The following is a 57,671-nucleotide window of genomic DNA, read 5'->3' as shown; positions in this document are numbered from 1 at the left end:
ATTGAAAAATTAGGAACATTGGTTAATGTAGAAATCAGTACATTCTCGGCTTTAGTTTCGGCATTAAAAACGCGTGCAGAGTTTTTTGCTTCAATGGGTGGCAGATTAGCTGACCACGGTTTAGAGCAAATTTATGCAGTAGATTTCACCGAAGAAGATGCCAATAAAGTTTTCCAGAAAACAATAGCTGGACAAAGTATCAGTGCTGACGAGGCTTTATTGTTTAAATCGGCAATTTTACACAGTTTAGGCGTAATTTATCATGGATTAGGTTGGACACAACAGTTCCACTTGGGAGCGTTGAGAAATAATAATTCAAGAGCAATGCGTTTGTTAGGGCCAGATACTGGTTGGGATTCAATCGGAGATTTTTCTCAGGCAGCTTCTTTGTCTAAGTTTTTAGGTCGTTTAGATGAATATGACCAATTGGCACAAACTATTATTTACAACCTAAATCCACGTGATAACGAATTGATGGCAACCATGATTGGTAACTTCAATGATGGTTCTGTAGCAGGTAAGATTCAGTTTGGGTCAGGTTGGTGGTTCCTAGACCAAAAAGATGGCATGGAAAGACAAATGAATGCATTGTCGAACATGGGCTTATTGAGTCGCTTTGTAGGAATGCTAACAGATTCAAGAAGTTTCTTGTCATTCCCACGTCATGAATATTTCCGTAGAATTCTTTGTAATTTATTAGGGAACGAGATTGAAAATGGCGAATTACCAAACGATATCGAATGGATCGGAAAGATGGTTCAGAATATCTGTTACAATAATGCCAAGGATTATTTTAAATTTTAAATAGAAGTAAGCTTTAAGCAATGAGCTTTTGTATCATAGAAAATCTCATATCTCATTGCTTAAAGCTCATAGCTGATAAATCATGAATAAAGTTTGTTGTTTCGGAGAATTGTTATTGCGTCTTTCACCAAAAGCTGATGGAGTTTGGATACAAAATGCTTCAATGCCTGTGTTTGTAGGTGGGGCAGAATTGAATGTCGCTACTGCTATAGCTAACTGGGGAATTAATACTAGTTATTTCACAGCACTACCTGAAAATTCTTTAGCAAACGATATAAAAAAGTATATAGCAGATAAAGGGATTGATACTTCGGTAATCAATACGTCTGGAGAAAGAATCGGGACTTACTATTTGCCACAAGGAGCTGACTTGAAAAATGCTGGCGTAATTTATGACAGAGCGTACTCGTCATTTTCAGTATTAAAAGTGGGTCAGGTTGATTGGAAGGAAGTATTGAAGGATGTCTCTTGGTTTCATTTTAGTGCCATTAGTCCAGCCCTTAATCAAGATGCAGCAGATGTTTGCTTAGAAGTATTAAAAGTAGCTTCAGAGATGAATATTACTATTTCTGTAGATTTGAATTACCGTTCAAAACTATGGAAATATGGCAAAAAGCCAACAGAAATAATGCCTGAATTAGCACAATATTGTGATGTAATTATGGGCAATCTTTGGGCAGCGAATACCCTATTGGGGATAGATATTGACCCATTGTTATTAACAAGCCTAGAAAAGCAGGCTGATTACGATTACCCTGCACATGGAAAAGCAACTTCTGAAGCTATTCAGGCGAAATTTCCTAAGTGCAAATTTGTAGCCAATACGTATAGATTTGATCATCAAAAAACAGGCATTGAGTATTATACTACTCTTTTCACAGAGGGAAATCAATATCAATCACCCGTATTTTTTGCTGATGCTGTAGTAGATAAAATAGGAAGTGGAGATTGTTTTATGGGTGGATTAATCTATGGCTTATCCCAAAAACATGAGCCTCAAGAAGTAATTAATTTTGCTGCTGCTGCTGCTTATGGGAAACTCCAAGAGTATGGCGATGCTACTCAACAAAAAGTAGAAGCAGTAAAGCTGATTCTTGAAAATTATCTTTAGTTATTAAGTTGTCGAGTGTTGTTTATCATAACAAGCTTGCATCTCTTGATATAACCTATTTGTTTAACAATTAATATTGGCTTTTATGAAAAATGAAAACTTAGCTTTACCTGTTGGTATTACTTTAGATCGGTTCATTATGCGGAATCAAGAAGCATTTCAATTTGCTTCGGGGGAATTGTCGCAGTTATTGAGAGATATTGCTTTGGCAAGTAAAATTCTGAATCGTGAAATCAATCGTGCCGGATTGGCTGATGTAACAGGGCTGTTAGGTTCACAAAATGTACAAGGTGAAGCTCAGCAAAAACTGGATGTCATTGCTGATATTCGTTTTTTACGAGCGCTTAAGAATGGAGGAGAAGTTTGTGCCATCATTTCTGAGGAAGAACCTGAAATTATCCTGACGGGAAATAATCATGCGAAGTATGTTATCGCTATTGACCCGCTGGATGGTTCATCAAATATTGATTCTAACGTGTCAATTGGTACAATTTTTTCAATTTTTCGTAGAAAAACGCCTATTGGTTCAGTCCCTTCCATGAAGGATTGTATCCAGAGAGGTGATGAACAAGTAGCGGCTGGGTATATTTTATATGGTTCTTCAACCATCTTAGTATATACTACAGGCAAGGGTGTAAATGGCTTTACGTATGATAATTCTTTAGGAGAGTATTTCTTATCTCACCCACAGATGCAAGTAAACCAGAGCGGTACTATTTTTTCATGTAACGAAGGGAATTTCTATGACTTTCCAGAATGTATTCAAGAGTATTTGATTGAATGTAAACAAAAAAGATATTCAGGCAGATATATTGGTTCATTAGTTGGAGATTTTCATAGAAATCTTTTAAAAGGTGGAGTATATTTGTACCCCCCAACACGTCATAACCCTGACGGAAAATTAAGGTTACTTTATGAATGTTTACCCTTGGCTTTTATTATTGAACAAGCAGGAGGAAAAGCATCTGATGGAAAGCAAAGAATTTTAGAAATACAGCCTCAAAACCTTCACCAACGCTCGCCTTTATACATTGGTTCGTCGAGCATGGTAGAAGATATTGAAGAGTGTACTAAAGCGACTGAAAATCAGTTTTCATAGAAAAAATATGAATTTTAAATGATGTTGAGTAAGTTTTAGTGTTTGACTAGTTTTAAACATATTTCAAGAATCAATTAGTCCAAAAAATCTTAAAAATTATAAACAAGCATGGCTTTTTTTCAACCCAAAATATTAAATCAATTACTTGCCGATTTCCCAGTGGTGCCAGTATTTTATCATGAAGAAATTGAGTTAACTCAAAATGTAATCAAAGCATGTTACGATGGTGGGATGCGCGCTTTTGAGTTTACTAATCGTGGAACAAAGGCTTTAGACGTTTTTAAGGCGATTTATCCATTTATTCGTGAAAACTGTCCAGAAATGGCATTAGGGATTGGAACAATTTTTACGGTTGAACAAGCCAAAGTTTTTATTGATGCAGGGGCTGATTTTGTCGTACAACCAGTCATTACGCCAGAAGTTGGTGCATTTTGTCAGGCAAATGATATTGCTTGGTTTCCTGGGGCAGCTACTTTAAATGAGATTTACGCAGCCACACAATTAGGCGCTGAAATTGTCAAGATTTTTCCAGGGAATGTAGTGGGTCCTGGTTTTGTAAAATCAATGAAAGGCCCAATGCCGAATGTAAAAGTAATGGTAACAGGTGGTGTAGAACCTACTGAAGATAGTTTAAAACAGTGGTTTTCAGCAGGTGTTACAGCCGTTGGGATGGGTTCGCAATTATTTCCAGCTAGTTTATTGGCTAGTGCAAAATTTGACGAATTGACTCATACTGTTGAATCTTTGATGAAATATGTTGAAGACTTAAAATCAAAAAAATAAAAATTTACTAAATTAGCTTACCTCAATTTTTTTAACATTCATGGAAAACACCCTAGGGAAGTATCGTTGGAGAGTAGTAGCATTGCTTTTTTTTGCCACTACAATCAGTTACCTTGATAGACAAGTAATTGCGTTATTAAAGCCGACATTAGAAAAAGAATTTAATTGGACTGAAAGTGATTACAGTAATTTGGTAATGGCATTTCAGGCTGCTTATGCAGTGGGATTAATGATTTTTGGCGGAGTTATCGATAAGATTGGCACGAAATTAGGATATGCTATTGCAGTAGCTTGGTGGAGTACAGCAGGTGTATTAACTGCTTTTGCTGGAAGTACTATCGGTTTTGGAATGTTTCGTTCTTTATTAGGGTTAGGAGAAGGTGGAAACTTTCCTGCGGCTATTAAGAGTGTAGCAGAATGGTTCCCTAAAAAAGAAAGAGCTTTGGCAACAGGGATTTTTAACTCTGGGGCAAATATTGGGGCAGTAGTAGCACCAATAATGGTTCCTTTTATATTAGCAAGTTTTGGGTGGGAAGTAGCGTTTATTGTTACTGGTGGCGTAGGTTTTATTTGGTTAATTTTCTGGTGGATTGGCTATGAAATCCCAGTTAGACAGAAAAAACTTTCAAAAGAAGAACTATTGTTCATTCAGTCTGATAATGAACCAGATACTTCTCATGAAAAACCTGTAAAATGGATTACTCTGTTAGGTATTCGCCAGACATGGGGATTTATTTTTGGAAAAATGCTTACTGACCCAATCTGGTGGTTTTTCCTTTACTGGTTGCCATCTTATTTCTCAGAAACGTTTAATTTAGATTTAAAGAAACCAAGTTTAGAACTTATCGTTGTATATACAGCAACTACCATCGGAAGTATTGGTGGAGGTTATATCTCAGGATATTTAATCAAGAAGGGCTGGCCAGTATTCAAAGCACGTAAAGCAGCGATGTTGAGCTTTGCCATTGCAGTAATTCCTATTGTTTTTGCACAATATTGTTCAAACATTTGGCAGGCTGTAGTGTTAATTAGTTTAGCAGCAGCAGCTCACCAAGCTTGGAGTGCTAACATTTTTACGACAGCATCTGATATGTTTCCTAAAAAAGCAGTAAGTTCAGTTGTTGGTTTAGGGGGAATGGCAGGGTCAGTAGGGGGAATTTTATTCCCATTGATAGTAGGACAATTACTTGATACATATAAGGCGCAAGGAAATATCACTGCTGGTTATAATATCATTTTTATCATGTGTGGCTGTGCATACCTATTAGCATGGGGAATAATGCATTTGTTTACACCAAGAAATGAACCCGTAGTCATTTAAAATATTAAATTGGATAATAGTAGAGTGTTTACAGGTATCGCAGCTAATGTGATACCTGTTTTGTTTTATAACATTTCCATTTTTTCACTATTGCTTCATCTGCTGTTTTTATCCTTACAACAGCAAAGTAGGGCTATATATCTAATCTAGTTTTAGGAAATAGTAAAAGTCAATACAAAGAAGTATTTTGCATTAAATTACATTTCAAACAAACTTCATAACTAAATATGAAAAAACTATTTCTCTTATCGGGTTTATTGTCGGTTTCATTATGGACTATGGCCCAAAATACTTACCAAAACCACACACAGCTTTCTTCAAGACTCAAAGCATTAAGTTCAAAGTTTTCTTCCAGTATTACTATTCAATCAATCGGTAAAAGCAAAGGTAATCGTGACATCTGGGCTTTAACCATTGGCAAAGGAAACACCACTGCTAAACCAGCAATAGCCATTATTGCAGGCGTAGATGGAACACACTTGGCAGGGACAGAACTAGCCATACAAATGGCCGAAAAACTAGCCAGTGCAAGCGGAGACTCAATTGCAAAATTATTGGATTCAAAAACATTTTACTTTATTCCAAGTGTAAACCCTGATGCTCAAGAGCAATTTTTTGCGAAAACGAAATTTGAAAGAGGAGGGAATGATACGCCAACAGACGATGACAGAGACGGTTATTTGAATGAAGACCCTTTCGAAGATTTGAATGGCGATGGTATTATCACTCAGATTCGTGTTGAAGACCCAACAGGGACTTTTATTGTAAGTAAAGAAGACCCAAGGGTATTGATAAAAGCCGACCCAGCCAAAGGAGAAAAAGGAAAGTATTTATTACTAACAGAAGGCACGGATAATGACAAAGACGGTACTTTTAATGAAGACGGCGTAGGAGGAGTAAACATTGATAAGAATATGACCTACGACTATCCAATTTTTACAGCTGGTGCTGGTGATTTTGCTGCTTCAGAATCAGAAACTAAAGCGTTGTTGAGTTTCTTATATAAAGCCACTAATGTTTTTGCAGTATTAACTTTTGGCCCAGCTAATAACTTAACAGAAGCTCCAAAATTTGACAGAAGCAAAACAGCTAAAAGAATTATTACAGGAATATTAGAAAAAGATGCTACTGTAGGCGAACAAATTTCTAAACTATACAATATTCAAACAGGCTTGAAAGATGCTCCCGTTTTGCCACAAACCAAGGGGAATTTATCACAAACTGCTTATTTCCACGTAGGTAAATTCAGTTTCACAAGTCCAGGATGGTGGGCTCCTAAAGTACAAGCACCTAGAGACTCTACTAAGAAAGAAATAGCTACTGCTAGTAAAGTTTTGGACAATGAGGACGTGAAATATTTAAAATGGGCAGACTCACAAAAATTAACGAACGTATTTGTGAATTGGCAGTCGATAAAACATCCTGATTTTGCTAATAAAAATGTTGAAGTAGGAGGTATTGCACCGTATGCAAAGCTAAACCCACCTATAAATTTCCTGACAGAATCTGCTAATAAGCATGTAAAGTTTGTAACGGCTTTGGCAATGCAAATGCCAGAAATACAGATTGTAGATGTAAATGCTGAGGCTGTTTCAACAGGGCTAACTAGGGTGACTATTAAAGTAATCAATACAGGTTTATTACCGACTTACGCAGAAATCGGTGACAAAGTTCGTTGGGTGCAAAAAGTAAAAACTGAATTGAAACTAACAGGAAATCAAGCCATAGTTTCAGGGAAGAAAATAAACCTAAGAAGTGCTTTAGGAGCAGGTGAAACCCAAGAATACTCTTGGTTAATCAGTGGCAATGGCTCAGTAGGTATTGAGGCTGGTTGCCCAACCACAGGTGTAAAAACTATAAATGTTAGTTTAAAATAACCAACTAGTTATTAAAGCTGATAGCTGTTAAATATTAATTTGAATAAAATCCAATGAAAAAATATATCTTTTTAGTCCTTTTAACCTGCTCATTTAGTGCTTTTTCACAAGAAAAAATTCAAAATGACGACCTAACTGGTTTAAGAGCGATTGGCTCGCCAGCGAACCCAAAAGTAAAAATGGCTTGGAATCATTACAATGATTACTCCATGATTACTAAGTTTTGTCAGGATTTAGCCAAGGCATATCCAGATTTAGTAAAAGTAGAGTCGATGGGAAAGTCTTTTCAAGGTAGAGACATGTGGGTGCTAACAATCAGTGATACTAAAACTGGCAATGTAAGCCGTAAACCGGGTTTTTATATTGATGGTAATATTCACTCGAATGAAATTCAAGGTACAGAAGTGGCGATGTACACGGCTTGGTATTTAGTTGAAAATTTTGCGAATGTAGCATTTATCAAACAGCTATTACAAGACAAAGTATTCTATATTACGCCGACTATTAATCCTGATGCCCGTGAAGATTTCTTGAAAAATCCTAATAATGCCAATTCGCCACGTTCGGGAATGATGGCGATGGATGATGATGGCGACGGACAAGCCGATGAAGATAAATATGATGATTTGGACGGCGACGGAAACATTGTAATGATGAGAAGACGTTCGGCGACGGGTCGTTGGAAAGTAGACCCTGAAAATCCACAAAGAATGGTTCCTGTAAAAGCAGATGAAAAAGGCGATTATGAAATGCTAGGATACGAAGGCATTGATAACGACGGAGATGGGTTAATTAACGAAGATGTATTAGGATATTATGACCCTAACCGCGATTGGGCTTGGAACTGGCAGCCTGATTATGTTCAACGTGGGGCATTGTTCTATCCTGGTACTTTACCAGAAACGCAAAGTATCAAAAACTTTGTTATGAGTCATCCAAATATTGCAGGGGCACAAAGCTATCATAACAATGGAGGAATGTTTTTGCGTGGGCCTGGTGCTGAAGAAGATGCTCCCTTTTATACCACTCAGGATGCATTAGTATATGATTATTTCGGAAAGATTGGCGAAAAAATGAATCCAGGGTATAAATACTTTGTGATTTATAAAGATTTATACACTGTTTATGGTGGTGAAATCGATTGGTTTGCTTTAGGAAGAGGTATTTTTACGTTCTCAACTGAATTGATGACGTCTTATAAATTGTTCAATAAAGTAGGTGAGGAAGGACGTTTTCAAAATAATGAATTTGAAGAATTTAGTCGCTTGATGCTATTTGGAGATGCCTATGTAGCTTGGAAACCTTTCAAGCATCCACAGTATGGTGATATTGAAATTGGTGGTTCAAAGAAAAACTATGTTAGGGCACACCCAGGTTTCTTATTAGAAGAAGATGCTCACAGAAATATGGCATTTACCATTTTACATGCTTCGCAAATGCCGAAACTAGATGTGTTAGAAATTAAACAAAAGGCTTTGGCTGGCGGTTTAACAGAAGTAACGGCTACAATTGTGAATGAAAAAGTAATTCCAACACACTCGGCACATGATGTAAAGTATAAAATTGAACGTCCTGATTTTATTACATTAAAAGATGCCACAGTTGTGGCTGGAATGATTGTTGAAAATGAAGATACTAATCTTACGAAAGAACAGCTAAATAATCCACAAACAATATCGGTTCCGAGTATTCCAGGAATGGGTACTGTAAAAGTACGTTGGATTGTTAAAGGTAAAAGTAATAAATTTACGGTTGAAATCGATAGTAAGAAAGGAGGGCTTGTTTCTAAGACCTTATAACATAATTACCTACAATGGAAAAAATTAGATCTACAACCGTACTGGCGGTGGTGCATAATGGAGAAGTAGCAATTGGTGCAGACGGACAAGCGACAATGGGAAATACCGTTGCCAAAAATCATGTGCGCAAAATCAGAAAAATGTTGGATGGAAAAATTGTAACAGGTTTTGCAGGTTCAACGGCAGATGCTTTTACATTGCTAGAGCGTTTTGAAGAAAAGCTAAATGCTTATGGTGGCAATATGAAGCGTGCTAGCATAGAATTAGCCAAAGATTGGCGTACTGACCGCTATTTGCGCAAACTAGAAGCCATGATGATAGTTGCCAATAAAGAAGAAACTTTGATTATTTCGGGTACTGGCGATGTATTAGAACCTGAGAATGGCATTGCTGCCATTGGTTCTGGTAGTAATTATGCACTTTCGGCTGCTTTGGCAATGCGTAAGCATGCGGCTCATTTAAGTGCAGAAGAAATCGTCCGTGAAGGCTTAACAATTGCAGCTGATATTTGTATTTATACAAATCATAATTTTATTATTGAGAAGCCAGTTTAGGCTGTAAGCAAGCACAAAAATTATAAAAATCAGCGCAAATCAGCGTATCCAATCAGCGAAATCTGCGGGTAAAATTAAGTTATATAAGTTAGCTTACAACTTTTTACCCGCTGATTTATGGAGATTTAATACGCTGATTTTCGCAGATTAATTTTTCGCAGAAATCAGACATCCGAAAGCTTAGCGCCTAAAGCCTACTGCCTATAGCATACTAAAACAATCATAAAAAATATCAATTAACCTGTATATTGAAACCTTTTTTTTATTAATCTTGTATTCCAATAGAGTAAGTATTTAAAACTTTAAATTGAATAAAACTATGTCATTAAGATTAGGAGATATTGCACCCGACTTTACAGCGGAAACAACTCAAGGAACAATTAATTTTCATGAATGGATTGGTGACTCATGGGCTTTACTTTTTAGCCACCCTGCTGACTTTACACCAGTTTGTACAACTGAATTAGGAAAAACAGCATTATTAAAAGGTGAATTCGAGAAAAAAGGAGTTAAAGTAATAGCTGTGTCAGTAGATGATTTAGACTCACATAATAAATGGGTACCAGATATTGAAGAAGTAAATGGTGTGAAAGTGAATTTCCCTATCATTGCTGATTCAGACCGTAACGTTGCTACGTTGTATGATATGATTCACCCAAATGCTTCTGAAAAAGCGACAGTTCGTTCGGTATTTATCATTGGGCCAGATAAAAAAATCAAGTTGACATTAACGTATCCTGCTTCTACAGGACGTAATTTCCAAGAATTGTTAAGAGTAATCGACTCGCTACAATTAACGGCTAATTACCAAGTAGCTACTCCAGCAGACTGGAAAGATGGTGAAGATGTTATCATTACACCAGCAGTAAAAACTGAAGATGCAGCGGCAAAATTCCCTAAAGGTTTTACGATTGTTAAGCCTTATTTGAGAACAACGCCTCAGCCAAACAAATAATCGACAATGATTTTGTAATTCATTGCATAGAAAAGGCAAGAAGATGAAATATCTTTCTTGCCTTTTTGTATTTTTGTAATATGAATTCTTTAAAACTACTCAAAAAGCGCTTCCGATTACTCCCTCGATTTGTCAGGATTGTACTTATTTCTATCCTATTGCTCTTTTTGTCTTTTGTTATCTATATCAATCTTCGCCCTAATCCTAACGAATGGACGAAAGTCTCTAAATTAGGGATTACAGTGCCTTTACGCTACAAAATTCATGGCATTGATGTGTCGCACCATAATGGCGTGGTGAATTGGAAGGAAGTAAAGAAAATGAAATTCTCGGATGAGAATTTAAAACTTGGCTTCTGTTTTCTGAAAGCTACCGAAGGAATGAGCCATGCCGACCGTCAATTTGAGAGAAACTGGGAACACGTAAAAAAGAGTGGTTTAAAAAGAGGGGCTTATCATTTTTTCATTACTTGGCGTGAACCCGTGGGTCAGGCGAAAAACTTTATCAATTCTGTGGATTTGGAGGAAGGAGATTTGGCTCCTGTATTGGATATTGAACAAAATTCTTTGAAACCCGACAAGCAAATTATCAGTGAGATTCAAACTTGGTTAGATATTGTAGAAAATCATTATCACAAAAAACCGATTATTTATACCAATCCCAACTTTTATAAGAAGTTTATCAAAGGTAATTTTGATGACTATCCGCTTTGGATAGCTGATTATTCAAGGGAAACGTTAAAAGGATATAATTCAAATCTATGGTTTTGGCAACACAATCAGCGTGGTTGGTGCGAGGGCGTAAAAGGTACGGTTGACTTTAACGTTTTTCTGGGTAATCGAGAGGATTTAGAAGCGCTATGCCTATAATAGGTTTATAAGCTTGTTAGAAACTATCAAGAATAGTCTTTGCATAATTTTTGGCTTGGTTCAAATTTGCAAATTCTTTCATTTGTTGACGATTACCTATGATTTGCTTAGTCGCCAGAAGTATTTCTAACTTTGTTAAAAGGTCATCTTCAATCGTTTCATCTATAATCAATCCCAATTGTTTTTCAGCCGTAATTTTGCCCATTAAGCCGTAGTTATACGTAATTAAGGGCTTTTGAGCACTAGCAGCCCTTACCATAATGGCACTCATGCCAATATGTTTTTGGTAGAGAGCCAATACATAATCTGCTACTTCAAAAAAAGATTGAATATTTTCGTCTGCCACAAAATCGTTGTGAGTCACCACTTGTACTGTTTTCTTTTGGGCTAGTTTGGCAAGCTTTTCTTCAAAAACCAGTTTCTCATTTATATCCCAAGGACCAACAACTAATAAACAAACGTTTTTGGCTTTTTCATCCGAAAGTTGGGTCAGAGTATCCATTACCTTTGCGATACCTTTTCTATCATCTAAATGACCAAAAATTAAGAATACTGTTTTCTCGGGAGGGATTCCTAATTCTTCTTTTAAGATATTTACAGGTTGGGTACTTGGATAAATCTGTACGGGGTCTGGTAAAAATTTCACTTTATACGTTTGCCAATTGTTTTGAATAAATTCGACAGCAAAAGGGTCTAAACAAAATAACGTATTTAAAAATTTACGATGAGTAATGGCTCTGAGTAGTAAATATTTTCGCCAATAATTAATTTTTTCTTTGATAGAATAGACAGGATAATTAACCAATGTTGGGCGAAAGAATATTCCTGAAATAGGACAAGGAGGAGTTGGTTCTGTAAAACAAGCTAACTGAAAATGGTCAAAATACATCATAAAGATGGATTTAGCTTGTAGTTCTTTAGCGTACTCACAACAAATAGCCCATTCTAATTTGGCTCGTTTGATAACATTACTTTTAACCTCTTGCCAATTGTTAAAAGCCTGTTCTGAGGTACTTATCCATTTGATATTGGCGGATGTAGTCTTTTGAATGATGGTCGGGTGTTTTTCAAAAAAATCTGGATTCACCAAAACCGCTAACTGAAAATCATATTGCTCGGTCAAAAAATGTAAAAGCAAGTGATATAAATAGCCTGGATGATGCCCGCTAGCATCAGGTTCAAAGATTAAAACAGTTTTTTGAAAACTCATAAGTTAATAAGTAAGTATTACAAAACGCTTTTGTAAACATTTAGTGTTTGAGTCGCGGTTTTTTCTGCCGAGAAGTTTTGTTGACGAATAAACCCCTTTTGAACTAGACTTTTCCTAAGAGATTCATTCTCGATAATTGCTGTGATTTTATCGGCAATATCTTCTTTATCACTAGGATTGAAGTATAAAGCGGCGTCTTGAGCTACCTCAGGAAAACATGAAGTATTGCTTAACACTACTGCACAACCACAAGCAAAAGCTTCAAGGATTGGAATTCCGAAACCTTCGTATAATGAGGGATACACAAAAGCGATGGCATTTTGATATAAATAAAACAGGGTATCGTCGCTCTGAAAATTAAAATGCTTTACTTGTGCTTGTAAGTGTAAGCTATCAATTAATTCATTTTCCGTTTTGTTAAAATCCCCTCCGCCAGCACAAAGTAACTGTACATCGGGATGTTGGTGTAATACAGAAGCGATAGACGTTACGAAGCCAGTAAAGTTTTTATAATCATTGCGTGCACCTACGTAAAGTAAGTATTTCTCAGGCGTTTTTACTTGAAAACCTTCTGGTAATTGATGATTTATGAAAGAAGAAGAATGGTAAATTACTTCAATTTTTTCGGGTTTTATCTGATAAAACTCTAGTAAATCCGCTTTAGTATTTTCAGAAATAGCAATGATTTTTGCGGCCTTGTTCAGTAGTTCTTGTTTCTGAGCATGACTAGCATTATCGATGTGATTCAAATTAAATCGCTCTTTAATACAGTCGTGGTAGGTAAGTACAAAAGGCTTTTTCTTGAGATGATTTAAGTAATAATTATGAAAGAAAGTAGGATGAAAAACGTCAAATTTACCTTTTTGTAGTTGAACAATACTATTCAAACGGTTTGTCCTTGACACCAGCATATTGGTTGGCATAAAACCAAAAATATGCTTAAATTCATTTGGTCGACGAACAGAACTATTTTTTAAATATTCATTGTTTGAAAAAGGTAAAGATAGCTTCACACCAACACCCATGTCCACTAGCGACTCCATCAAATCATGAAAATAGCGCGCCACCCCTCCATATCTTTGTCCCGTAAATGCCTGATGATCGTATAGTATTCTCATATTTATTTAGTGATTGAGTGAGCTTTTCGCCGCAGCGGTTGTGATTGAGTGAGTTTTAGGTTGTGATTTGAGTAACATAACTTATCAAATCACAACCTATTCAATCTTTTAATAACTTCAATCAAAGTTAAAACTCATCTTAATCAATGCTCAACTCTTAAATCTTATAGCTCAAAACTATTTGCTAAAAGCTATCTACTTTTCTCAAATCTCATAGCTCACTACTCAAAGCTGTTTGCTCAAAGCTAACTCATCAAAGCCTCAATTTCATCAGCTTCAATCGGAATGTTTGCCATTAAATCAATGTTTCCATCTTCAGTAATCAGGATATTGTTTTCCAAACGAATCCCTAATCCTTCTTCACGAATATAGATGCCAGGCTCTATTGTAAAGACCATTCCAGCTTCAAAACGACGATATTTGTTCCACACATCATGAACATCAAGTCCTAAATGGTGTGAAACACCATGCATGAAATATTTTTTGAATAATGGGGACTCTGGATTTTGTTTTTCTACGTCTTCACGCGTAAACAAGCCTAAGCCTATTAATTCTTCTTCAATGAATTTCTCAACAGCTTGCTGATATTCATCCCACAAATTGCCTACTACTAAAATAGATTTTGCATATTTGAATGCACGCAACACCGCATCATACACTTGACGCTGACGAGGCGTAAATTTACCATTTACAGGAATCGTTCTTGTTAAATCAGCATTATAATTTCCGTATTCTGCCGCTACGTCCAATAGAATGACATCGCCATCAAGACAAGGGCGACTGTTTTCAATATAATGCAAAACACAAGCATTAGCCCCAGAAGCGATAATAGGCTGATAAGCAAAACCTTTAGAACGATTTCTTACAAATTCGTGCAATAGTTCAGCTTCAATTTCATATTCAGTAACGTTAGGTTTTACAAAATTCAGAAGTCTTCTGAATCCTAACTCTGTAATACGCATGGCTTCGCTCAACTGTTCAATTTCAATAGGATTTTTAATAACCCTTAATTGGTGCATCAACGGAGCTAGTCGTTCAAATTTATGCAAAGGGAAATGCTCTTTTGCCCACAATATAAATTTGGCATCACGTGTCTGAACAGCAGAATGGTTACGAATATGTTCGTTTGAATTCAGATAAAGATGTTCTGCTTCAAAAACCAAGGTTGTTAAAACCGCATCAAATTGGCTTATCCAATAAATGCTTTTTACGCCTGATACTTCACGAGCATGCTCTTTCGTATATTTATAGCCTTCCCAGATGGCAATCAGTTCAGAAGTTTCTCTCAGGAATAATATTTCTTTATGAGCAGGATTTGGGCTATCTGGAAACAATAAAAGAATAGATTCTTCTTGGTCAATACCTGAAAGATAGAATAAATCAGAATTTTGTTGAAATCCCATCGTTCCGTCTGCATTGGTAGGCATTGGGTCGTTGGAATTTAAAATAGCAATAGATTTAGGTTTTAAAAGTTGCGCTAAACGTTCACGATTTTCAACGAAAAGCGAGTTGTTGATGGGTAAGTATTTCATATAAAAAGAGTGTTATTTCTGGCACAGGTAAATAATTTCATCTTTAGGCAAGGCAAAACGTTTGATTTGGTCTGGTGGCATATTAACGCCAAATTTATCTTCGGTTACCTTCCAACCACCTTGTTCCAAGCGTTTGTTATAATCTCTTCCATAAATTCTGAAATGGTCGTCTTGTTTAAACAGACGTTCACGTTCTTTAGGGTCAGTAATCGTTTTGTCCTCAAAGGTAGTGGCTAAACTCCAATCTTGGGGCGATTGCATGATTGCCCAACCCGTAGGCTTTAATACTCTTCTCATCTCGCGCATACATTGAATATCATCATTCACGTGTTCAAGTACGTGATTACAGAATACTACATCAAAAGTATTATCGGCAAAGGGAATATGGTGTAAATCCATTTTTACTTTTGCCAATGGCGATTCAATATCAGCAGTGATATAGTCCAAGTTTTTCATTTTTTCGAAACGATCAATGAAACAATACTCAGGAGCAACGTGTAATACCTTTAATTTCTCAGTAAAGAAATTAGTCTTTTGCTGTAAATACATGTACATCAAACGGTGGCGTTCTAAAGCCAGACAGTTCGGACATAAAGCATTATCTCTGGGTTCTAAACGCCCATAGGGTACAAATTTTGAAAACTTAGATTTACAAACTGGACATGTTACTCTAGTGCCTCTTAAAAAGATGGCGTAGATTTTCATCACTAAGTGAGAAACTAATTGCAGGTATTTACGTGGAATGTTTCTGAGTGTCCAGCTAATAATTGATTTCATAATTAATCTTAAAACGGTTTAACCTTCGTTTTGAATGAATATATGTGATAAAATAAAAAAAGGAATGATTGTTCACACAAAGGTAAAAAATCATTCCCAATTTCTGATTAACAAAAGCTAAGAAGCATTGAATACTATATTTCTCTAATCCAGATATTGCGGAAACTTACTAAATTACCGTGATCTTGTAAAGAAATAGGGCCTTTTTCATGAACAGGATTAGTTGGCTGTCCGATATAATTTGTTGCACCTTGAATTTTAGTATGGTTTTGTACAATCACTCCGTTGTGAATCACTGTTACATAAGCAGGCGTTTCAATACCACCATTAGCTGTAAAGCGAGGAGCAGTATAGATAATGTCATAAACATTCCAATCACCCATTTTAGAGGTAGCATTTACTAACGGAGGTGTTTGTTTGTAAATTGAACCTGCTTGACCATTTCTATAAGTACGGTTTTGATACGAATTCAACACTTGAACTTCATAAATACCATTCAAAAAAACGCCACTGTTACCTTTTTGTTGACTTTTCAAGGTTTCAGGTTCAATAGGTGAACGCCATTCGATGTGTAATTGGCAATCTCCAAAGTGTTTTTTTGTTGAAATACCACCCGTCCCTTTTGCTACTGTGAATATTCCATCTTTTACATCCCATTTGGCTGCAGAACCATCTTTCGCAGATTCCCAACTATCTAAATTTTTTCCGTCAAATAAAACTATCGCATCAGATGGAACAGCTCCGGGCGTTACTACTCTTACTTCTGGATCCCAGAATTCGGTAGCTTCTGGTTTATCTGGATTTTTTTGAGTAAAACGGAAATCTTGTGCATTGGCAGAATTCATTGAATAAGTAGCCAAACTAAGGCTTAAACCCAAAATAAATTTCTTGTTGATCGTCATTGAATTATAGTTTATGTTTATTTTAATTTTAATTTGCGTAAAATACGATATTCTGCTTATGCTAGCATAAATTTTGATTGAGATTTACTCAATAATGCAATATTCAAGAATATCTTGCGAATTAATACTTTATTTATGAAAATTACTCAAAGAAATTGGATAAAATTAGCTTTTCTGTGTGGATTTGTGCTTATTATGGATGTAGCCAATGCAGAAAAAGCTAAACAAACAGGGCTAGACTTGAATGTAATCTTGAAAGATAAGAAAATTCAACTTGTTAAAACCCAATTGCTTAAAGGCTGGACAATGCGAGCTAATGGAAGTAATTTTTATATTGAAAGAAATAATGATATTTTTTTGCCACAAACTGCCCTGAAAAGTATTGATACCAGAGCTAGTGTTGTGACAAAAACTGTAGGCAAGAAGAAAGTATTGATGATGAAAACAAAGGCTTATTTTATGATGACTGTTGAAAAGAAACTTCCTTCTGACAAAGTAGCCATTTTAAGAAATAGTACAAAGGGAGTATATCAGACAGATAATTATACAATAATTTTGTGGCAAGAGCACGGCTTTACTTACTCAAAAAATACGATTCCTGATAACTTAAAAGATGAATTTCAAACGATTGAAACCTTGATAGGAAGCAGTTGGCAATGATTTTCTATTAAAAAAATACCCAACCCAATATGAAACCTGATATTCCTAAAAAAGCACCCGGTCAAAAATTAGTAAAAAGAATGCCCTTACGCACCAAATTTATTTTGTGCGCTATTATTGGCTTGCTTCTTTTTAGTTTTGGAATTTCTGTGGTAGGTACTGCTTCAACCATCAGAGCAGAACCTAATGTTGTTTTTTTTAGATGGTTTATTTGGAGTCTTTACGGCTTAATCATTACAAGCATAGGATTAGTCTTTCTAGGGCAAGCTATCCGTTTCAGGGTATTAATGGATATGAACAAGCGTTTTAGTCGCCAAGAGAAAGAGATGACGAAACAAATTAAGAAGTTGAATCATCTAGGAGAAGTATTGCGTGGTAAAGAAGATAAAAAAGCTAAAGGTAACAAAGAAGATAAAAAGGAGTAAAAAAAGAAAACCCCGTCAGTATTGACGAGGTTTAGATCTCTTAGAAGAAATTGTACAAATTACTTCGCAGCCTTCGCAGCAAACTCAGCTTTGATTGCCTCAATATCTACCAATTTAATTTCGGGAGTTTGAGTCAAATGCTTAATCGCATTGATTTTGTTAGTGGCTATAGCCTTGTTTCTTCTGTCTTTTCTTTTTAGTCTTGTAACAGCCATTGCGAACAGAGTTTTAAATTGAGGTGCAAAATTAGGAAGAATATATTTTTTAAACAAACATATAGGCAATTAATATGCTGTAAGCGGTGAGCTTTAAGCTATGAGCCGTAAGCTTGAGGCAAAAAATCTAGTATCTAGCGTCCTAAAGTCATCCAGTCATCCAATCCAAAAAGAAATAAAACCCACGAAGTTTCCAAATACTTCGTGGGTTTTGTAATTTTGCCGTTCAGGATAATCCTGTTAATTTTCACGTTCTTGGGTTTATAACCCAAATTTTATGCTATGAAACCAAGTTTAGTAAAAGGTACGCGAGATTTTGGACCAGAGAAAATGGTTCGACGTAATTATATTTTTGATACTATTAAAGCCGTTTTTCAACAATTTGGTTTTCAGCCTATCGAAACGCCCGCTATGGAAAATCTTTCTTCATTAATGGGAAAGTATGGTGAGGAAGGAGATCAATTATTATTTAAAATATTAAATTCAGGAAATTTTTCTGAAAAAATTACACAAAAAGAATTAGATGAAGGTGCTAAGAAATTAACGTTAAAGATTTCTGAAAAAGGCCTAAAGTATGATTTAACAGTTCCTTTTGCACGTTTTGTAGTGATGAATCGTAACGAATTGGCCATGCCATTCAAACGTTATCAGATTCAACCTGTTTGGCGAGGTGACCGCCCGCAAAGAGGTCGCTACCGTGAATTTTATCAGTGTGATGCCGATGTAGTAGGGACTGATTCCTTGGTTTGTGAAGCCGAAATCGTTTTGATGATTCATCAGGTATTCAAAAGCCTTGGAGTTAACTTTTCATTAAAAATCAATAACCGTAAAGTACTTACTGGCCTTTCGGAAGCTATTGGTGCCGCAGGACAAGAAGGAGCGTTGGCTGTAGCCATTGATAAATTAGATAAAATAGGCAAAGAAAAAGTTTTAGAAGAATTAGCCGAAAAAGGCTTTAGTCAAGATGCTTTAGCCAAATTAGACCCAGTTTTTGAAATATCAGGGACAAATCAAGAGAAATTTGTCAAGCTTTCAGAATTATTACAAGATTCTGAAACGGGTAAAAAAGGAATAGAAGAATTACGTGCCGTATGGGATTTGTTAAAATCTTTCGGACAATCTGAAGAAAACATTGAACTAGATATAACCCTTGCTCGTGGACTATCATATTATACAGGAGCAATTTTTGAAGTAAAAGCATTGGATGTACAGATGGGTTCTATCTCTGGTGGAGGTCGTTATGATAACCTAACAGGAACTTTTGGTGTAGAAGGTCTATCAGGCGTTGGTATTTCTTTTGGCGTAGATAGAATTTACGATGTATTAGAAGAATTGAACCTATTCCCTGATAATAATTCAGTAACTACTAAATTATTATTGTGCCATTTTGGAGTAAATGAATTGAATTATGCTTTACCATTGTTGCAAAAAGCCCGTTTGGCAGGCATCAATGCGGAGGTTTATCCAGATGTTAGTAAAATCAAAAAGCAACTAGATTACGCCGATAAAAAGCGAATCTCTTATGTCTGTATCATCGGTTCAGAAGAAATGGAAACAGGAAAATTGACACTGAAAAATATGATTACAGGCGAGCAAGAAAAACTTACTTTTGAAGAGATAATTGCCAAATTACAGTGAGCTTTAGAACGGCATTGATGAATTTATTATTCATCAATGCCGTTTTTAATTGATTAGCTTATAATGTTCTAAGAATATTATTATTTTTGAGAAATTGTTCAGCCAAATCCATACAAACAACCTCAAAATGAAAAACACACTAATAATTTTTATTCTTAACTTCTTCTTTTTTAGCACACTTGCTCAAAGCCCATCTGGTGAAATAGACCCAATTCAAAAATTTATTGAAGTAAATGTTCAAATCCCTTTTAAAGCACGTGTAGATAATGTTACGGGTCACGTTGCCGTTCGTATTGTTTTAGGGAATAATAATTTACCCGAGAAGTACGAGATTGTACAGAACCTTTCAGAAGAGTGTGATGCTGAAGCCCTAAGAGTTGCAAAGTTAATTAATCCTAAAAATATTGTAGATAGGTTAAAAGGTAAGAAAGGTATAACAGTTCAAATACCTTTTTTTGATAGATCTAATCTTGTTTATAACGAAGGTTATTTAATAGGGTACTATGATCAGGATAAGAAACCCAATATTGGCGATAACAAGCCTGAGTATGTGATGAGATATCCAGTTGACTCTCTCACAGGAAAGATTCAAGGCAATGTGGAATATTACGTCTATGAAGGGAAAAAGCTTCAATTTTATGATATAGCCAAGCTTAAGATTGATAGTTCAGATAAGCATACTCCAGAAATATATGAGAAAGAGTCAGACAAGTTGAAAGTTTATAGGGTAACTGCAATGAATAATTCAAACTTCCCTAATGTAAGCCAGAGTTATTTTGAAAATGGGCAAATAGCTTACGCTAATTTTGAAGATGAAAGCTATTCATATTATCCTAATGGAAGAGTATCAATATTTACCAAAACGATTAATGACGGTAATGTAAAGGCTACACAAAAAATAAAATGGTTTGCAAATGGTCAGATAGCCTCAATTGTGAATAAAGTTGAAAAACAGGATAATGAAAGGTTTATAGCTGTTTGGGATACCTTGGGTAATCAACTCTTAAAAAATGGAGAAGGTATATGTCAATTATTTTCAAAAGAATATGATGGCTCTATTTTTCATACAGGTTTGATTAAAGACGGATTTAAAGAAGGAAAATGGGTTGGAAAAGATAAAAATAATGAAACCGTCTATGAAGAAAATTTTGAAAAAGGAAAATGTGTAAAAGGTGTTTTATTTGCAGGGGGACAAACTTTTGAATATACCAATCCTGAAGTAGTTGCAGAGTTTGAAGGTGGTTTTCCTAGTTTTGCAAAACATCTTCAGAAAAATTTAAGATACCCTGTTGATGCACAAAAAAGTAATACGCAGGGTAAAGTTTTTGTACAGTTTATCGTGTGTGAAGATGGTACTCTGTGTGACTTTAACGTTTTGAAAGGAATTGGCGCTAGTTGCGATGACGAAGCGGTAAGAGTCCTCCAACTTTCAAGTGGAAAATGGAAACCTGGAAAACAACGTGGAAAAGCTGTAAGAAGTAAGTTTACTTTGCCAGTTAGTTATGTGTTAGGGAGGTAAATTAGAATCCATAAAAAATCCCGTGTGATTTGTCTTAATATCATACGGGATTTTTTATTCTTTCAAACTATCTCCAAGCCTTATAAGCATTAATCAATGCATTGGTTGAAGAATCATGTGAAGTGATAGTCTCTTCGCTCGTAAGCTCAGGTAAAATCTTATTAGCCAATTGCTTGCCTAATTCTACACCCCATTGGTCAAAGCTGTAGATATTCCAGATGATACCTTGTACAAATATTTTATGCTCATACATCGCTACCAAACTACCTAATGTACGTGGCGTTAATTGTTTGAATAAGATAGAGTTCGTAGGACGATTTCCTTTGAATACTTTAAAGGGTGCTAATTCAGCAATTTCTTCGTCAGATTTTCCTGCTTTTTTAAATTCAGCAACTACTTCATCTAATGTTTTACCATTCATCAAAGCTTCTGTTTGTGCAAAGAAGTTTGATAACAATAATGTATGATGGTTACCAATTTGGTTATGAGAAACGGCTGGTGCTAAAAAGTCGCAAGGGACTAATTTTGTGCCTTGGTGAATCAATTGATAAAAAGCATGTTGACCATTTGTGCCTGGTTCTCCCCAGATAATAGGGCCTGTTTGATATGAAACCTCTTTGCCATCACGACCTACATATTTACCATTCGATTCCATATCTCCCTGTTGGAAATAAGCCGCAAAACGGTGCATGTATTGGTCATAAGGAAGGATTGCTTGGGTATCTGCTCCAAAGAAATTATTATACCAAATGCCTAATAAAGCTAAAAGTACTGGAATGTTTTCGCTGAAATCTGCTGTACGGAAGTGCTTGTCCATGGCATGAGCACCCTCTAGTAATTCAACAAAATTTTCAAATCCGATTGATAAAACGATTGATAAGCCAATAGCCGACCATAATGAGTAACGTCCACCAACCCAATCCCAGAAACCAAACATATTATCAGCATCAATGCCAAATTCAACAACCGATTTTTCGTTAGTAGAAATTGCCACAAAATGTTTGGCAACATCTTCAATCGAACCACCATTTGCCAAGAACCAGTTACGAGCCGAATGAGCATTGGCCATGGTTTCTTGCGTAGTAAATGTCTTAGACGCAATCAAGAAAAGGGTAGTAGCTGGATTTACTTTTTTCAACACTTCGGCAATATGCGTACCATCTACGTTAGAAACAAAGTGTAAATTCAAATGATTTTTATAAGGCTTCAAGGCTTCTGTAACCATTACAGGGCCTAAATCAGAACCTCCAATACCAATATTCACCACGTCAGTGATGGCTTCGCCAGCATATCCTTTCCAAGCACCAGAAATTACTTTTACAGAAAAACCTTTCATTTTCTCTAAAACAGCATTTACATCAGGCATGATTTCCTTGCCATCTACACCAATAGGAGCATTAGAGCGGTTTCTTAGGGCAACGTGCAACACAGCACGCTTTTCAGTTTGGTTAATTGTATCGCCAGTAAACATTCTTTCGATAGCATCGTCCAATTCACATTCATTGGCCAAAGCCACTAAGATAGCTTTTGTTTTTTCGTTGAGTATGTTTTTAGAATAATCCACAAGAATGTCTTCAAAACGAATTGAGAATTTATCAAATCGTTCGGCATCATTTGCGAAGAGTTCTTTTATAGAAGTAGCATCAATTTCAGATTTGTGCTTTGTCAGTAAAGAAAAAGCATGGGTTTGGTCGAAAGGAACAGATTTTAACATAATTGCTTTTGTTATTTTTAAGTAATAATTTCTGGTTATACTCACAAAAGTACAAAAGACTGCTGAATTAGTAGAGATAAAGCCTTTAGGATTTTGTTAAGAAGATAATTAATGTTAGGATAAAAATCAAATGGCAGTGCTTTATTGATAATGGTCACCTCATCTGTGAATTACATTATCCAAATTGCCATTTTGTTAAGCTTTAATTTTAATTCTTAAATATTTGTAAATGTAATTTACTGTAAATCAATGCGTTGTTGTGGTGTTTAAGAAAAGAGTTAAGTCTTTATTCAAAAAAAGACGAAATACTTCGCTGAAAATTCTCTAACTTTGTATCCCGTAACTAAGGGTTGCGGAACTCCATTCTTCCTCTGTACAATTTTTGTACACATCCTCTTAGAAAAATTCAAACTTCAATTTTATTACAATGTCAGGTAAAGGGCAACCTAAAACCGCAAAATATATTTTCGTTACGGGCGGTGTAACTTCATCTTTAGGAAAAGGAATTATTGCTTCATCATTAGCTAAATTATTACAGGCTAGAGGGCTATCAGTAACTATCCAAAAATTGGATCCATATATCAATATTGATCCGGGAACGTTAAACCCTTATGAGCATGGTGAGTGTTATGTAACCAACGACGGAGCGGAAACGGATCTTGATTTGGGTCATTATGAGCGTTTTTTGGGCGTGCCTACTTCACAGGGAAATAACATTACCACTGGTAGAGTTTATTTTAATGTAATTACAAAAGAACGTCGTGGTGATTATTTAGGAAAAACTGTTCAAGTAGTTCCGCATATCACTGACGAAATCAAACAAAATATTCTTTTGTTGGGTGCTACTGGGCAGTACGATATTGTCATTACTGAATTAGGAGGTTGTGTGGGTGATATCGAATCTCTACCTTTTATCGAGGCTGCTCGTCAGTTAAAATGGGATTTAGGAGAGAAAAATACGCTTTTCATTCACCTAACATTAGTACCTTATATCGCTGCTGCAGGTGAATTGAAAACTAAGCCAACACAACACTCAGTACGTGCTTTGTCTGAATATGGAATCCAGCCAGATATTATTGTTTGTCGTACAGAACACCCAATTCCACAGGAAATGCGTCGTAAAATCGCTCTTTTCTGTAACGTTTCGCCAAATGATGTAATCGAAGCGATGGATGCAGAAACGATTTATGATGTGCCTTTGTTGATGCGTAAAGAGAAACTAGATCAACGTGCTTTATATAAATTAGATATTTATAATGATAAAGACGCTGACTTAGAACAATGGAAGAATTTCTTAGGCAAACTTAAAAACCCAACAGAACAAATTACAATCGGTTTGGTTGGTAAATATGTTGAACTGAAAGACTCTTATAAATCTATTTCTGAAGGATTAATTCATGCAGGTGCTGTCAATGAAACGAAAGTAAATGTAGTTTGGATTTCTTCTGAAAACTTAGTAGAAGGCGATTATCGCAAGAAACTAGAAAGCCTTGATGGTATTTTAGTAGCCCCAGGCTTTGGCGAAAGAGGTATCGAAGGTAAAATCAACGCTGTAAAATATGCTCGTGAAAACAAAATTCCTTTCTTTGGTATTTGTTTGGGTATGCAATGTGCTGTAATTGAATATGCTAGAAACGTAGTTGGTTTAGAAGATGCTCACTCATCTGAAATGAACAAAGAAACACCATACCCAGTAATTGATTTGATGGAAGAACAAAAATCTATTACGAACAAAGGTGGAACGATGCGTTTGGGTGCATACTCTTGTAAATTAGAAAAAGGCTCTTTAGCACACCATGTATATGGTAAATTGAACATTCAGGAGCGCCACCGTCACCGTTATGAATTCAATAATGCCTATTTAGAACGCTTTAAAAATGCAGGAATGGTGCCAACAGGTATTAATCCAGATTCTGGTTTAGTAGAAATTGTTGAATTAAAAGACCACCCATTCTTTATTGGTGTACAGTTTCACCCAGAGTACAAATCGAATGTAGCAAACCCTGCTCCATTATTTGTTCACTTTGTAAAAGCTGCTTTGAAAAATGCTATTCCTTTGATGAAAGCAAGTTCTAAGTAACCTTTTATCATTTAAAATGATTTAATAAAAGATAAGTCGTAATTTTGCACCGCTAAAGTCAAAAGCTTTGGCGGTTTTATTTGATAGAAAGTTTTTACATTTCGTTCAGGTTTTTTAGGAAAATAGATACTTAGAGAATAAAACCGACAACAATTAAAGATAACCGATGAGTGTATAACCGCACAAAACTCGAAAAAAGACAAATTTACTAAAATAATGATGGACAAAAATCAAGTAACGGGGCTGTTGTTGATAATGGCGATGTTGCTGGGATACCAGTTTTTCCTAGCCCCTAAGGTTGAACCTGAAAAAGCACCTGAGAAAGCTAAAGTAGCCCAAACTGCCACTGTACATAAAGTTGCAACGGTGGATTCAGTTGCTTTAAAAGCTGCCGCTGGCGATTTCGCATCGGCTGCCATAGGTACTGCACAAGAACTTGTTTTAGAAAATAAAGACATTAAAGTAGTGTTTACTACTTTAGGTGGTAAGGTAAAACAAGTATTATTAAAGAATTACGAGACTTACAATTCATTTGCTAGCCAGAAAAAAGAACCTCTTGTGATTTTTGATGAGGCTTTTGATAAAGTAACTTTTGACCTTCCAACTACAAAAGGAAATGTTGATTTGAATAAATTGTACTTTACTACTGCTTCTAAAGGTGGAGTGGTTGCAGAAGGACAATCGCAAAAAGTTAGCTTTACTTTAAACTTAGCCAACGGACAAAGTATCGAACAGACTTATACACTAGGCGGAGAAGGCTTTTTGTTAGACCAAGATGTGAAGCTACAAGGTTTGGATGGTTTGTTGAAAAACGAATCGGCTAAATTAAACTGGATTGAAAATGTTCGTCCAACCGAAAAAGATTTAACAGAAAACCGTAAAGCTACTGTCAATTACCTATTGAACGAAGATGAAGATTTTGATCAATTGGCAGAAACACCAACGGGTTCAAAAGAAGAATCGTTAGATAAGCCTTTGAAATGGGTTTCATTCAAGAAAAAATACTTCTTATCGGGCTTTATTACTAAAAATGCACCGATTCAAAAAGCACAGATTGTAGCTACTGCCAACGAAACTGATTCTGTTAATATCAAGACATTGAGAGCTAACATGGATTTGGATTTGGCAGACTTAAAATCAGGCAAAGGAAATTATCAATGGTATTTTGGTCCTAACGATTATAATATCATCAAAAACGTAGCACCAGGCTTTGGGAAAAATGTAAAATTGAGTTATGATATTTTCTTGCCAATTACGCGTTATGTATTCGTTCCGCTTTTTAATGTGTTAGAAACAGTATTCAGTAATTATGGTTTGTTAATTATTGCGTTAGTATTAATTATCAAATTTGCGTTATTACCACTTACTTATAAGTCGTATGTAAGTATGGCTAAAATGAGAATTTTACAGCCAGAATTGAATGCTATCAAAGAGAAAGTAGGTGATGATGCAGCAGCACAACAGCAAGCACAAATGAAATTGTATGGCGAAGTAGGCGTAAGCCCACTGAGTGGTTGTGTTCCCGTCTTAGCCACGATGCCAGTATTGATGGCGGTATTTATGTTGTTCCCGAACTTGATTAACTTGCGTCAGCAATCATTCTTATGGGCAAATGACCTTTCTACTTTCGACTCTATCGCTACTTTACCGTTCAGTATTCCATTGTATGGTAACCACATCAGTTTGTTTACCTTATTGATGACGCTCTCAAGTATTGCTTATGGTTATTATAACAACCAAAATACGCCAGACCAAACAGGACAACCGATTGACATGAAGAAAATGGCTTATGTTACGCCAGTGATATTCATGTTCGTAATGAACTCTTTACCTGCTGGTATGAGCTTCTATTATTTTGTTTCCAACTTAGTAACTATCGGACAACAAATTGGTATTCGTAAGTTTGTAGATGAAGATAAAATCAAAGCAGTTTTAGAAGAAAATCGTAAGAAAATTGCTGCAGGCGGTGTGAAGAAATCTCGTTTCTCAGAATACATTTCTAAGCAAATGAAGGCTGTTGAGGAAACACAAAAAACTCAACAAACTGACCCTAAGAAAAAGAAGAAATAGTAATATTTTAGTATAGTAAAAAGGCTTATAAAATTGTCGTTAAACAATTTTATAAGCCTTTTTTATTTATAGGAATCACATTTTTGTGGAGGAAATAAAGACGTATAAAAATAAAATGCTACAACACCAATGTTGTAGCATTTTGAAATTATTAGTTGCTTAGGTTTGGGTAATTTTATCAAAATAGCATTTATAACATATCATTAAAAATGCTTTACTCTTTTAGGTAATTAATAGAACTAATCTCAACATTAATACATCAATTCATCAGTTGTTACCGCCTTAGGGTTAGCTCCATATTCATTATCATAAGGTTCTCCTTCAGTTACTAAAAGTACTAGTAACCATATTGCCCCTGCAACTGGTATGAGCGAAACCAAAAAATACCAACCACTTTTTCCAATATCGTGTAATCGCCTAACAATAACAGCAATACTAGGTATAAATATAATTAGCTGATAAAGCAAAGACACTATATAAAAAACAAAAATGCCGCCTATAAAACCGTAAATTGCCATGCATATAATAGCAGCTATAAAACAAAAAAGGGTGTTAAATAACATGAAATACCAGTATTCACTTCTTCTGGCTCTGCCGCTAAATGTAGCATAGTTTTGTAAAACTTGTAAATAATAATTCATTTGAATAGTATAGATTTTGTGTTTTTTCTACTCGTTTGGCTTTTCGATTCCGCCCCGTTTTATGATGGTCTCTGGGCTCCATGGGTTATAGTAAAATTTTGTAATGTATTATAAATCTTTATACTGTTCTACTTCTTCTTTAGGGTTTGTACCATATTCATTTTCGCCAGCGTTGCCTTCTGATACTAACAGTACAAACAACCACACTAACCCTACCAATGGTATAAATATGATTAAGCCAAACCATCCACTTTTTCCGACATCGTGAAGTCTTCTAACCAATACTCCTAAAGCGGGACAAAATACAGCTAATGAATACAAAAATGTAATAGGACCATAACCAATTAAGGGCATCGCAATCCGAAAAATATGGTCTGCTATGATAGCTATAAATGAAAAAATTAAGTTGACAAATATAAAATTCCAATATTCGCTTCTCCTAGCTCTGCCGTTGAAAGTAGCATAGCTTTGTAAAGCTTTTAAGTAGTAGTGCATATCGTTTTTTGTATTTGATTTATTACTCGTTATGTTTTTTAGTACACCCTGTTTTTATATTGGGTGCTTGCATTCAGCGTCTGTAAAATAAAAAAGTTAATGATGCGTATATAAAATAAGCGCTAAAATTTTACCTACGAAAGGAGGTATAAATTGAGGGAAACAGGCAAGTGAAATAGGAGTTTACTTGCGATAGATTTAGACTATTCTTGTCTGTTTAATGAGTAAATACATTGCTTTGTAATTTATAAGTGTTAGAAAATGAATAACATATTGCTACTATGTTATTTTATATTATAAACATAGCGAAAATCTTATTCAATAACAAAATTATTTTTACGCTTATTATAGGCTAATAATAAGCGTAAATGCTATCACGTTTTAATCACGCTACTCAGGATACAAATTATTAGCTTATTAGCTCATTTTCTTTATCTTTGTTAGGTATCAACATTCATCAATAATCCTTACAATACTCTATGAAGCTATTTTTGTTAAGTATTTTGCATATCCTGACTTTATCAAATAAACCTGATTCGCTTGAAAATACTCCTTCTCAAGAACGATTTCAACAATATGTTAATGGGTTAGCTACTACGCCGTTTATGGCTAATGGGATGGTAGGAGTATGCATCAAATCAGTAACAAATAATAAAGTTTTAGTAGAATATAATTCCCAGAAAAGTCTTGCTCCAGCCTCCACATTAAAACTAATTACGTCTGCTACCGCATTATCAACCTTAGGGGAAGATTATACCTATACTACTAAGCTGGATTATAGCGGACAAATTACAGATTCTATATTAGTTGGTAATATTATCATCAAAGGTGGTGGTGACCCTTCTTTCGGAAGTGGACGAATAGACAAACAAATGGACTATAAGGTTTTGTTTGAGACATGGGCACAAAAAATCAAGGCTTTAGGAATTAAGGAAATTAGAGGAAGGGTATTTGCTGACGGGGGGGTATTTGAAGAAAATGTATTGCCCGATACGTGGATTTGGGGAGATATAGGTAATTATTATGGTGCTGGGGCTTATGGATTAAATATCAATGAAAACTTATTTTATGCTACTTTCAAACCAAGTACTTATCTAGCAGAGGCTCCGTTGGTTAAAACCAATCCAGACCTACCATATTATCAGAAAATCAATAGGGTACAAACAGATAAGCCTCATACGGGAGATCAAGTAAATATATACAGTACGCCTTATCAAGATATTTTAGTGATGCAAGGCTATGTACCAGCAGGAGATACCTTTTCAGTAAAAGGCTCTATTCCTGACCCGCCCTTGTTTGCAGCATATTTCTTACAGAAAAAATTGGAGGAATTAGGCATCAAGGTGTATGAAAGTCCGCTATCATCCATGGAAGTAAGTAAAAAGAGAATTACTTTTCAGAAGTCATTTCAAACGATGAATATTGCCAGCTATTCGTCACCAGCCCTTAAAGAACTAGCAAAAGCGTGTAACTACCAAAGTATTAATTTATATGCGGAGGCTTTTTTGAAAACCTTTTCGGTATCTTATTCATTCGGTAACACTACGAAAGATGCCGTAAAAGGATTGAAACAAATTTGGCAAAACAGGGGACTTAATTTATCGGGCTTTAATGTAAAAGATGGGAGCGGTCTATCACCTACGAATAGTCTTACACCTGCCAACATGACAGATATTTTGAAAGCGATGTACACTGAAAAATCATTTAAATCATTTTATGAGTCTATTCCTGTGGTCGGCGAATCAGGAACGGTGGCTCATTTAGGGAAAAAATCAAAAGCTGTTGGCAATGTAAGGGCAAAGAGTGGTTCAATTGAAGGCGTAAGAGCTTATGCTGGATATTTTACGGCGAAAAATGGCGAATTAATGTGCTTTTCGTTAATGCTGAATAAATATAATTCAGATTATGGGTCAGCGACAAAAGAGTTAGAAAAGTTAATGATGATGATGGTGGAGTTGTGAAAATTAGTTGTGAAAATTAGTTGTGATTTAGTGATTTAGTGAGTTAGTGAGTTAGGAATGGTGTAGGACAGTAAAGTTACTAATTAGGTATTATATTAAGTGGGACTAAAATAAAGAATCCGTTATCCATTAATTGTCAGCTTATTACTGATAACAATTAGTGGATAACGGAAATAGTTAATCAATAAGATTAATCTAATTTCAAAACAGCCATAAATGCTTCTTGTGGAATTTCTACGTTTCCTACTTGACGCATACGTTTTTTACCTTTTTTCTGTTTCTCTAATAATTTTCTTTTACGAGAAATATCACCACCATAACATTTGGCAGTTACGTCTTTTCTCAATGCCTTCACCGTTTCACGAGCAATGATTTTTTGTCCGATAGCCGCTTGAATAGCAATATCAAATTGTTGTCTTGGTAACAATTCACGCAATTTTTCACATAGACGTTTTCCCCATTCATAAGCTTTGTCGCGGTGTACGATGGCAGAAAGAGCATCTACTTTTTCACCATTTAACATTACGTCTAATTTCACCATTTCGCCTTCTTGATAGCCTTTGTATTCATAATCCAAAGAAGCATAGCCACGCGAAATAGTCTTTAATTTATCGAAGAAATCGAATACAACTTCTGAAAGTGGTAAGTCGAATTGCAATTCTACACGGTCGGAAGTAAGGTAAATTTGGTTAGAAAGAACACCTCGTTTATCCAAACACAATTTCATGATACCACCTACATAATCAGATTTAGTAATGATTTGTGCTTTGATGATTGGTTCTTCTACGTGGTCAATCAAGTTTGGTTCAGGTAGTTCAGATGGCGCTGATACCCATAGTTCTTCTCCATTTGTTAATTTAACATTGAATTTCACCGAAGGAACAGTGGTAATTACAGTCATGTTAAATTCACGCTCTAAACGTTCTTGGACAATCTCCATGTGTAGCATTCCTAAGAAACCACAACGGAAACCAAAACCTAAGGCCATTGATGTTTCTGGTTCCCATACTAAGGAAGCATCGTTCAATTGAAGTTTGCCCATTGCATCACGCAAATCTTCAAATTCAGTAGTCTCAACAGGATAAATACCTGCAAAAACCATTGGTTTTACTTCTTCAAAACCATGAATAGATTCTTTACAAGGACGGTCACGGTGCGTAATCGTATCACCTACTTTTACTTCTTTGGCTTCTTTGATACCAGAAATCAAATATCCTACGTCTCCAGCCTTGATAGATAGTCTTGGCTCTTTTTCTAAACGAAGTGTACCAATTTCATCTGCAAAATATTCTTTCCCTGTAGCAATGAATTTTACCTTATCACCTTTTTTGATTTCACCATTGAATACTCTAAACATTACTTCAATACCACGGTATGAGTTAAATTCAGAGTCGAAGATTAACGCTTGGAGTTCAGCGGAAGGGTCACCTTTTGGAGCAGGGATTCTTTCGACTACAGCAACCAAAATATCTTCGATACCAATACCTTCTTTACCAGAAGCATGGATGATTGAATCGCGGTCACAGCCTAATAAATCTACAATTTGGTCTTTTACCTCCTCAGGCATTGCCCCTGGTAAGTCAATTTTATTTAATACAGGAATAATCTCTAAGTCATGCCCTAATGCCAAGAAAAGATTCGAGATAGTCTGAGCTTCAATTCCTTGGGCAGCATCCACAATAAGCAAAGCACCCTCACAAGCAGCAATTGATCGTGAAACTTCATAAGAAAAATCCACATGACCAGGTGTATCAATCAAATTAAATACATATTCTTCTCCTTTATAAGGAAAATTCATTTGTATCGCATGCGATTTGATTGTGATACCACGCTCACGCTCCAAGTCCATGTCATCCAGTAATTGAGCTTGCATATCCCGTTTTTGTACAGTATTTGTAAATTCAATTAATCTATCAGCGAGTGTACTCTTTCCGTGATCTATATGGGCAATAATACAAAAGTTACGAATGTTTTTCACGTTATTTATTTTACGGTATTGATTTATTTCATGATGCTGTATAACTTACTCGCCGTAATACAGGTTTTGCTTATACATTTTACAAAATTACGTCCTTAACTTTGAAAAAGATAATAACTAATTAGAAAAGAGATAAGAATAAAACTTGTTTAAGTATTTTTTATCTAAATAAATCAAAAAAGTCATTAAAACTTAAACCGCCATGAAAATTACTCCTGAAATTTTCCCTCTCGTGGAATACCTCAATAAGTTTGTGGTACTCTCTGAAAGGGAAGTAAAATCATTTTTGAGTAAAGTACAATACAAAACTTGCAAGAAAGGAGACATCCTGCTTAAAGAAGGAGATGTTTGTAATGAAATATATTTCATTTTGCAGGGAACGCTCAGGGCTTATACTAAAGTTGCTGGTGAACACAATAGAACCTTCAATTTCGCCTTTGATGGAACTATCTTTACAGAGCAAGTAAGTTTTGCATTACAACAACCTTCGACAGACTATCTAGACGCCCTAGAAGATTGTAAATTATTATATATTACTTATGAACGGCTAACATGGCTTTTTGAAAAATTCCATGGTTGGGAGCGTGCAGGTAGAATTATCAACCAAATATATTTTTGTGATGAAAGAAATAGAGTACGTTCTTTTATGCTCGATGACGCCACATTGCGCTATAAAAAACTACTTATTGAATTCCCAGCCGTTGAAAAGAAGATTCCTCAACATATTATTGCCTCTTATCTCAACATTACCCCACAGTCGTTGAGTAGGCTAAAAAAAGTGCTGTAGCGTTTGGAGTTGAGAATGGTGAGTTATGAGTCTTGAGTTGAGTGTTGACTATAGTATTTTAGGGGAAAGATTGCTCATTACTCAATATTTAAAAACTCCTCACTCAAAACTCACAACTAAGAAACCACCCACTGCATCATTAATCCCGTTAAATAACCACAATAAGTACCTAGCGCATACCCTAGAATAGCGAGTAAGACACCTACTGATGCCAAAGAAGGGTGAAAAGCTGCTGCCACTACCGAAGCAGAAGCTGCCCCACCAACATTAGCTTGTGAGCCAACAGCTGTAAAAAAGTAAGGTGCTTTGGTAATGTAAGCAGCAATCAACGTGAAGCTAGCATGCAACAACATCCAGATAATGCCTACTAGAAAAAGCTGTGGTTTTTCTAAGGCTGCAAAGATGTTCATTTTCATGCCAATAGTAGCTATTAAAATAAATAAGAATATCGACCCAAATTTAGAGGCTCCTACATCCTCAATTTGCCTTGCTTTAGTTTGCGAGAGTATTAAACCAAAGATTGTCACTAAAGAAATAACCCAAAATGAAGACGAAGTAAGGCTGAATTTTTTAAGATTAGGATAATTGTTTTCTATAAAAGGGACTATTATATCCGCACAAGCATGAGCCAGTGCGGTAGCTCCAAAGCCGATAAATAGTATTAACAGTATATCTTGTACCGTCGGATTTTTGGCGTTTTCTTTGGCTCTCTTTTCAATTTTTATTCTTACATCATCTACAGCACGTGTATCTGCACGAAACCATTTGTCTATTTTAGTGGCGTGTCCCACACCATATAGCAATAACGCTAACCAAAGCTCGGCTGTAAGTACATCAATGGCAATAGCCTGAGAGAATATTTCGGCAGGTGGGTTAAATACTTCTCTCAATGCCGTTTGGTTAGCACTTCCACCAATCCAACTTCCTGCTATCGTGGCTAAGCCTCTCCACGTTTCACCTGCTACTGTTTCGGGACTAATCATTTTTACTATCCAAAGCGAGGCTGGACCGCCAATCATTACACCTAAAGCTCCTGCTAAAAAAACAATAATAGCTTTTCCACCCAATTGTTTCAAGGCATCAAAATCAATACTAATAGTGAAATACAACAAACAGGCTGGGAGTAAATATTTTGAGGCTACATCGTATAACTTAGAGTGTTCACCATCAACAATATTAAAGGCATTTAGTAAGCCCGGGACAAAATAACAAACCAAAATACTGGGAAAGAATGTATAGAAACGTTTCCAAAAACGATTTTCGAGGGATGAGGTATAAAAGGTAAAATAAATGATACCCAATAATAATCCGAAGATTATGGCATCGTTTGTAATAAATGTTTGTTGCATGATGAGGGGAGATAATATTCAACAAATTTAAGTTCTTTTCGTAATTTGCAAGATTATATCAGGATTTTAGGATAAAGGACTTTAGGAATAATGACTTTAAGATAATATATTTTAAATTAAGTAATCAATGATAATGGTTTTGGGATATATAAAATCTGAAAAATAGCCAGAATCTGACAGCTGAAGACCGAAAGCCGAATTCATAAAACATCTCATGCAAAGCCCTAAATTTAAAATATATTCCTCTTCTGCTGGTTCGGGAAAAACCTATACTTTGGCAAAGGAGTACATCAAATTAGCTCTTAGAACTACTTCTCCTTTTTATTTCAATCATATTCTGGCTGTTACTTTTACCAATAAAGCTGCGGGTGAGATGAAAGAGAGAATCTTAAAATATCTTCATCAATTTTCGAGCGACGACCCACAAGATCAAGAAGATTCAAATGGAATTTTTAACCAAATTTTAGATGAATTACAACAAGAAGGAATAGATATTGATGAGGATGAATTACGACTCAGGGCTTCAAAGACTTTCAAGCATATCATCCATGAATATGCTAATTTTTCTGTTTCTACCATAGATTCCTTTGTTCAAAAAATAGTATCAGCTTTTACAGAAGAATTGGATTTTCCCTTCAACTTCGAAGTAAGCCTCGATTCTGAAGTATTGCTTGATGCGGCTGTGGAGCAATTATTACAAAAAGTAAATACCGAACATTTCGAGCAGATTACGTTGTCTATCCGAAGCTTTGCCATGGAAAAAGCAGATGAAGGCAAATCTTGGAATGGCTTGGCGGATGAATTGTCTATTTTTGGCAAAAACCTTTTGTCTGACCAACACCAAGATGCTATCGACAAAATAGCAGATTTAGAAGCGGAGGATTTTTTACTGATAGAAGAACAGCTAAAAGCTTTCTGTGAACACCTTGAAACTAAGATTAAAACCATTGCTCAGATAGCTTTAGAAAGTATTGCATCAGCAGGTATAGATGTAATGGATTTTTATCAGAGCAGGTCGGGTGTAGGGATTTTTTTTAAGAAATTGGAAAGCGACGTTTTTACTACGGCTAACTCTTATGTCAAAAAAGCAATTGACGAAAACCTTTGGTATTCAAAATCTCAAAAAACTGGTATTAAAGTTATTATTGATGGAATTGCCGATGAGTTAGGAATTTACCTAAGTAGCGTTTTTACAATTCAAGAAACTGAAAGAGCAAAATATGTTCTTTTTAAAGAGATTCTTAAACAGACTAAAAAACTAGCTTTACTCAGTCAGCTAAAAAAAGAGATTGCCTCGATTCAAAGCGAAAGTGGGCAAATTCACATTTCAGAGTTTAATAGGAAAATCTTTGAAATTGTGATGAAAGAACCCATACCGTTTGTTTATGAGCGATTGGGCGAAAAATATAACCACATCCTGATTGATGAATTTCAAGATACTTCTACACTACAATGGCATAATTTCTTGCCTTTGGTTGAAAACTCTTTGGCCAATGGACATTTCAACTTAGCCGTAGGCGATGCCAAGCAGTCTATCTATCGTTTTAGAGGAGGAGAAATGGAATTGATTGTGCATTTGCATAAAGACAATCTGGAAAGATTGATAATAGGAAATGAAGACAACGATTTTTTGGTGGAAAGGTACGCTAGTATCCGTCCATACCTTAAACCCGAAAACCTAAGTACCAATTATAGAAGTACTCAGGAAGTAATTACGTTTAATAACGACTTATTTAACTTCATTAAGGCATCTCCCGAAAATGAAAGCATTGCACCATCCTTACCGATGGTCTATGATGAATTCTTTGCACAGCAAGTGCCGGCAAATCCCAAAATGGGCGGGCATGTAGAGATTGATTTTATGCAAGGAGAAAATGAAGATGAATTGATGTTCGAGCGTATTATGGCATTGATTGAGGAGGCACTAGGGGCAGGATATAACTACGCAGACATTGCTGTATTATGTAGGAAAAATAAGCATGGTAGAATTATCGCCAATGCCTTGAAAGATGCCAATATAGATGTAATATCTTCAGATTCTCTTAATCTAAATGCTTCAGAGGCGGTTAATTTAGTCGTTTCTTTGATGAAAGTAATTCAAAATCCTGATAATACTTTATCTAAATACGAGGCAATTTATTTGTTCTATCGGGTAGTGTTGAACAAAATTCCTGATACTGATGATAATCAGATTATTAAACAGTCTATCGAATCAGGAGATATTGCTTTGTTTTATCAATTGATTGAAACACAAGGATATTCATTAGAGTCTTTTGCTTTACAACAAATGGCTTTGTATGAAATTGCGGAGAAAATCATTAATACTTTCTTCCTTTTTGAACATCATAAAGCCTTAGATTTCCTCTTTAGGTTCTTGGATGTTATTCTGGAGTTTCAGACTAAAAAGAGTACTCACCTTACCGATTTTTTACAGTTTTGGGAAATAAAAAAGGAAACGCTTTCTATTTCTACACCAGAAGGACAAGCGGCTGTGACTGTAATGAGTATTCACAAATCTAAAGGATTAGAATTTCCAGTCGTAATCATTCCTTATTGCAATTGGAGTACTGATACTAACTTGAGAACACAGATTTGGGCAGATTTACCAGAGGAAAATGAATTGATTGTTGTTAGTGGTTCTATAGAAAAAACTTTAAAGAATGCCCCGCTCAGAATATCCAAAGCATTAGAACAAACTTTTGTAGTTGGTCAATACAAAGCCGAAAAAGAAAAGACCTTTTTAGAAAGCTTGAATATGCTGTATGTAGGATTGACACGCCCTACTGATAGACTTTATTTGATTGTAAAGAAAAATGTGAAAGATTTTGGCAAAACAGTCGGAAATCAGCTATATCAATTTGTCAACTGTCCATTTATTGAAGAAGGAGAGAATCATTTTGAGGTTGTTTATCAAGGAACACATAAGCCGATAAAAGCTACGAAAGAGAAAAAGGAAGAGTTGATTGAAATCAGTGCAATCACCAGTTTTGAACGGAGCAATAAAGTGAGACTACGGCAAAGTGCTGAACGCCTTTTTGACTTAGAAACCTTTGAGAAAAGTAAAGATTATGGCAATAAAGTGCATGCTGCCTTTGCCAAAATAAAAACGTATCATGATACTGATTATGCCCTACAAGAAATTCTTAGAGAGGGATTGATAATTGCTTCCGAGATAGAAGGACTAAAGCGAACCTTGGAAAATATCATGGGTTTGCCCAATATCAAGCCACTTTTTGAGGTAGCCGAAGAGTCTATCAAGAATGAAAGGGAGATTTTGATGCCCAAAGGCAAGCCTCTTCGTCCTGATAGAGTAGTAAGACTAAAAGATAAAATCGTGATTTTGGATTATAAAACAGGCTCAAAATCTGAATCTCATAAAACCCAAGTACGACAATACATGAATATTTACCGAGCGATGGGGCATGTCAATGTAGAAGGAATATTGGTGTATTTGGAAGAAAAAGCGAAGGACGAACAAGTAGTGGAGGTCTTTTAAAAAGGTTCAGTTCACCATGTTTTATCGCTAAGTAGGAACTTAAGTCCTACTGATTAACCATAAGTTTTTAAATCATTAATAATCAGATATTTATCTCTAGCGAGGGACTTAAGTCTCTCGCTAGAGATAAGAGCTTCAACGCTTGGTTTTAAAGACTATTTATGTACATTTAAGCTAATTTGATCAATAATAACATTTCCATTTCAACTTTTTAAAAGATGTGGGTAATCAGTAGGACTTAAGTCCCTGCCTAAGAATGAAGGATATAAGTGGTAAAAAATGATTTAACTACTAAATCTCTAGTGTAAATACATTATACGTATTATATTTGTTCAATATAATTTCTTAATGGCGTTATACGTTCATCAATAATTTAAACTAAAATTCCTCTTCATGAAAAAACTATTTTTCACAGTTTTATGTGCATTACCTTTATTAACAAATGCACAAAGCCCTGCAAAACCTACTATTCAAGTAAAAGGTACGATTAAAAATGTTAAAGATACGATCGATATCGTATATGCTACGTATGCCGCGAATGGCAAAAGAGTAACAGATAGTTCTTTGGTTGCTAAAGGGGCATATTCTTTCAAATTGTCTCTGACAGACCCTACTAGGGTACAATTCACCGCAAAAAATACAGCGAACAAAAAAGCTAAATTTGCTCAAAGAAATACAGCAGCTATTTTCCTGGAGCCGGGCATTATTACTGTAGCAAGTGTAGATTCGTTTTCAAATGTTAGCGTGAAAGGTTCAAAATCGCATATCGAGTTTGAAAAATTGAATCTTGCTTCAAAACCTTATGAAAGTAAGCTAGAGGCACTTTATAAAAAATACTCAGAGTATTCAAAAAATAAAGAAAAAGCGGCGATGGATAGGGTAGAAGCTTCTATTGATTCATTGGATGAAATACAGAGAGAAAACGTATATGGTAGCTATATTAAGAAAAATCCAAATTCGCCAGTAGCACTTTATTCATTAAAGACTTTTGCAGGATATGAAATCATTGTAGAAAAAGTAGAACCTCTTTTTAATTTATTGCCTGCTACTTTAAAGGCGTCACCAGCTGGGGTTGAATTTAAAGAAAAAATTACGACAGCTAAACTTACAGGTATCGGAAGAGAAGCTTTAGATTTTACGCAGAATGATACATTGGGTGTACCTGTAAAATTATCTTCACTAAGAGGTAAATACCTTTTAATCGACTTTTGGGCTAGCTGGTGTGGACCGTGTAGAAGAGAAAATCCAAATGTGGTAAAAGTATTTAATGAGTTCAAAGACCAAGGTTTCCATATTATCGGGGTTTCTTTAGACCAACCAAATGCGAAAGAAAAATGGTTGAAGGCTATCCATGATGATAAATTAACTTGGACTCAGGTTTCTGACTTACAATTTTGGAACAATGAAGTAGCTAAACTATATGGTATTCAGGCTATTCCACAAAACTTATTATTAGACCCTAATGGTAAAATCATTGCTAAAAACCTAAGAGGGGAAGCATTAAGCAAAAAATTAGCAACCATCTTTAGTAAAGAAAATGCTACAAAAGATGAAAAGCCAAAAGGCAAATAAACATAAATTATCCCGAACTTGAATTCATAAAGAAGCAGTCAAAAATTAGTTTTTGACTGCTTCTTTTGATTTATATATACTAATTATAGTTCCGTTAGGAACACTATATCGGTAGGAAGATCAGCTTGCTAAGACCCCTTCGAAGCCCCATCGGGGCGAAATATTTCGCCCCGATGGGGCTTCGAAGGGACTGCTTTTATCAATTAGGCTACTAATATATCGCCTCTATGAGGCTATTTTGTTAAACTTCTCTATTTTAGATGAGCTATGTTTTATTCTGGATTGTATCGTTTTTAAAGAAATAAAAGTTTGTTAGTTCTTCAATAACAATACATCATCAACATAACAAAAAGCATTGGCAGCACCTTCTGCTTCAAAGCCAATTTCTATCTTCCCATTTTTGATGACTATGTTTTCAATCTTAATCGTTTTCCAGCTTGTATTTTCTTCTTTAAACGTAACCTTAAAAGTTTTGTCATTGCTAGTAGCATACATTTCAAGTTTATCAAAGCTACTACTATTCTTTATCTTGGCAATTAAGGTATAACTACCTTTTTCTAATTTTACAAAAGGAGAAGAGGTTATTACCTGATATACCTTTCGCTTGAAATTTATCTTATCACTGATAGCAAGGCTTTTCTCTCCAATAACAACTTTCCTTTCGTTTTCGCTATTATTATGGTTCAAAATTGGTGAGCTAGTAGTGTCAAGGCTAATTTTATTACCTGCTATATCTGAAGTACTCCAACCTGTTAATTGCAATTGTACTGGTTTGACGAGCGATGGAATAGTTTTCCGGTCTGCTTCAAAACTACCATTTTTTGCATAGTTGTTGTCAGTAGCCACATTCCATTCACCTGTCGTAGCATTTAGATTCCACGAACTAAGCGAATTAAAATGAGGTACACTTCCATCAAATGAAATCGGAAACCATTGGTTATACCCCAAACCATTGCCTGCGAAATTGGCCCATCTATCACCACAGTAAACTACAGTTTCTTGTTTAGTACCTTTGATGGTATAGAAAAAACCTGTTTGTGTAACATGTGCATAATCATCGGAAGACCCATTCATTACCAACATCCCTTTTTTAGTCTCATAAGGCCCTCTGATGTCATCAGCTACTAGGTAGTAAGCCAATGAGGCATCCCAACCATATATATTAGAAGCATTGAGGTAATACTTCCCTTTATACTTAAACATACAATTCCCTTCACGGTTTTCTCCCTGAAAGACTTCCTTACAATCCAATAAGTTAACCATTCCCTCCTTAATGCCAATTTCAGAAACATATATCTTGTTTCTGCCCTTGCCATAAGAATAAATAAGATACGATTTTCCAGTGTCTTCATCCGTAAATACTGTTTGGTCACCCGTGTTTGATGTGCCAATCATCTCCTTCATATTTATTTGTTGATGCCAAGTAAATTGTCCCGTTGGCGTATCACAAACAGTAATCAATACCTCACTGCCATGCTGAACAAACATTGCATATTGATGTAACTCTTGAATATAAGCTACCCCTAAACGACCAACCCATGTTCTACGTTCACCATCTTTCTTTTTTAATTCATCTCGGGTTAGCACATCACTCTCAAAAGTCCAATTGACCAAGTCTGTAGAACTATAACAGGTTACAGATTCAAACGTAGCAGAAGGGAGTGTAACAGATGGATTGTTACGATAAGTATCAGCTTCTTTGTAATGAACACCATACCAGTAATATTTTTTTTCTTTGGTGAGGGGGTCTGTAAACTTAAAAATACCTCCTCCTTGACTGTTGATAGGTTGTCCGTCTTTGGTATTCCAAAATACATCATTTTTGATATTAAGTGACTGTGTATTAGCTATATACCCCATAAATGAGAACAGCAAATACAGCATAACTGTAAGAGAATAATTATATCTTTTTTTCATGTTTAATTAGGTAATTTCTTATTGTTTTCGTGTAATCTTTCGGGTATTAAAATGTTGAATTTTAATACTCATGCCAATATAAGAAATTACTTGTAGGAGCAACTCCTGTAGTTACCCGTTATTGTACGAGTATTTTACCAAGCAATATTAAAGCAGTAAAGGCATAAAAAAAAGCCACTGCTGATGCAGTAGCTTTAGTATTATCGATGTTATATAAACATTCTTAGTTTTTTCAACAGACTATCCAACTGAACCTTCTAAAGATACAGCTAAAAGCTTTTGAGCTTCTACCGCAAATTCCATTGGCAATTGGTTTAATACTTCTTTCGCATAACCGTTTACAATTAAGGCTACGGCAGCTTCAGTAGAAATACCACGTTGATTACAATAGAACAATTGGTCTTCACCAATTTTAGAAGTAGTCGCTTCGTGTTCTACGGTAGCAGTTTTGTTCTTAACTTCAATATATGGGAAAGTATGCGCTCCACAACGGTCGCCCATCAATAGGGAGTCACACTGAGAGAAGTTACGAGCATTATCTGCACGTTTCATTACTTCTACTAATCCACGATACGAGTTATGAGATTTACCAGCCGAAATACCTTTTGATACAATTCTTGATTTGGTATTTTTACCAATGTGAATCATTTTTGTACCAGTATCTGCTTGTTGCATATTATTGGTAACTGCTACTGAATAAAACTCCCCAATAGAATTATCCCCTTTCAAAATAACAGAAGGATATTTCCATGTAATAGCCGAACCTGTTTCTACTTGTGTCCAAGAAATCTTAGAATTTGCACCATCGCAAATACCGCGTTTGGTTACAAAGTTATAAATCCCTCCTTTACCTTCTTTATCACCAGGATACCAGTTTTGTACCGTAGAGTATTTTACTTCTGCATTTTCATGGGCAAAAATTTCAACTACCGCTGCGTGTAATTGATTTTCGTCACGTTGTGGTGCAGTACAACCTTCTAGGTAACTAACATACGACCCTGCATCTGCCACAATTAAAGTACGTTCGAACTGACCAGTCCCAGCAGCATTAATACGGAAATACGTAGAAAGCTCCATTGGGCAACGAACACCTTTAGGAATATAACAGAATGAACCATCCGTAAATACAGCAGCATTTAAGGCAGAAAAGAAATTATCTTTTACTGGCACTACTGAGCCTAAGTATTTTTTGATTAGTTCAGGATGTTCTTGAATCGCTTCCGACATCGAGCAGAAAATGATGCCTCTTTTCGCTAAATCGGCTTTAAAAGTAGTAGCTACTGAAACCGAGTCGATTACGGCATCTACTGCAACATTCGATAAACGCTTTTGTTCGTTTAATGAAATTCCTAATTTTTCAAAAGTAGCACGCAATTCTGGATCAATATCATCTAAAGATTCCAATACTTTAGCTTGCTTTGGAGCTGAATAATATTTAATTGACTGATAGTCAACAGGAGTATAATGCACGTTAGACCATTTCGGTTCTTCCATTGTTAACCAAGTACGATAAGCACTTAGCCTCAAATTAAGCATCCATTCTGGTTCATTTTTCTTTACTGAAATCAATCTGATTACGTCTTCGCTCAAACCTGCTGGCACTTCGTCCGTTTCGAAGTGACTTTCAAAACCATACTTGTATTCGGAGGAGGTTACCTCCTCTAATATATCAATTTCTTCTTTTGCCATTGCTGTAGGTAGTAATTATCCTACAAAAATAAGCCAAAAAATCGAAGAAAAGTTCGCCTCTTCAGAATTTTCCTAAAAAGGCTTTTATAAATCTTTGATTATTTATGCTTAATACCTATCCTTTGTAGCTAAAAGGGACTGAACGATTGATGCTTTCCTCTAAAGAAATAAAGGTCTCTGTTCGTTGTATACCCTGTACTTTTTGGATTTTATCATGCAATACCTCTCTGAGGTGTACAGTATCTCTACAAACAATTTTTGCAAAAATAGAATAAATACCCGTTGTGTAGTTTATACTTACTACCTCTGGTATTTTAATCAATTGTTCGGCTACTTCTGCATATAACGAACTCTTATCTAAATAAATACCCAGAAAAGCGGCAATGTCCCACCCTAATTTGGTATGGTCAATCACCAATTGTGAGCCCTTTACGATACCAGCCTGTTCCATTTTCCCCATCCTTACATGGACGGTTCCACCAGAAACATTGATTTTTTTGCCAATTTCTGTATAAGGCATGGTGGCGTCTTGCATCAAAAGACCTAATATTTTTAAATCAGTTTCGTCGATTTCGACATTCTTTTCCATAGCTTAAGTATTTAAACTCAAATAAAATTTAAAATTTCATAAAAAACAACACTTTCAAAAAGAAATTATTAACAAATTTTAAATAAATCACTACAATAATTGAATAGAATGTAAATTTTAAGTTTTTTTTATGTAAAATTTGTAAAACATTAAAAAGGTACATAACTTTGCATTGTCAAGTTGAAAGAAACACAATGACAACCACACTGTAGGGTGATGAAATTTGGCAGACGTACCCTCCTGTCTCGGGGGTGGTGAACATGAAATAAAGTAAGTGTAATGCCCATCGCAAGATGGACTGGGGTTGACCACCAGACTTTGTACTTTACCTAATCACACCGTGGAGGTTCGAATCCTTCTCCTACAGCCAATTATTTGATATATTTTGAGGATAAATTTTTGTCAAAGCACAATTTTATTGTTACCTTTATTCTCAAATTATCAGATTGACTACAAGATATCAAGTAGTTTTATTTGGTTTTTAGTTTGTTGATGAAGTGTAATTCAAAAAAGCAGTCTTTGTAAGTCTGCTTTTTTTGTTTTTAAACCATTCCAATAAAAAAATCCATAGCATTTCTCAATACTACGGATTTTTTAGGTAAGTATTTACACTTAAAGAACTTTTTTATTTACTCCAATACTCCCACCTTTAAATAACTAGCTGCCGCTTTCTGATGATATACTTTTTGGGTAGCATTCTGGTAGTCGCTCGGTACAGCTTTAAAAATATCCATGAACTTCTGAGGGTTTCTATCAGACCAAGGAAAACATGAGCTTTGGATTTGCACCATTATTTTATGTCCCTTTTTAAAAGTATGTAATACGTCCTGCAACTCTACCTTCACATTGGTTACTTGATTGGGTACAAAAGGCTTCGGTTTAGAAATATTATCACGATATTTCCCTCTAATAATTTCAGAACGCACTAATTGTTGGTAGTTTCCATATACTATATTTGGTTTTTTCGGATTTTCTGGTGTGTCTGTTGGATACACATCAATTACTTTTACGACCCAGTCGGCATCAGTCCCCGTAGTAGATACTTTAAGCATCGCCTCAATTTGTCCAGAAAGTGTAATGTCTTTTTCAAGGACATTGGTTGAAAATGATAGCACGTCTGGTCGAGCATAGGCAAAACGTTGGTCTTCCACCATATAATCAGCAGAAAAACCATCATTTATGTTCGCCGAAAAAGGTACAGGATGATTGGGGTCTGAAAGATAAGTCGATGATGATTTTTCTACAGTTGGAGCAGTAAATGATAATTTGCCATTAGGGTGGAAATACAACAGTTTCTCTTGTGTCCCTTTAGCAGGATAGGTATCAAACGAACGCCATTTGTTAGTACCCGTTTCAAAAAGAGTAGCCTCTGGCAAATCAAGCGGTTTAGAATCATCAATCAAATAATGATGAAAAAACTTAGCCTCAATGTTTTCTTGGTAATAAGGTGATACCTTTGAACCAAAATCTACATCAGCAAGTGTTTGTCCAGATGAACCAGCCCAACCGCCATGTACCCAAGGACCTACTACAAAAATATTTTTGATAGTAGGGTTTTGCTTTTCAATAGCCTTATAGGTATTGAAGGTACCGTATAAATCTTGTTCGTCATACCAGCCACCCACAACCATTACTGCGTGTTTGATGCCTTTTAGATGAGGTAAAATATTTCTTTTCTTCCAATGCTCGTCATAGTCGGGATGGTCAAAGTTATCATGATAATATACATTGCGTCCTTTATAGAAACCATCCTCTGAGTTTTTGGTCGTTTTTACCTCATTCAAATAAAAATCATATCCATCAGGATTGTTCGTCTCAAAATATACTGGTGGGCGAGTTGTAGTAGGTTTGGTTTGTTCTTGAAAGAAATTATAAAAACCAAAATTGGCCGCTATCATAAATGCTCCGTTGTGGAAAGCATCATCACGCCAAAGGTCAGCCATAGGAGCTTGCGGAGAAGACGCTTTGAGGGCTGGATGTTCTGAAATAGCCCCAGCAGAAGTAAAAAAGCCTGGATAAGAAATACCCCATTGTCCTACTTTGCCATTATTATTACTGATATTTTTGATAAGCCATTCGATTGTATCATACGTGTCTGACGACTCGTCGATGTCGGTTTTACCTTTCTTTATATCAACTTGTGGCGTCATTTCTACGAATTTGCCTTCCGAAGCCCAGCGTCCTCTTACGTCTTGATAAACAACGATGTAATTACTTCTTAACATGAATGGATTAGGGCCAATTCTTTTTTTGTATTTATCAGTACCGTAAGGGGAACAAGTATAGGGGGTTCTCTGCATCAAAATTGGGTACTTTTTACTTTGGTCTTTTGGGGCATAAACTTGGGTAAAAAGTTTGATTCCATCACGCATTTGAACCATAAATTCCATTTTTTGATAATTTTCACGAATATAGGCACTGTCTTGAGCAATGGTAAAGGGATATGGCGAATCTGATTTTTGAGCGTAGCTAAAAACAGGAATTAGCAATAGCCACAAGATAAGTTTTTTCATTATTAGACTTGTTGAGTAAGAAATATGAATGATTTATTGACAATTTACAGAAAAGCCGTCAAAAGCTAAACTGGATTCCGTAATTTTGCAGTCCGTTAACAATTTACCTAAATCAAAAACAATCAGTATTAATAATTTTTAGGAAAAGTTAGCATTGTGGACTATAAATAACTGACAAGTGACTCAAAATTTAAGAATTGCCGTTCAGAAATCTGGACGCTTAAGTGAGGATTCCCTCAATCTTTTCAAAGAATGCGGAATCAAGTTTGATAATGGAGCAGGAAAGTTAAAAGCAACTTCTTCAAACTTCCCAGCAGAATTTTTGTTTCTTCGTGATGACGATATTCCCGGCTATGTAGAAGATGGCGTAGCTGATATCGGTATTGTTGGACAAAACGTTCATGTAGAAAGCAATAAAAATGTTTCGGAAGTAAAACTATTAGGTTTTTCTAAATGCCGTTTATCAATTGCCATTCCAAGAGGAGATGAATACAAAGGCATTGATGATTTAGAAGGCAAAGATATTGCAACGTCGTATCCAATTATTTTAGGAAGTTATCTTAAAGAACATGGTGTTACTTCGCATATACATGAAATATCAGGGTCAGTAGAAATTGCTCCAAGCATTGGTTTAGCACATGCAGTTTGTGATATTGTTTCATCGGGAGGTACATTGTTGAGCAATGGGTTGAAAGAAGTAGAAGTAATATTCCGCTCAGAAGCCATCATGATTGGTTGCCCAACACTTTCAGCAGAAAAACAAGACATCCTGAATCAGATATTATTTAGAATTGACGCTGTTCAAAGAGCAAAAAATAACAAGTATGTTGTGTTGAATACCAAAAACGAGAACATCGAAGCCATCAGTAAATTATTACCAGGTATGCAGTCGCCATCTATTATTCCATTGGCACAAGCAGGTTGGTCGGCGATGAGTTCAGTAATTAACGAAAATGACTTTTGGCAAAATATCGAAAAACTCCGTGAAGCAGGTGCAGAAGGTATTTTAGTAATGCCGATTGAAAAAATGATTTATTAGTTTCCATGAAAATTATAAAATATCCCAAAGAGTCTGATTATCAAGCCTTACTTACGCGCCCAACACAGGATATTGCTGTGATTGAGCAACGAGTAGCCCCTATTTTGTTTAGAGTAAAAACCGAAGGCGACAGTGCTCTTCGTGATTTTGCTTTGACTTTCGACAAAGTAAACCTAGCATCCATAGAAATGCCTCAAGAGGAAATTGAAAAGGCTGCTGATTTACTTTCCGACGATTTAAAGCAAGCCATCCATCAGGCTTATAGCAATATTCATAAATTTCATGAGGCACAAAAAACGGTTCCTGAAAAGATTGAAACAATGGAAGGCGTTACTTGTTGGCGAAAAACAGTAGGCATTGATAAAGTTGGGGTATATATTCCCGGAGGCACAGCCCCATTGTTTTCAACGGTATTGATGTTGGGTATTCCTGCACAGATTGCAGGATGTAGAGAAGTGGTATTATGTACACCATCCAACCACCCAGCTATTTTGTATGCCGCCTCGCTTTGTGGTATTACCAAAATTTATAGGATAGGAGGGGCGCAAGCCATTGCTGCGATGGCCTATGGAACAGAGTCAGTCCCAAAAGTGTATAAGATATTTGGTCCGGGCAATCAGTATGTTACTGCTGCCAAAATGTTGGTAAACAAAGAAGGTATTGCTATTGACATGCCTGCTGGGCCATCAGAAGTAGCAGTTTATGCTGATGATACGGCTAATCCTGCTTTTGTAGCGGCTGATTTACTCTCGCAAGCAGAACATGGAATAGATTCACAGGTATTGTTAGTCTCGACTTCTGAGAACATCATTAATGAAGTGAATAATGAGCTAACAAAACAATTAGCTGAGTTGCCAAGAGCAGCATTTGCTTCGAAAGCTCTTGAAAACAGTCAGGCTATTTTGGTAGAAAACCAAGAGATTGCCCTTTCATTGTTGAATGAATATGCTGCCGAACACTTAATTTTATCGGTAGCCAATGCCGAAGAAGTATCTGAAAGTATCTATCAGGCAGGGTCTATTTTCTTAGGAAATTATACCCCTGAATCTGCAGGAGACTATGCTTCTGGCACAAACCATACCTTGCCAACCAACGGTTATGCAAAAGCATATTCAGGCGTAAGTCTGGATAGCTTCGTGAAGAAAATCACGGTACAGCATATTACGCAAGCAGGCATTAAAAACCTCGGAAAAACAATTATTGAAATGGCTGAGGCAGAATCTTTGGATGCTCACGCCAATGCGGTAAAAATTAGAATGTAAATTATTTTAACTATGACTTTTAACTTACAAAGTATCGTTCGTAAACATATTCTTAGTCTTGCTCCATACTCTTCTGCTCGTGATGAATATACAGGTAAAGAAGGGATTTTTTTAGATGCCAACGAAAATCCAATAGGCTCGGCTACGCCCGAAAATTGGAATAGATACCCAGACCCTTATCAGTCTGCTATTAAAGAAAAATTAGCGCCAATAAAAGGCTGTCGTGCTTCGCAAATATTCCTTGGTAATGGTTCTGACGAACCCATTGATTTGATTATTAGACTGACTTGCGAGCCAAAAGAAGATAACATCATCATACTGCCACCAACCTATGGAATGTATGAAGTGAGTGCATCTGTGAATAATGTACAGATTCAAAAGATTGATTTAACAGAAGATTATCAATTGGATGTTGATGCCATCATTGAAGCAATTAATCCGAAGACGAAATTAATTTTTATTTGTTCCCCGAATAACCCGACGGGTAATATCATTAATCGTGAAGCTATTTTAACGATTATTGATAATTTCGAACATGGCTTAGTAATCATAGACGAGGCTTATAATGATTTTGCGGATGAACCTTCATTTATTCCTGAGTTGGATAATTTTCCGAATGTAATGGTGCTACAAACTTTCTCGAAAGCATGGGGACTGGCATCTTTGCGTTTAGGGATGGCTTTTGCGAATGAAGAGCTAATAAAACTGTTGAACAAGATAAAATATCCTTATAATATAAACGGACTTACACAAAAATTATTAATAGAGAATATTGCTAATACTGATTTCGTAACAAATTCCGTTAATACGCTAAATCATAACCGTAAGCTATTAGCAGATTCATTAACTGAGTTACCCATTGTCGAAAAGATTTTTCCATCGGATGCCAATTTCTTATTAGTGAAATTCCAAGATGCAAAAGCTGTTTTTGATTACTTAATAGAACAAAAAACGATTGTCCGCGACCGTTCAAAAGTGAAATTATGTGATAATTCTTTAAGAATTTCAGTAGGTACTACCGACGAGAATGCTCATTTGATGGGTCTTTTAAAAGCTTATAAATCATAAACTTATTTCTTATGAAAAAACATGCTTTAGCCTTTTTCTTGATTTTAGTAAGTTTCACAGGCTTCTCACAATACAAAACGTGGGCAATAGGTGGAAAGCTAGGAGACCCGTCGGGTTTAACGATTCGTCATTATTTAAATAATGATAAAAATGCGATAGAGTTGAACGCAGGTGTTTATGGAGCACTTTGGGGATTAAGAAGCCCGTACAGAGATGGTGCTTTTGATGGAGCAGGTGTATCATTTAGTGGACTTTATCTTTGGCATCAAGAACTTGGTAATAGTGGTCTGAGAAGCTATTATGGTTTTGGTGGACAAATTACTTCTCGTTCTTATACCTTGAACAATAAACAAATTCCTAATACAGGTATTGGTGGCGTCGGAGAAGCAGGTGTAGAATATGGCATTCCAGATTCCCCACTAACGATGTTTGCTGAATTAGGGCTTTATATAGAACTAGTTCCTGCTTTCTTTTATACACATCCACAAGGAGGTTTTGGCATAAGGTATAATTTTTAATAAAATTGCCTATCCTCTTTGTATCGTAAATTCTTATTGGATACTTTTGCAAAGTATTCTTTTGGGGGGTTAGCTCAGTTGGCTAGAGCGCTACGCTGGCAGCGTAGAGGTCATGGGTTCGAATCCCATACTCTCCACAAAAAGACAAATAACGCCATTGGCTTTCAATGGCGTTATTTTATGTTTATATTTAGGATTAATATCAAGTTTTTTAAATAATCTGTAGATTATCATTTTATAACAATTAAATATTTCTTAAATCGTTGCTTTAAAACATTGATAACCTGTTAAGATTTATTACAATATTTTTTAATTTCCGATGATATTGCATGATATGCAGTCATTAAGCCTAACCAAAATTTTAAAAAGTTAACTTCTGTGTATTCTCACAGTCAAATTTTCTATATTTGTTAGTAAACCTTTTACAATTAGCAAAAAAGCATAATGGACAAACCAACAATCGAGATTTTAAAGAGTAACAGGGACGCTATCATCAATGCATGGGTAGCAAAGCAAAAAGAAGAAGAAGGATATTTTAATGTAGATGATCAGCTTAAAGATTCTAAAGAACTTGTAGACTCATTCCTAGGCGCATTAAATACTACCACACTTGAGGACAAAAATGCCAGCGGGTTTGATAAAGTAAATGAAGTGCTTATGGGCATATCTGTTTCTCGTGCCAAGCAAGGTTACACCTCTAGAGAAACTGGCTTTTACCTTTTTACCTTCAAAGAAGCCCTTTTAGAAGTACTGTACAACAACGTTACAGATCCTGCAAAACTTTACGCTGATAGCCTTAAAATTAGTAAGATTGTTGATAACATGAGTGTGTTAACTTTTGAAGGGTTTATTAAAGGGCGTGAAGACATAATATCAAGACAAACGGATGAAATAACAGAGATTTCTACGCCTGTTATCAAGGTTTGGGACGGAATTGTTGCGCTACCGATTATCGGTACGCTTGATAGTGCAAGAACACAAGTTGTAATGGAAAGTCTTTTACAACAAATTGTTGAAACAGGTAGTACGATAGCTATTCTTGACATTTCTGGTGTTCCAGCAGTAGATACACTTGTGGCACAACACCTTATAAAAACCGTGAGTGCTACACGTCTTTTAGGGGCAGAATGCATCATTAGTGGCATTAGACCTGAGATTGCCCAAATAGTAGTACATCTAGGGATAGACCTTTCTGGTATTATTACCAAATCAACCCTTGCAAGTGCGCTCAAAACAGCGTTCAATATGCTGCAAATTCAAGTTATCAAAAAGAAATAATTAGCCGAGTATAAACATTATGGAGAGAATTCCTATTTTAAAAATGGGCGATTTTTTGTTGGTAACAATACAGGTAGACTTGTATGACCAACTGGCAGAGAATCTGGAGACAGACCTTGTGAATTCCGTTAAAAAATACGAATCAAAAGGCGTATTAATAGATATTTCTTCCGTTTCCATTATAGACTCCTTCATGGGGAGAATATTAGGAAATATCGGTATGATGTCTAAAATCATGGGCGCAGAATCAGTAATCGTAGGGATGCAGCCTGCGGTTGCTATTACTTTGGTTGAATTAGGATTAACCCTAACGGGGGTATCGACGGCACTTAATGTAGAAAAAGGGATGGACCTATTGCGTTCTAAGATAGAATTAAGTGACAACCAAAGCGATGATGATGACTACTACGACGATACAGAATAGAGAAGAATTTGTTGTTGTCCGAGAGCAGGATGTAATACCTTTCCGCAATAAAGTAAAAGATGCTGCGGTAAAGATTGGTATGGGTATTTTGAATCAAACTAAGCTTATAACTGCTGCAAGCGAACTTGCACGTAATCTCTTGAAATATGGTGGTGGTGGTGCGGTAAGTATAGAGTCGGTTAATAACGGTCGAGAAAATGGTATTCGTTTAGTCTTTAGTGATAAAGGCCCAGGTATCGCTGATATTGATTTGGCAATGAGAGACGGGTATAGCAGTGGTAAAAGTCTTGGGTTAGGCCTTCCGGGAACAAAAAGGCTAGTAAATGAATTTAACATACAATCTGCGGTCGGGCAAGGCACAACGGTTACAATAATTAAGTGGAAGAATGGATAATGTGTTTTACAGTTATAAGGTAGAGGATAAAAGCTATGTGTCTTTTGTAAAACGTGAAATACATAACCTTTGCGTTGCTAATGGCTTCAGCCAGCAGAAAACGGGAGAAATTGATATTATAATTTCTGAACTTTCTTCAAATCTTGTAAAGTTTGTAGGAGAAGGGGAGTTTTTATACCGCACAAGTACTGATATTAAAGGTGATTTTTTTGAGGTTTACTGCTTAGACAAAGGGCAGGGCATCAGCAACCTTATACAAATGATGAAGGATGGTGCCTCTACCTCACAGACCCTTGGTCAGGGATTAGGAGCTATTGAGCGTTTAAGCTCTGAATCATCGATTTATACCCTAAAGGAGTGGGGAACGATTGTCTACTGTAAAGTTTATAAAAATCCACAAAATACATTTGCTAGGAAAGAAAGCATTAAGTTGGGTGCAGTGAAGGTAAATATGCCGGGCGAAACCACTTGTGGCGATGGATATGCGGTTAAATATATAAATGGTGGAATTATTTTCTTTTTAGGTGATGGATTAGGTCATGGCAGTCATGCCCATGAGGCAGTGAGTACGGCAATTGCAGCATTTAAAGCCTGTCATGAAAGAAGTCCTGTTGCTAACCTACAATATATTCACCAAGAAGTAAAAAAGACACGGGGATTAGTAGCTACCATTGCTCACCTCGATTTCAAAGCGGAAAAATGGTTTCTTTGTGGAATAGGCAATATAGCTACCTCAATTTATACTGGTTTAGAGGGAAAAAACTATACGCCTTACAACGGCATAGTAGGCCTAAATATTCCACGTACTTTGACCGATTCTGTTGTTGAATTAAGCAAATACCAAACCCTTATTATGCATTCTGATGGCTTGCGGGGACGGTGGAACTTGAATAGTCTGCCAGGGATTTTAAAGCATTCTCCAGACATTATCGCTGGGGCGCTTTATAAAGATTATGCTCGTGGTACAGATGATATGTCTGTACTGGTTGCCAAAGTAAATTTATAGGATATGAAAGAGATTATTCGCATTAGCTTAGATAACGAAATGGACCTGATATTGGCGCACAAACGCAGTATAAAACTGGCCGAATTGTGTAGCCTCTTGGCTTCCTCTCAAACACGTTTTGCTACTGCGGTATCGGAAATTGCAAGGTGTGCCATTGCTAGCGGACAGGAATCTTATCTTGTTTTGGGAATAGACTCATTGAATGGAGGCAAAAAGGAAATTGTAGCCATATTGTATGATAAAATAGATTTAGCAGGATGTAATCCAGAAGCTTTTTTTTATGCCAAAAAGGTGTTAAAAGATGTTACTGCACACTATGAAGATGATGTTTATTCAATTACGTTAAGAGCCAGAGTACCTTATTCTGGACTTTTGTCTGAAAAGTGGGTTAATTCTTTTGTAGAATATTTTAGACAAGAACCTCCTATCTCACCTTATGATGAAATACGGAAAAAAAATATACAACTAATTGAGTTGGCCGACAGGCTCAGCGAAAGTGAAAACAATTACAGGCAACTTACTGATACGCTACCATTTATTGTTTTTTCGGTGTCAAAATCAGATAAGATATTTGTTGCTAACAAAAATGCTGAAAATATTTTAGGAAGTAATTTTAAAGAGTTTACTCCAGCTACTATACATCAAATAATATATCCTAAGGATATAGACCAAGTTATTAAGGCATGGAATACTGCTAAGAAAAAACTATCAGTACAGAATGTGCAAGCACGTATTGTTTCTGGAAAAGAGGCAATATGGTATCAGATTTCAATAGCACCGCATAATGATGAGAGTACAGCAGGGTGGATTATCAGCATGGTAAATATTCATGCCCAAAAACTTGTTGAAGAAACCCTGAAAGATAATAATGAATTAAAGGAAGCACAGGAAAAACTGAGACAGTCTAATGACGAACTCCAGAAAAAGAATAAGGAACTAGAACAGTTTGCCTACATAGCAAGTCATGACTTGCAGGAGCCACTGCGAAAAATCAGGAATTTTATTTCCCTTGCTCAACATAATCGTTCGGATGTAGATAAGCAAAACCTGTACTATTCCAAAATCAATGCTTCAGCTGAACGGATGTCTCAATTAATAATTGATGTTTTAGGTTATTCAAAACTTGCTGTAACATCCGAGACATTTGAATATACAGACTTAAATTCGGTGATATCCGATGTAATTAATGATTTTGAGTTTTTATTAAGTGAAAAAAAAGCAGAATTAACCGTTGCTCCTATGCCTTCAGTATTGGGTAGTCCAGTACAATTAGGTCAACTGTTTTACAACTTAATTAGTAATTCTCTGAAATTTTCAAAAGAAACGCCAGTAATACACATATCACATGAAGTTATAAATGATAGTGGAATTACTTTGAATAAAATTGTTGTAAATGATAATGGAATTGGTATTGAGCCACACCATGTAGACAAAATTTTTACTATTTTCAAAAGATTGCATCCACAAAGCATGTATCCTGGTACAGGAATAGGGCTTGCATTATGCAAAAAAATTGTTGAAAATCATGGTGGGAAAATTGAAATTGATAGCAATGGTGATGATGGTACTAGTGTAATTGTATATTTGCCTTATGTAGCGTAGAGAACGATTGTAGCGTATTTAAGTTTATTGTTTTAGCATTCGTTCTATGTATATACGTTGCTTAGTCAAAATTATAACCATCCAAATCGCTCTACTAGTTTTTCTTTTTGACTACGTGCAACAGCAATATTTTTCCCGTCAGACATGATTAGATAATTCTTTTCTCCCTTTACATACCTTGCAATTTGGTCTAGGTTAACAAGATATTGCCTATGCACTCTGAGGAAATTTCTTTCTTCCAAAATATCCTGTATACTTTTCAATGTTTTCGATACAAGATACTGCGTGCCGTCTTGCAAAAATATACGCGTATAATTATTATCTGCTTCACAATAAATCACTTTGTTAATCTCCGTAAATATTACGCCATTTTGGTAAGGGAGGGCTATCTTATCTGGCAATTTATGCTCATTAGTATCAAATTGTTGCTTCAACAAATGTAGTTGTCGCTCATCTGTTTGTGAAGATAACATGGCTTTGCTTACGGACGCCTGCAATTCACGAGTATCTATGGGTTTTAATAAATAATCTAATGCGCTATATTTGAATGCCTTCACTGCAAACTGGTCATAAGCTGTCACAAATATCAACTGAAAATTGAGATGTCCTACGGCTTCCAGTAGTTCAAATCCATTCATTATCGGCATTTCAATATCCAAAAAAACTAAGTCAGGGGCTAATTCTTTTATTTTTAACAAGCCTTCCTTACTTTGAGTACATTCAGCCAATATCTGCACTTGTGGACAGTACAATTTCAATTGCAGTGCCAGCAACTTTACATTATCTAGTTCGTCGTCAATGATGATGGTTCTCATAATTAAAAAGGTAAGTCTATACTCACTTTAGTACCACAGGCTTTACCGTATTTATCTTCTAAATCTATGATGCTGATAGTTGTTTGAATATTGTATAACTGGTTGATAATCAGTAGTCTTTCAGTCGTCATTTTAAGCCCGAAAGATTTATGTTTAGTAATAGATTTACTTTTATATTCCGCTGACTTTTTCCTACCTACTCCATCATCTATTATTTCAATATGCAATAAATTTTCTTGTGGTTGGGTGATGTTAACACTTACTGCCCCCCCAATATCCTTATGCATCAGGCCATGCCAGATAGCATTTTCTACATAGGGTTGTAAAAGGAGCGGAGGTACTTCTATGTAAAAAGCATCGATATCGTCTGAAATGTTGATACTAAAATGGATTTTTTCTTTAAACCTCATAATTTCAAGTTCAGTGTATAAGGCTAGTGTTTCCAATTCATTTTCTAAGGTTATTTTTTCAGCCAGAGAGTTTTCAAGCACTCGCCGAATCAATTTGGCAAAGGTTGTAAGGTAGTTAGAGGCCGCTTCCGTATTGTTTTCTAAGGTATACAACTTGATGGAGTTTAAACAATTAAAGATAAAGTGCGGATTCATCTGTGCCCTTAGGGCAGTCATTTCTGTTTCGGCTAGTTTCTTTTCAAAAGCAATTTCCATCTTCTGAAGTTTCTGAGCTTCCAACAAATTATGCTGTCTATTAATCTCAACCGTGTGTTGTTTTACTTCTACTTCTAAGCGAGTAGCATAATCTGTTTGCAATTTGTTCTTTTCTTCTTGCATTAGTTTGCTACGGTATGCCAACGCAAAGCCAAAGCAAATGGCTTCTCCTACTACGCCTAGCATTCCGAAAATTGGAGGAAAATTGGCAAACATCATAAGTTTTGGATTATCCACATCAATGAATAAATAATAACTGAAATTAGTTACGATGATTAATAAGAAAAATAAGATTAATAAACCTGTTAACAGATATTTTTTAAGGACTCCTTTACTGATGATAATGAGGTATATTAAATAGATATTTACAAGAATATTAGGGATAGGCTGTATATAGAAATAATAGTTATCGGCTAATATAAAACGCCTGAAGTAATTACTAATGATTTCCTCTATTGTTTCTACAATGATTAGCCCTAATAATAGTTGAAATACCCGCCATTTTATAGGATGATATTTAGGGATTTCTAGCATATAAGCAATGAATAGGGCATAGAAGAAAACAATTCCTGAACTTAGGGGAATATAAAGATTGGTTTTAAGCGGGTCAAATAGCTCAAGACTGAACCGTTGGTCTATAATGATGAGCCATACATATATAGCACATCCTACATAGGCTATATAATAGGCAATAGCTTGCTCTTTGAAAAGTACAAACTGATAACAGGCATTAATAACCATAAAAATAAGGCATCCGAGAGCCATAGCCATCACCAAGAATAGATAGGAAAGGTTCGTGCTATTTTGTTGGTAATTTTTTAAATAAGCTACAGGAGTGATTAATACTGCTTTCAAAGGTGTTAGGTAATGTAAGTGTTCAATCACCTGTACATAATAGGTATTCGTTTGCTTTGGCAACACAACGATTTCCATCCCTTTAGCACTTGTAGTGGTTTGTTCAAAGAAAAAAGGCTTTTGACCAAGATGCTCATCAGTATATAGCTGTGTTCTGACATGACTATTACACATAAAAACCATGTTTAAGGTATCCGTGTAACTAGTGTTCTGTACCTTGAATTTCATCCAATTCACAATCAAAGGTTTGCTAACTACCTTTAACTGCATATATTCTTGAGGTAATGGAATAAATCGATGTTTTTTTATCGCAGCAAAAGATAGTGTGTCTCTAGCCGAAGCATCATAAAAAAGTGTTTTAGATGAAATATCAACCACTGTATTCGTTGTAGGTTGTCCTTTGAATACGACAGGTCGCTGTACTATGCTGGCGGTGTGTGTCAGCATTGATAGAAAAAAAGATATCAGCACAAATAGCTTCATAGAAGGATAGGTCTAGCATTAAAAATACAAAAAAATAGGCGTTTTCTTCATATCTTTTAGTGAATGACCATTTTTTTTAGGGAATGGTAATATTCATCTACAATTCAATCTCCCTCAAAAAAAATACCGCTCCCTCATAATACCCGCTATTGGCGATATACCATTTTAAAATATGATTTACAAAACAGAATTTTAGAAGATGGTACCGAAAACTCCTTGTATAAAATAACAATCTAAACGCTT

General features: G+C 35.7%; 46 protein-coding genes and 1 tRNA gene (1 of these 47 running past the window's edge). 30 read left to right on the top strand and 17 right to left on the bottom strand.

All coding sequences use genetic code 11. From position 1 onward, the window contains the following. The 10 genes from uxaC to AC07N0_RS11345 form a co-directional block, all read left to right on the top strand. Positions 1–804, top strand: partial view of a glucuronate isomerase gene (gene uxaC / locus AC07N0_RS11390; protein WP_494589262.1) — the 3' portion only. 606 nt of this gene lie to the left of the window's left edge; 804 of the gene's 1,410 nt are visible here — the last part of the coding sequence; its start codon lies beyond the left edge, outside the window; its stop codon occupies positions 802–804. A gap of 82 nt (positions 805–886) precedes the next feature. After that, positions 887–1,915, top strand: coding sequence for a PfkB family carbohydrate kinase (locus AC07N0_RS11385; protein ID WP_492799854.1), 1,029 nt, complete (start codon positions 887–889; stop codon positions 1,913–1,915). A gap of 85 nt (positions 1,916–2,000) precedes the next feature. Next, complete coding sequence (gene fbp / locus AC07N0_RS11380; protein WP_492799853.1) at positions 2,001–3,014, top strand: class 1 fructose-bisphosphatase; 1,014 nt, start codon at positions 2,001–2,003, stop codon at positions 3,012–3,014. 108 nt (positions 3,015–3,122) lie between these two features. Continuing rightward, a complete protein-coding gene (locus AC07N0_RS11375; protein WP_494589261.1) occupies positions 3,123–3,797 on the top strand; it encodes a bifunctional 4-hydroxy-2-oxoglutarate aldolase/2-dehydro-3-deoxy-phosphogluconate aldolase in 675 nt (224 codons plus the stop codon). A gap of 40 nt (positions 3,798–3,837) precedes the next feature. Then, on the top strand, positions 3,838–5,118 hold the full coding sequence (locus AC07N0_RS11370) for an MFS transporter (RefSeq protein WP_492799851.1): 1,281 nt from the start codon (positions 3,838–3,840) through the stop codon (positions 5,116–5,118). A 227-nt stretch (positions 5,119–5,345) separates the two neighbouring features. Then, positions 5,346–6,995, top strand: coding sequence for a M14 family metallopeptidase (locus AC07N0_RS11365; RefSeq protein WP_494589260.1), 1,650 nt, complete (start codon positions 5,346–5,348; stop codon positions 6,993–6,995). Between the two features lie 53 nt (positions 6,996–7,048). Next, positions 7,049–8,794, top strand: a complete 1,746-nt coding sequence (locus AC07N0_RS11360; protein WP_494589259.1) for a M14 family metallopeptidase — start codon at positions 7,049–7,051, stop codon at positions 8,792–8,794. A gap of 14 nt (positions 8,795–8,808) precedes the next feature. After that, a complete protein-coding gene (gene hslV / locus AC07N0_RS11355) occupies positions 8,809–9,348 on the top strand; it encodes an ATP-dependent protease subunit HslV (protein ID WP_323248371.1) in 540 nt (179 codons plus the stop codon). Positions 9,349–9,667: 319 nt separating this feature from the next. Then, positions 9,668–10,303, top strand: a complete 636-nt coding sequence (locus tag AC07N0_RS11350; RefSeq protein WP_309918584.1) for a peroxiredoxin — start codon at positions 9,668–9,670, stop codon at positions 10,301–10,303. A 167-nt stretch (positions 10,304–10,470) separates the two neighbouring features. Next, the gene (locus AC07N0_RS11345) at positions 10,471–11,172 is read left to right on the top strand and encodes a glycoside hydrolase family 25 protein (protein WP_494589258.1); all 702 of its coding nucleotides are present in this window, start codon (positions 10,471–10,473) and stop codon (positions 11,170–11,172) included. A 16-nt stretch (positions 11,173–11,188) separates the two neighbouring features. On the opposite strand, the gene AC07N0_RS11340 is transcribed toward AC07N0_RS11345, so the two are convergent. From AC07N0_RS11340 to AC07N0_RS11320, 5 genes are all read right to left on the bottom strand, one after another. Continuing rightward, on the bottom strand, positions 11,189–12,382 hold the full coding sequence (locus AC07N0_RS11340) for a glycosyltransferase (protein ID WP_494589257.1): 1,194 nt from the start codon (positions 12,380–12,382) through the stop codon (positions 11,189–11,191). A 17-nt stretch (positions 12,383–12,399) separates the two neighbouring features. Then, on the bottom strand, positions 12,400–13,500 hold the full coding sequence (locus AC07N0_RS11335; protein ID WP_494589256.1) for a glycosyltransferase family 4 protein: 1,101 nt from the start codon (positions 13,498–13,500) through the stop codon (positions 12,400–12,402). A gap of 245 nt (positions 13,501–13,745) precedes the next feature. Next, positions 13,746–15,032 carry an aminopeptidase P N-terminal domain-containing protein gene (locus AC07N0_RS11330; protein ID WP_494589255.1) on the bottom strand — a complete coding sequence of 429 codons (1,287 nt, stop codon included), beginning with the start codon at positions 15,030–15,032 and terminating at the stop codon, positions 13,746–13,748. A 12-nt stretch (positions 15,033–15,044) separates the two neighbouring features. After that, entirely contained in the window at positions 15,045–15,809 is a 765-nt protein-coding gene (locus tag AC07N0_RS11325; RefSeq protein WP_492799843.1) for a class I SAM-dependent methyltransferase, read from the bottom strand. Positions 15,810–15,943: 134 nt separating this feature from the next. Further along, on the bottom strand, positions 15,944–16,711 hold the full coding sequence (locus AC07N0_RS11320) for a 3-keto-disaccharide hydrolase (protein ID WP_494589254.1): 768 nt from the start codon (positions 16,709–16,711) through the stop codon (positions 15,944–15,946). Between the two features lie 135 nt (positions 16,712–16,846). On the opposite strand from AC07N0_RS11320, the gene AC07N0_RS11315 reads away from it, so the two are divergent. Further along, a complete protein-coding gene (locus AC07N0_RS11315; protein WP_494589253.1) occupies positions 16,847–17,371 on the top strand; it encodes a hypothetical protein in 525 nt (174 codons plus the stop codon). A 29-nt stretch (positions 17,372–17,400) separates the two neighbouring features. Continuing rightward, positions 17,401–17,796 (top strand): hypothetical protein, encoded by a 396-nt coding sequence (locus AC07N0_RS11310; protein WP_492799840.1) that lies wholly within the window; start codon positions 17,401–17,403, stop codon positions 17,794–17,796. Between the two features lie 59 nt (positions 17,797–17,855). On the opposite strand, the gene AC07N0_RS11305 is transcribed toward AC07N0_RS11310, so the two are convergent. Next, complete coding sequence (locus tag AC07N0_RS11305; RefSeq protein WP_309918619.1) at positions 17,856–18,011, bottom strand: hypothetical protein; 156 nt, start codon at positions 18,009–18,011, stop codon at positions 17,856–17,858. A 282-nt stretch (positions 18,012–18,293) separates the two neighbouring features. On the opposite strand from AC07N0_RS11305, the gene hisS reads away from it, so the two are divergent. Next, a complete protein-coding gene (gene hisS / locus AC07N0_RS11300) occupies positions 18,294–19,649 on the top strand; it encodes a histidine--tRNA ligase (protein WP_494589252.1) in 1,356 nt (451 codons plus the stop codon). A 127-nt stretch (positions 19,650–19,776) separates the two neighbouring features. Beyond that, positions 19,777–21,168, top strand: coding sequence for an energy transducer TonB (locus AC07N0_RS11295; RefSeq protein WP_492799838.1), 1,392 nt, complete (start codon positions 19,777–19,779; stop codon positions 21,166–21,168). Positions 21,169–21,235: 67 nt separating this feature from the next. Here the strand turns inward: AC07N0_RS11295 and pgi are convergent, their stop codons facing one another. Continuing rightward, on the bottom strand, positions 21,236–22,882 hold the full coding sequence (gene pgi / locus AC07N0_RS11290) for a glucose-6-phosphate isomerase (RefSeq protein ID WP_494589251.1): 1,647 nt from the start codon (positions 22,880–22,882) through the stop codon (positions 21,236–21,238). Positions 22,883–23,309: 427 nt separating this feature from the next. Here pgi and pyrG point away from each other — a divergent pair, with 427 nt between their 5' ends. Both pyrG and yidC read left to right on the top strand, forming a co-directional pair. Beyond that, positions 23,310–24,962: a CTP synthase gene (pyrG, locus tag AC07N0_RS11285; protein WP_494589250.1), complete on the top strand. Its 1,653-nt coding sequence runs from the start codon at positions 23,310–23,312 to the stop codon at positions 24,960–24,962. A gap of 216 nt (positions 24,963–25,178) precedes the next feature. Next, a complete protein-coding gene (yidC, locus tag AC07N0_RS11280; RefSeq protein WP_494589249.1) occupies positions 25,179–27,032 on the top strand; it encodes a membrane protein insertase YidC in 1,854 nt (617 codons plus the stop codon). Between the two features lie 251 nt (positions 27,033–27,283). Here yidC and AC07N0_RS11275 read toward each other — a convergent pair whose 3' ends face one another. Together AC07N0_RS11275 and AC07N0_RS11270 are read right to left on the bottom strand one after the other, a co-directional pair. Beyond that, positions 27,284–27,673, bottom strand: a complete 390-nt coding sequence (locus AC07N0_RS11275; protein ID WP_494589248.1) for a DUF805 domain-containing protein — start codon at positions 27,671–27,673, stop codon at positions 27,284–27,286. A gap of 108 nt (positions 27,674–27,781) precedes the next feature. Then, positions 27,782–28,168 carry a DUF805 domain-containing protein gene (locus AC07N0_RS11270; RefSeq protein WP_492799833.1) on the bottom strand — a complete coding sequence of 129 codons (387 nt, stop codon included), beginning with the start codon at positions 28,166–28,168 and terminating at the stop codon, positions 27,782–27,784. A gap of 479 nt (positions 28,169–28,647) precedes the next feature. Between AC07N0_RS11270 and dacB the strand changes: the two genes are divergently transcribed. Further along, entirely contained in the window at positions 28,648–30,129 is a 1,482-nt protein-coding gene (dacB, locus tag AC07N0_RS11265; protein WP_494589247.1) for a D-alanyl-D-alanine carboxypeptidase/D-alanyl-D-alanine endopeptidase, read from the top strand. Between the two features lie 190 nt (positions 30,130–30,319). Here dacB and lepA read toward each other — a convergent pair whose 3' ends face one another. Continuing rightward, complete coding sequence (gene lepA / locus AC07N0_RS11260) at positions 30,320–32,107, bottom strand: translation elongation factor 4 (protein WP_494589246.1); 1,788 nt, start codon at positions 32,105–32,107, stop codon at positions 30,320–30,322. A 202-nt stretch (positions 32,108–32,309) separates the two neighbouring features. Here lepA and AC07N0_RS11255 point away from each other — a divergent pair, with 202 nt between their 5' ends. After that, positions 32,310–32,894, top strand: coding sequence for a Crp/Fnr family transcriptional regulator (locus AC07N0_RS11255; RefSeq protein ID WP_492799831.1), 585 nt, complete (start codon positions 32,310–32,312; stop codon positions 32,892–32,894). 116 nt (positions 32,895–33,010) lie between these two features. On the opposite strand, the gene AC07N0_RS11250 is transcribed toward AC07N0_RS11255, so the two are convergent. Beyond that, positions 33,011–34,243 (bottom strand): DUF819 family protein, encoded by a 1,233-nt coding sequence (locus AC07N0_RS11250; protein WP_494589245.1) that lies wholly within the window; start codon positions 34,241–34,243, stop codon positions 33,011–33,013. Between the two features lie 214 nt (positions 34,244–34,457). On the opposite strand from AC07N0_RS11250, the gene AC07N0_RS11245 reads away from it, so the two are divergent. Both AC07N0_RS11245 and AC07N0_RS11240 read left to right on the top strand, forming a co-directional pair. Next, the gene (locus AC07N0_RS11245) at positions 34,458–37,739 is read left to right on the top strand and encodes a UvrD-helicase domain-containing protein (protein WP_494589244.1); all 3,282 of its coding nucleotides are present in this window, start codon (positions 34,458–34,460) and stop codon (positions 37,737–37,739) included. 393 nt (positions 37,740–38,132) lie between these two features. Then, positions 38,133–39,311, top strand: coding sequence for a redoxin domain-containing protein (locus AC07N0_RS11240; RefSeq protein WP_494589243.1), 1,179 nt, complete (start codon positions 38,133–38,135; stop codon positions 39,309–39,311). A gap of 312 nt (positions 39,312–39,623) precedes the next feature. On the opposite strand, the gene AC07N0_RS11235 is transcribed toward AC07N0_RS11240, so the two are convergent. From AC07N0_RS11235 to AC07N0_RS11220, 4 genes are all read right to left on the bottom strand, one after another. Continuing rightward, positions 39,624–41,228: a family 43 glycosylhydrolase gene (locus AC07N0_RS11235; protein WP_494589242.1), complete on the bottom strand. Its 1,605-nt coding sequence runs from the start codon at positions 41,226–41,228 to the stop codon at positions 39,624–39,626. A 240-nt stretch (positions 41,229–41,468) separates the two neighbouring features. Next, positions 41,469–42,917, bottom strand: coding sequence for a Fe-S cluster assembly protein SufB (gene sufB, locus AC07N0_RS11230; RefSeq protein WP_494589241.1), 1,449 nt, complete (start codon positions 42,915–42,917; stop codon positions 41,469–41,471). A 115-nt stretch (positions 42,918–43,032) separates the two neighbouring features. Further along, entirely contained in the window at positions 43,033–43,506 is a 474-nt protein-coding gene (locus AC07N0_RS11225; protein ID WP_184133370.1) for an Lrp/AsnC ligand binding domain-containing protein, read from the bottom strand. A gap of 629 nt (positions 43,507–44,135) precedes the next feature. After that, positions 44,136–46,019, bottom strand: coding sequence for a CocE/NonD family hydrolase (locus AC07N0_RS11220; protein WP_494589240.1), 1,884 nt, complete (start codon positions 46,017–46,019; stop codon positions 44,136–44,138). Between the two features lie 178 nt (positions 46,020–46,197). On the opposite strand from AC07N0_RS11220, the gene hisG reads away from it, so the two are divergent. The 10 genes from hisG (at position 46,198) to AC07N0_RS11170 (ending at position 54,610) form a co-directional block, all read left to right on the top strand. After that, complete coding sequence (gene hisG / locus AC07N0_RS11215) at positions 46,198–47,058, top strand: ATP phosphoribosyltransferase (RefSeq protein ID WP_492799824.1); 861 nt, start codon at positions 46,198–46,200, stop codon at positions 47,056–47,058. Positions 47,059–47,063: 5 nt separating this feature from the next. Beyond that, on the top strand, positions 47,064–48,320 hold the full coding sequence (hisD, locus tag AC07N0_RS11210; protein WP_494589239.1) for a histidinol dehydrogenase: 1,257 nt from the start codon (positions 47,064–47,066) through the stop codon (positions 48,318–48,320). Positions 48,321–48,332: 12 nt separating this feature from the next. Further along, positions 48,333–49,388 (top strand): histidinol-phosphate transaminase, encoded by a 1,056-nt coding sequence (gene hisC / locus AC07N0_RS11205; protein WP_494589238.1) that lies wholly within the window; start codon positions 48,333–48,335, stop codon positions 49,386–49,388. Positions 49,389–49,399: 11 nt separating this feature from the next. Continuing rightward, a complete protein-coding gene (locus AC07N0_RS11200; RefSeq protein ID WP_494589237.1) occupies positions 49,400–49,906 on the top strand; it encodes a hypothetical protein in 507 nt (168 codons plus the stop codon). A gap of 63 nt (positions 49,907–49,969) precedes the next feature. Continuing rightward, a tRNA-Ala gene (locus AC07N0_RS11195) sits at positions 49,970–50,043 on the top strand. Between the two features lie 307 nt (positions 50,044–50,350). Then, positions 50,351–51,184, top strand: coding sequence for an STAS domain-containing protein (locus AC07N0_RS11190; RefSeq protein ID WP_492799754.1), 834 nt, complete (start codon positions 50,351–50,353; stop codon positions 51,182–51,184). 19 nt (positions 51,185–51,203) lie between these two features. Continuing rightward, positions 51,204–51,608, top strand: coding sequence for an STAS domain-containing protein (locus AC07N0_RS11185; protein ID WP_492799753.1), 405 nt, complete (start codon positions 51,204–51,206; stop codon positions 51,606–51,608). Next, positions 51,583–52,002: an anti-sigma regulatory factor gene (locus AC07N0_RS11180; RefSeq protein ID WP_492803603.1), complete on the top strand. Its 420-nt coding sequence runs from the start codon at positions 51,583–51,585 to the stop codon at positions 52,000–52,002. Before AC07N0_RS11185 ends, AC07N0_RS11180 begins: the two co-directional genes overlap by 26 nt. Further along, the gene (locus tag AC07N0_RS11175; protein ID WP_494589236.1) at positions 51,995–53,008 is read left to right on the top strand and encodes a SpoIIE family protein phosphatase; all 1,014 of its coding nucleotides are present in this window, start codon (positions 51,995–51,997) and stop codon (positions 53,006–53,008) included. The genes AC07N0_RS11180 and AC07N0_RS11175 overlap by 8 nt, the downstream gene beginning before the upstream one ends. Positions 53,009–53,011: 3 nt before the next feature. After that, entirely contained in the window at positions 53,012–54,610 is a 1,599-nt protein-coding gene (locus AC07N0_RS11170) for a sensor histidine kinase (protein ID WP_494589235.1), read from the top strand. A gap of 71 nt (positions 54,611–54,681) precedes the next feature. Here the strand turns inward: AC07N0_RS11170 and AC07N0_RS11165 are convergent, their stop codons facing one another. After that, positions 54,682–55,425, bottom strand: a complete 744-nt coding sequence (locus tag AC07N0_RS11165) for a LytR/AlgR family response regulator transcription factor (RefSeq protein WP_494589234.1) — start codon at positions 55,423–55,425, stop codon at positions 54,682–54,684. Between the two features lie 2 nt (positions 55,426–55,427). Next, on the bottom strand, positions 55,428–57,392 hold the full coding sequence (locus AC07N0_RS11160; RefSeq protein ID WP_494589233.1) for a sensor histidine kinase: 1,965 nt from the start codon (positions 57,390–57,392) through the stop codon (positions 55,428–55,430). Positions 57,393–57,671 lie beyond the last annotated feature (279 nt).

Source organism: Arcicella sp. GW821-FHT09D11 (genome assembly GCF_059416265.1).
Note: the sequence above shows the minus strand (reverse complement) of the source record. Positions and strands in the feature narration are given on the sequence as shown.

What these genes read in the sequence shown, in the direction of transcription:
- AC07N0_RS11385 (WP_492799854.1), top strand. Translation starts at nt 887, where the DNA reads ATGAATAAAGTTTGTTGTTTCGGAGAATTGTTATTGCGTCTTTCACCA.
- fbp (WP_492799853.1), top strand. Translation starts at nt 2,001, where the DNA reads ATGAAAAATGAAAACTTAGCTTTACCTGTTGGTATTACTTTAGATCGG.
- AC07N0_RS11375 (WP_494589261.1), top strand. Translation starts at nt 3,123, where the DNA reads ATGGCTTTTTTTCAACCCAAAATATTAAATCAATTACTTGCCGATTTC.
- AC07N0_RS11370 (WP_492799851.1), top strand. Translation starts at nt 3,838, where the DNA reads ATGGAAAACACCCTAGGGAAGTATCGTTGGAGAGTAGTAGCATTGCTT.
- AC07N0_RS11365 (WP_494589260.1), top strand. Translation starts at nt 5,346, where the DNA reads ATGAAAAAACTATTTCTCTTATCGGGTTTATTGTCGGTTTCATTATGG.
- AC07N0_RS11360 (WP_494589259.1), top strand. Translation starts at nt 7,049, where the DNA reads ATGAAAAAATATATCTTTTTAGTCCTTTTAACCTGCTCATTTAGTGCT.
- hslV (WP_323248371.1), top strand. Translation starts at nt 8,809, where the DNA reads ATGGAAAAAATTAGATCTACAACCGTACTGGCGGTGGTGCATAATGGA.
- AC07N0_RS11350 (WP_309918584.1), top strand. Translation starts at nt 9,668, where the DNA reads ATGTCATTAAGATTAGGAGATATTGCACCCGACTTTACAGCGGAAACA.
- AC07N0_RS11340 (WP_494589257.1), bottom strand. Translation starts at nt 12,382, where the DNA reads ATGAGTTTTCAAAAAACTGTTTTAATCTTTGAACCTGATGCTAGCGGG.
- AC07N0_RS11335 (WP_494589256.1), bottom strand. Translation starts at nt 13,500, where the DNA reads ATGAGAATACTATACGATCATCAGGCATTTACGGGACAAAGATATGGA.
- AC07N0_RS11330 (WP_494589255.1), bottom strand. Translation starts at nt 15,032, where the DNA reads ATGAAATACTTACCCATCAACAACTCGCTTTTCGTTGAAAATCGTGAA.
- AC07N0_RS11325 (WP_492799843.1), bottom strand. Translation starts at nt 15,809, where the DNA reads ATGAAATCAATTATTAGCTGGACACTCAGAAACATTCCACGTAAATAC.
- AC07N0_RS11320 (WP_494589254.1), bottom strand. Translation starts at nt 16,711, where the DNA reads ATGACGATCAACAAGAAATTTATTTTGGGTTTAAGCCTTAGTTTGGCT.
- AC07N0_RS11315 (WP_494589253.1), top strand. Translation starts at nt 16,847, where the DNA reads ATGAAAATTACTCAAAGAAATTGGATAAAATTAGCTTTTCTGTGTGGA.
- AC07N0_RS11310 (WP_492799840.1), top strand. Translation starts at nt 17,401, where the DNA reads ATGAAACCTGATATTCCTAAAAAAGCACCCGGTCAAAAATTAGTAAAA.
- AC07N0_RS11305 (WP_309918619.1), bottom strand. Translation starts at nt 18,011, where the DNA reads ATGGCTGTTACAAGACTAAAAAGAAAAGACAGAAGAAACAAGGCTATA.
- hisS (WP_494589252.1), top strand. Translation starts at nt 18,294, where the DNA reads ATGAAACCAAGTTTAGTAAAAGGTACGCGAGATTTTGGACCAGAGAAA.
- AC07N0_RS11295 (WP_492799838.1), top strand. Translation starts at nt 19,777, where the DNA reads ATGAAAAACACACTAATAATTTTTATTCTTAACTTCTTCTTTTTTAGC.
- pgi (WP_494589251.1), bottom strand. Translation starts at nt 22,882, where the DNA reads ATGTTAAAATCTGTTCCTTTCGACCAAACCCATGCTTTTTCTTTACTG.
- pyrG (WP_494589250.1), top strand. Translation starts at nt 23,310, where the DNA reads ATGTCAGGTAAAGGGCAACCTAAAACCGCAAAATATATTTTCGTTACG.
- yidC (WP_494589249.1), top strand. Translation starts at nt 25,179, where the DNA reads ATGATGGACAAAAATCAAGTAACGGGGCTGTTGTTGATAATGGCGATG.
- AC07N0_RS11275 (WP_494589248.1), bottom strand. Translation starts at nt 27,673, where the DNA reads ATGAATTATTATTTACAAGTTTTACAAAACTATGCTACATTTAGCGGC.
- AC07N0_RS11270 (WP_492799833.1), bottom strand. Translation starts at nt 28,168, where the DNA reads ATGCACTACTACTTAAAAGCTTTACAAAGCTATGCTACTTTCAACGGC.
- dacB (WP_494589247.1), top strand. Translation starts at nt 28,648, where the DNA reads ATGAAGCTATTTTTGTTAAGTATTTTGCATATCCTGACTTTATCAAAT.
- AC07N0_RS11255 (WP_492799831.1), top strand. Translation starts at nt 32,310, where the DNA reads ATGAAAATTACTCCTGAAATTTTCCCTCTCGTGGAATACCTCAATAAG.
- AC07N0_RS11250 (WP_494589245.1), bottom strand. Translation starts at nt 34,243, where the DNA reads ATGCAACAAACATTTATTACAAACGATGCCATAATCTTCGGATTATTA.
- AC07N0_RS11245 (WP_494589244.1), top strand. Translation starts at nt 34,458, where the DNA reads ATGCAAAGCCCTAAATTTAAAATATATTCCTCTTCTGCTGGTTCGGGA.
- AC07N0_RS11240 (WP_494589243.1), top strand. Translation starts at nt 38,133, where the DNA reads ATGAAAAAACTATTTTTCACAGTTTTATGTGCATTACCTTTATTAACA.
- AC07N0_RS11235 (WP_494589242.1), bottom strand. Translation starts at nt 41,228, where the DNA reads ATGAAAAAAAGATATAATTATTCTCTTACAGTTATGCTGTATTTGCTG.
- sufB (WP_494589241.1), bottom strand. Translation starts at nt 42,917, where the DNA reads ATGGCAAAAGAAGAAATTGATATATTAGAGGAGGTAACCTCCTCCGAA.
- AC07N0_RS11225 (WP_184133370.1), bottom strand. Translation starts at nt 43,506, where the DNA reads ATGGAAAAGAATGTCGAAATCGACGAAACTGATTTAAAAATATTAGGT.
- AC07N0_RS11220 (WP_494589240.1), bottom strand. Translation starts at nt 46,019, where the DNA reads ATGAAAAAACTTATCTTGTGGCTATTGCTAATTCCTGTTTTTAGCTAC.
- hisD (WP_494589239.1), top strand. Translation starts at nt 47,064, where the DNA reads ATGAAAATTATAAAATATCCCAAAGAGTCTGATTATCAAGCCTTACTT.
- hisC (WP_494589238.1), top strand. Translation starts at nt 48,333, where the DNA reads ATGACTTTTAACTTACAAAGTATCGTTCGTAAACATATTCTTAGTCTT.
- AC07N0_RS11200 (WP_494589237.1), top strand. Translation starts at nt 49,400, where the DNA reads ATGAAAAAACATGCTTTAGCCTTTTTCTTGATTTTAGTAAGTTTCACA.
- AC07N0_RS11190 (WP_492799754.1), top strand. Translation starts at nt 50,351, where the DNA reads ATGGACAAACCAACAATCGAGATTTTAAAGAGTAACAGGGACGCTATC.
- AC07N0_RS11185 (WP_492799753.1), top strand. Translation starts at nt 51,204, where the DNA reads ATGGAGAGAATTCCTATTTTAAAAATGGGCGATTTTTTGTTGGTAACA.
- AC07N0_RS11180 (WP_492803603.1), top strand. Translation starts at nt 51,583, where the DNA reads ATGACTACTACGACGATACAGAATAGAGAAGAATTTGTTGTTGTCCGA.
- AC07N0_RS11175 (WP_494589236.1), top strand. Translation starts at nt 51,995, where the DNA reads ATGGATAATGTGTTTTACAGTTATAAGGTAGAGGATAAAAGCTATGTG.
- AC07N0_RS11170 (WP_494589235.1), top strand. Translation starts at nt 53,012, where the DNA reads ATGAAAGAGATTATTCGCATTAGCTTAGATAACGAAATGGACCTGATA.
- AC07N0_RS11165 (WP_494589234.1), bottom strand. Translation starts at nt 55,425, where the DNA reads ATGAGAACCATCATCATTGACGACGAACTAGATAATGTAAAGTTGCTG.
- AC07N0_RS11160 (WP_494589233.1), bottom strand. Translation starts at nt 57,392, where the DNA reads ATGCTGACACACACCGCCAGCATAGTACAGCGACCTGTCGTATTCAAA.